Genomic DNA, 57,671 nt, shown 5'->3' on the forward strand with positions numbered 1-57,671 from the left:
GGTGAGAAGCCGAAAGGTGACGGACACAGCAGCTTGTTCAAGATTGAAGTTTGGGTTTAGCAAGATACCGAAAGTGTATTGAGCTAAACGTGAACGAAACCGAATTTGTCTGGCGGCAATAGCGCGGTGGTCCCACCTGACCCCATGCCGAACTCAGCAGTGAAACGCCGTAGCGCCGATGGTAGTGTGGGGTCTCCCCATGTGAGAGTAGGGAACTGCCAGACATTAAATTAGTGAGAAAGCCACCCATTGGGTGGCTTTTTTGCGTTTGGGGAAATAAAAATGATGCTGTTTACGGTGGTTGAGCCGTTCGGTATGCTTCGCTTTGTTTACACTCTGCCCGCTATTTTTATGGTTGAAAGAGGAAGAGACTCAAAAGCCATAAGTTAATCAATAATCCACTCAGCAATTAACGTGTTTTTGATGATACTGTGCTGCGTAAGTGGATTTGATAAAGATTAGCGGGGATTCCTATTGTTGGCTCTGTCTTTTTCAACGCTGGTAAAGTATGGAGATGAAGCGACAAAGCCCCTCGTCAGCTAGTTATAAGCCAATCAGTAGTTCACTTAGCAATTAATTTGTTATCTATAACTCTTTTTATCATCGTTAATCAATAATCGGCTTAGCAATTAACAGGGGTTATCACATTGCTTATTGTTCCCACGCTTTTATTCTGCTTTTTACCATTCAATTGATTGCGTCTATGCATAGATAGTCGCTATAGCGATAAATCTATTTATGGAGTAGGTAGGTTAAAAGATAGGTGGCTTTCATTTACGGCTACTTTTTATCTCATTAGTAATAGATAAATTATGATCTATTAAAAATAATAATGACTTAACGTAATTATCTGGCTTGTTTGTTCTGATCCCGTTATATAATATTTATCAATTTTATGGTTTTTATGGTTTTAATTAATGGGGCAGAAATGTCCATTTTTTAAACGGTAAAGCTATAAAAATCAATAAATAAAAGAATATTAATTAATTTTACTCATATGATAAAACCTTATTCTGTGAGCGAATATTGAGTAAAAAAACAGGCAATTGTTTATTTTTTTATATAAAAATTGTTAAATTGATGTTTCATTTACTTGCATTTATACTGATTCAAAGTCGTTAATGGTGTATCTAGTTATCATGTTATCGATGAAGTTTGCTTATAAATGAAATTCTCAAAGGAAAGAAACTCGCGTTCTGATACGAAAGATAGACCGACTAAGCAAGTTATACCTTCTTATGCGTTGTATTTCTTGTAAACAAAACCTCTGTACCAAAGGTGGATCACATGAATAAAACAAAAAGCGCTAACCATAAAATTTTTGATCAAATCCTTTCTGTGAATAATCAGAAAGAGAAAGAATTTAACAATGGCCAAGATGGTGCAACGATTCTTTCTTTATTAGTGATGTTTTTTGTACCCTTTTTACTGCTAAATGCTGCGAGAGGCTTCCTTGGAATTGAGTATAGTTTTGCGTCCGTTGTGGGTATGTTAGCAATCAGTGGGATTATCACAGTAGCATTGTTTAAAATGCTAAAATTAGGTTCCCTATTTGCAGATAAACATGTTGTATTAGACCAATTACTTTCTCGTTATACGCCGAAAAATAAACAAGAATTCAAAAAATTACAAGAAGAGAGAAAAACAAATTCGGTTGAGTTTTATTCACTTGTAGAAAATTGGGCTGATGTAGAAAGACAACACTACGCAAGATAACAACGAATAACGAAAACAAAAATAAGTCCTTAAATATTATCAATATCCTTCTCTTCTCTATGTAGAAAGAAGGATTTTTTTTGCTTTGGTGAACTTACTATGGATTTTATTCAGGCTATAAACTTAAAGAGGTAAGGACAAAATTATAACCACCTACATAGAGAGTAGTTTGCTCTAGGCCTATAAAGGCTTGTTACCGACAGCGTCTAAATGACGCTTCTAGTTGTGTGTCCTTGTTACTTTGTCTTTTACCCTTGAGGGGTCTATATGCTCTTTCGTACTCAGTTTATCTGAGATTAAATCTGGCTTTTCTTGCTCTTTGATATACTTCTGAATTGTTGCTTCATTTAGCCCTACCGTACTTACATAGTAGCCTTCTGACCAAAACTTCCTATTGCCAAATTGATATTTTAAATTCGCATGTCTATCAAAGATCATCAATGAACTTTTACCCTTCAAATACCCCATAAAGCTTGAAACACTTAGCTTAGGGGGATACTGACTAGCATATGAACATGATCTGGCATCAGATGGCCTTCGATTATTTCAACGCCTTTATACTTACAAAGGTCTCGTAAAATCTCACCTGCTCTTGAGCGAATATTATTAAAAATCACTTTCCGTCTGAATTTCGGCGAAAAGACGATATGGTATTTACACAGCCACTAAACTGGTTAAAGCCTTAAATAAAAAAACGGCTCGATATTCTGAGCCGTTTTGGGTGGCAATTAGGTGATGCTAGTGTGATTTACCTTGTTCGATACCCAAACCAATTTGTGAGCGAATAAACTGCTCTTTAAAGCGTTCTCTTTCCATTTTTCCTTGTTCTGAATTATCAGTCACAGAGAATAACCATGAAGCAATGAAAGCAACAGCCATGGAGAAAATAGCAGGGTATTCATAAGGATAGATTGGTTTTTCATGATGAAGGATACTGACCCAGATGGTTGGTCCTAAAATCATCAAGACAACCGCGGTAATTAACCCGAACCAACCGCCTGCTAATGCACCGCGAGTGGTGAGTTTGCGCCAGTACATGGACAGTAAAATAATCGGAAAGTTACAACTGGCTGCAATGGAAAATGCCAAACCAACCATGAAGGCAATGTTTTGTTTTTCAAACAAAATACCTAGGCCAATTGCAACAAAACCTAAGATCACGACTGTAATTTTTGAGACGCGTAATTCGTCTTTTTCGTCTGCTTTACCATTCTTCATTGCCATCGCATAAAGGTCATGAGATACCGCTGAAGCACCAGCAAGCGTTAAACCTGCAACAACCGCAAGGATAGTGGCGAAAGCAACTGCAGAAATAAAGCCAAGGAAGAAGTTACCACCAACGGCATCAGCAAGGTGAACTGCTGCCATATTGGTACCGCCAATCAGCGCGCCTGCTGCATCTTTAAATGCAGGGTTTGAGCTGACAAGGACAATCGCACCGAAACCAATAATGAAGGTTAATATGTAGAAGTAACCGATAAATCCTGTTGCATAGAACACGCTCTTACGGGCTTCTTTTGCATCACTAACTGTGAAGAAGCGCATAATAATATGAGGAAGACCTGCCGTACCGAACATCAAGGCTAAGCCGAGTGATAAAGCAGATATTGGGTCGGAAACGAGTCCTCCTGGGCTCATAATAGCAATGCCATTTTTATGAACGGCAACGGCTTCTTTAAATAAGGTATTAAAGTTAAAGCCGACGTGCTTCATGACCATTACTGCCATGAATGTGGCACCCGCTAATAATAAAATTGCTTTGATGATTTGCACCCATGTGGTCGCTAACATTCCACCAAACAGAACATATAGCACCATCAAGATACCGACAATCACAACAGCCACATGGTAATTTAGACCGAATAATAATTCGATTAATTTACCTGCACCTACCATTTGGGCAATAAGATAGAGTGCGACGACGACCAGTGAGCCTACTGCAGATAAAATTCGAATCGGTCTTTGTTTTAGTCGATAGGATGCAACGTCTGCGAAAGTGTATCGACCTAAATTACGTAAGCGCTCAGCAATTAAGAATAGAATGATCGGCCAGCCAATTAAGAAACCAATTGAGTAGATCAGCCCATCATAACCAGAAGTATAAACCAGCGCAGAGATCCCTAAGAAGGAGGCGGCGGACATAAAGTCCCCAGCAATTGCCATCCCATTTTGGAAGCCTGTAATTTTCCCACCTGCTGTATAGTAATCAGAGCGAGAACGCGTTCTTTTCGACGCCCAATAAGTGATATATAACGTAAATCCGACGAACAACAAGAACATCACAATAGCTTGAATATTGACAGGCTGACGTTCAACATCCCCTGTCAATGCATCGGAAAATGCCATTGATGAGGTAAAAAAGAGAATGAGTGAGAGCAAAGATTTCATTTTTCTACCTCTTTTAAAATTTCGGTCGTTAAACGGTCGTATTCACCATTAGCACGGATAACGTATAGCCCAGTTAACACAAACGAAATGACGATCAGTCCAACACCCACAGGGATCCCCCTAGTGATATATGAACCTTCCGCAATTGGTGTACCTAACCAGCTAGGGTCAAAAGCGATAAGAAAAATAAAACCAACATACAGGACAAGCGTTATTACTGATAACAACCATGAAAAGCGACTACGTTTTCTAACCAGTTCTTTGAAGCGAGGGTTATCCTCTACCTTTTCGTAAGCAGTAGCATTCATCAGAGTTCTCCTCTGTTATACTCGTCATACTTCAAGTTGCAGCTTTGTTGACTTCACTCACTCACACGAGTCACATACTTATGTATGCTCCTCGTGATTTGTTCGCTTGTCGCCTAGCTGCACCTCGAATTATTTAGAGTAAACCATCTTGTTGGGATGTATGTAAGGCCGCCTCTATGAGTTGGCCTTTTGGCGTTATGACATACTCATAGACTGTTTTTCTTCGAGTAGTTTTTCGACAACACCTGGATCTGCCAGCGTGGAGGTGTCTCCAAAGTTGCTGGTGTCGCCTGATGCAATTTTTCGTAGGATACGGCGCATGATTTTACCAGAACGGGTTTTCGGCAAAGAATCCGTCCAGTGAAGAACATCTGGCGTTGCGATTGGGCCTATTTCTTTACGTACCCAATTACGAACTTCGGTGTACAGCTCAGGAGAGGGTTCAACTCCCGATATTAATGTGACATAGGCATAGATTGCCTGCCCTTTAATATTATGAGGGATACCAACCACAGCGGCCTCTGCTACTTTTGGATGTGAGACGAGGGCGGATTCAATCTCTGCGGTTCCTAAACGGTGACCTGAGATATTCAATACATCGTCAACGCGGCCTGTGATCCAGTAATAACCATCTTCATCACGACGAGCACCATCCCCACTAAAGTACATGCCTTTAAAGGTAGAGAAATAGGTTTGCTCGAAGCGTTCGTGATCGCCAAATAAAGTACGGGCTTGACCTGGCCATGAATCGACAATGACTAAGTTACCTTCGGTTGCCCCGTCGATAGGTTCACCGAGGTTATCCACGAGTGCAGGACGGACACCAAAGAAAGGTAATGTAGCGGAACCTGGTTTTAACATCGTTGCGCCTGGCAGCGGCGTGATCATAAAACCACCCGTTTCGGTTTGCCACCATGTATCGACCACAGGGCAACGGCTGTTACCAATTTTCTTGTAGAACCATTCCCATGCTTCAGGGTTAATTGGCTCGCCAACAGAACCAAGAATACGTAATGAACTACGGTCGGTACCTTCAATCGCTTTGTCGCCTTCCGCCATTAATGCACGGATAGCGGTTGGTGCGGTATAAAGAATATTGACTTGGTGCTTATCAACGACCTGACTCATTCGATTAACGGATGGGTAATTTGGCACACCCTCAAACATCACGGTTTTTGCGCCATTGGATAATGGCCCATAGAGTAAGTAGCTATGACCCGTTACCCAGCCTACATCCGCAGTACACCAGTAGACTTCACCTGGATGGTAGTCAAAGGTATATTTAAATGTGAGTGTGGCATAAACCAGATAACCGCCAGTGGTGTGAAGAACCCCTTTGGGTTTGCCTGTTGAGCCAGAGGTATACAGAATGAACAACGGATCTTCCGCGCTCATTTCCTCTGGTGGGCAATCAGCGCTAACGCCTTGAATGACATCATGCCACCATAAGTCGCGTCCTTCTACCCAGCTTGGAACATTGCCTGTACGTTGGTAGACAATGACATTCGCAACAGTAGTGACTTGCGGGTTGGCTAGTGCGTCATCCACATTTTTCTTCAATGGAATCGCACGCCCTGCGCGTAAGCCTTCATCTGCGGTGATAATCAGCTTCGCTTTACAGTCAATAACGCGACCAGAGACCGCCTCAGGAGAGAAGCCCGCAAAAATGACTGTATGGATAGCACCAATACGTGCACACGCTAGCATGGCGACCGCCGCTTCGACGACCATTGGCATGTAAATCGCCACGACATCCCCTTTGCGGATGCCTTGTTTCTTTAAAACGTTCGCAAACTGGCTCACATCATGATGCAGTTCGCGGTAAGTGACATTTTTTGACGATGAAGGATCATCGCCTTCCCAAATAATCGCTACTTGATCGCCTTTTTCAGCCAGGTGGCGATCCAAGCAGTTTGCACTTAAATTTAAAGTGCCATCTTCAAACCAGCGGATATCAATATGACCAGGGTCAAAAGAGGTATTTTTGACACGGGTATATGGTTTAATCCAATCAACGATTTTTCCTTTTTCGCCCCAAAATCCTTCAGGGTCTTGAATCGAACGTCGGTACTCATCGTTATACTGTTGTTCTGTAATCAGGGCATTTTTTGCAATTTCAGCAGGAACGGGATGTTTAGTTATTTGAGTCATATTATTATCTCCTTGCAGATGTTAATACTATGTCAAAAAATAGTTAACTAAAGCACGAAATATAAATTTGTTTTTCTTTTGCGCGGAAGATCACGTATTAATTGTAATGAGATTTGCAGGATTATCATTTGATGCTAAATCCCATATTGAAATATTAACCTAAAAATATTGAAATTGTTGGATGTAAAGAAAAATAAATCGTGCAGATATTGGTATTAGTTACTGTATAAACTAATTCTCATAGGGAATGCAAAAGACCACAATTTTAACATGGGTTTGATAATGATTTTCATTAACAGTAAAATAACTATAATAGAAAGAAATTCACAAGGTGCGAAACTACGCAAGTGCCATACCCTATGAACCTTGTGGTGAAAATGAGAAACATAGTGGTATTTACGTCACTGGAGACAATAAAATGAGTTATACATTACCAGCTTTACCTTATGCTTATGATGCGTTGGAACCACATTTTGACAAGCAAACCATGGAAATCCACCACACTAAGCACCATCAAACCTATGTGACTAACACCAACACGGCGTTAGAAAAATTACCTGAATTAGCAGGTCTTGATATTGACGTTCTCATTCAAAAATTAGACCAAATTCCAGCTGATCAACGTACTTTTGTGCGTAACAATGCGGGTGGCCACTCAAACCACAGCATGTTCTGGAAAGGTTTGAAATTAAACACTGAATTAAAAGGCGACCTGAAAGCGGCTATCGAGCGTGATTTTGGTAGCGTTGATGCATTCAAAGAGCTATTTGAGAAAGCCGCAGCAACTCGCTTTGGTTCTGGTTGGGCGTGGCTGGTTCTGAAAGATGATGGTAAATTAGCCGTTGTATCAACTGCTAACCAAGACAGCCCATTAATGGGTGAAGCGATTTCTGGCGCTTCAGGCTACCCAATCATTGGTTTAGATGTGTGGGAACATGCATATTACCTGAAATTCCAAAACCGTCGTCCTGATTACATCAAAGCGTTCTGGTCAGTGGTTAACTGGGACGAAGCAGCGGCACGTTTTGCAGCAAAAGCTAAATAATTAGACTTTTTAATTAAGTCACAAGTGGGCGTAGCATCGATGGTGCTGCGCCTTTTTTATTTCCTGTCCATTTGATTGTTATCTCGATTGGCATTCTTTATGATAAGGGCTTCGTCACCATTTATGTGGAGAGCGCCGCCCATGTCATTCTTACCCCAAGTCTTTATCGGTAAAGTCCAAGCAACGCAATCTTGCGGTCGAAGTGCGATTCATAAACATGCGGTAGATGGGTTATTGGCGTTGGGACAGCTTGGGTTAGAGGGCGATGAGCAAGCAGAAACACGTTTTCATGGCGGGCCTGATAGAGCGCTTTGCCACTATCCTCGTGACCATTATGAATTTTGGCTAAATGCGTATCCTGAACAAGACGATTTGTTTATGGCATCAACATTTGGTGAAAATATATCCACGATGGGAATGACCGAAGAGAATGTATTTATTGGCGATATCTATGCATGGGGAGATGCGCGAATTCAGGTTACTCAACCCCGCTCTCCTTGCTATAAGCTCAACGGCCTAACTGGTGTGGAAAACTTCGCTCAAATCATGCAAGACAACGGCCGTTGTGGGTGGTTATATCGCGTAATTAAAACGGGGAATGTCAGTGCTAATTCACCAATAACCCTATTGAGCCGCAACAGTGAGGTTTCAGTACAAGAGGCGATAATGATTGCATTTCACGCCCCTTATGATGAACAGCTATATCATAGACTCCTCAGTGCAGCGGGGTTATCTGCCAGTTGGAGCCTAACGATGCAAAACCGCCTCGATAATCATCGTATTGAAGAATTTAGCCACCGTTTATTTGGTAAACGGAGTTAGGAGTGACCGATAAATTGCTGGTACCAAGGCGTACCAGTCATAAGTTCCGTATGGCTGCCTTGAGCAATAATCTCTCCATCTTCCATATACACGATGTTATCTGCTAAACACGCAAGGTGAGGGTGATGGGTGACGACAATACGTGTTTGTTGTGTGGCCTGAGTAATGAGTTCAATCACTGACGCAGTATTGATGTTATCAAGGCTTGCTGTTGGTTCATCCATTAAAATGATGTCTGGATGGCGAAGAAGTAGCCGTGCAATACATAGGCGCTGTTTTTGCCCACCTGAAAGTGCCATACCACTCGCGCCGACGTCTCGGTTTAAAAAATCAGGAATATCCTCAAAATTTAACAGTGAAAGCAGAGTGTTAACCTCTCGGTCATCAATATTAGGCTCTTCTAATGTTAGGTTTTGGCGTACATTACCGCGAAATAGCGCGCTGTTTTGCAATAAAACCCCCCGCTTTGAACATAATGCTTCTTGGGATAACTCCATCAGGTTTTTATTACCGTAACTGACAGCACCCTGAGTCGGATCTTGCAGACGAGCGAGTAAGCTTAAGAGTGTGCTTTTCCCTGCGCCAGATGGGCCAACGATGGCTGTGAAAGTATTATGAGTAAAATTGACAGTAAGATTATTTAAAATTCGTTTCTTTTCATCATTATAGAAAGATAATTGTTGGCAACGGATATCGTTACTTTCAGGTGCAGGGGCTCGATAGGGGAACGTTAATTCAGGGGTAATCAATGCGGATTCGACCTGTTTAATCGATTGTTTTGCTTGTCTTACTGATTGATTTAAATGCGAAAGAAGCCAAAGAGGTTCAATAAACCGTGCTAATAACACCATCCCAGCTAACCATAAGCTCAATGGCATGTCACCCTGGTTCATTTTTTGAATACCTAAATAAAATAAAGCGATAAAAATGATTTGTATAGTGCCTGAAAAGAGTAAATGGAATGGCAAACTTTGGCGCTGTAATTGTTTTTGTGTTTGGTACTGTGACGTTAATGCACAGGTGAGTTGTTGGTGCTGTATCTGGCTTACCCCAGCTCGCCGGATTAGCGGCTGGTGGAGCGCAAATTGGTCGAGTTGGCGAATAACATCTTGTTCAGATGCATGGGTTTGTTGCTCAAAAAAAGCCATTTTTTGTCCGCAAAGGCGTAAGGTAAATAATAAAACCAACCCAACAAATAAAAGTATGCATCCAAAAATAGGTTGGTAGAGAAATACGCCTAATACGACAGTAAATGGCGTGATTAGTCCGCTAATTATGGGGTGCAATAAATGAGCGGGAACTGACATAATGTGTGAAACAGGCCCAGCCACTAGGTGATTGACATTTTTTATTGGCTGTAATGACAAGGGTAAGTGGCGAATTAACGCGTTAGCAAGGTAGCGCATCACTAATCCCCCCGCTAAATAGCCTTTTTGGATGGCAATAAAGGTGATCATGACGGACATCAGACTGCATACCGTCAGTAAAGTCGTCGGTACTATGATGTCTGATGACCAACTGAAAATAACATATACCAGTAATAACCCGCAGATCCCATCTAAAATAGCCGCAAATACCATCCAAAAAATGGCGCTGCGCACCGTATACAATAAGGATTTAAGCATGGTTTTCCTCCAAAGCACGCAGTAATTGCTGATAATCCATTGATGTATTTGCTAAGTCTTCGTGGGTACCTTGGGCAATTAGCTGGCCTTCTTTCAGTAGCAAGACTCGATTAGCGAGGTTTAAGCTGCCTAGATGATGAGTCACTAATACGCAAGTTCTCGCGTCAGATTGCAGTAGTGACAATACTCGTTGAGCATTTTGTGGGTCTAATGCAGAGGTGGGTTCATCGAACAGCAATAATGGTGCAGGAGATAATAAAGCTCGGGCAATGGCGAGCCGCTGAGATTCTCCTCCCGATAACAGCATCTCTTTTCCAATCACACTATCGAGGCCTTTAGGGGATTGTTGCACCAGCGGCAATAAATTGAGGGCTTCAAGGTAGTGGTTCATGTCACTTTCTGTGGCGTGAGGGGCGAAAAGCTGTAAGTTTTCCCTTAGTGAGCAGGGCATTGGCTGCGGGTTTTGCATTACAATGGCAACTTGTTGATTTAACGCGGTTAACGAGAGTTCAGGTAACGGTATTTGGTTAAATAAAACAGTACCTTGTGAAGGGTCTAAAAAACGAGCCATGAGCTGTAATAATGTACTTTTTCCTGCACCCGAAGGCCCGACTATTATGATGAGTTCACCATTAGCAATATCGATATCAACTTGAGATAAAAGGGTTTTGTCACTAAGTACAACGCTAACTTGAGTCAGTTGGAGGTGGCAAGCTATAGTATCGAGCGTTTTTTTGCCGTAGTGCATTTCAGGCTCATTCAATAATTTTTCAATACGTTGTGAGGCACTGACCGCAAGGTTTAATGCATCAGCACCGTGCCCCATAGCTGCAACGGGTGTAGCTATGCTTTGTATTAATAAAATAAATAGAATAACTTGCGCGAGTGAAATGAGGCTGGGAAGCAATATCGCCCCCAAAACAACCCAGAAAGACAGTAAGGTGGCACTGATACCGATTTGGGTGAGTGAACTTAATGCACCAATTTTACCAATCCAACGCATAAAAGCGGTTTCAAAATCTTTCAGTGCGAGTGATGCTCGTTTTTGTATTCCTTGGTTTGGGTATTGCCTAGCGAGTAAAGGGTTATCGGCTAATTCAGCATATTGGCTATAGAGGTGCCTTATGGTTTCATTGCGAGCGGTATATAAGTGTTGGTAGCGTGGTGCTTGCATTGCGCGGAACAAAAAAACTGCGGCAACTAAAGGGGTAAGGCAAAAAAGTGTGAGTAATACGTTTTGCCAGAGCAAAATGAGTATGGCAACAACGGGTACGATCATCAGTTTGGTGAGATCGGCAGGCGCGTGAGCCGTTAATTGGTGGAGATAGCGCACATCACGGTCAATCACCTGTGAAATACCCTCTCTCCCTTGCTGGGTGAAGTGATTTAAGGGTAATTTTCCTATTTTATCAATTAGTTGTAATTGAAGCTGGTGGCACAAACGGTTATCTGTTTGGTGAGTGAGGTACATGGCGAGCGTTTGGCAAATTAACCAGCTTATTCCCCCAATGCAGGCGATAATGACCCAGTGGATATATTGATGAACGGGTGATACGGCAATTTGGCTGATGGCTACCCATGGTATGAGAGAGCAAAGACCTGCGATGGCTTGTAAAATCACAGCAACCAGTAAAATTGAGCGGTAGGGACTAAGCAATGTCCAAAGTGCGCGGTACATACAAACCTCCATAGCGAATCTATCACTGTAATTTATTTAGCTTTATTTAAGGGATTTAGTTGTTTTGCTGACCAGACTATTTGTTTTGTTTGCAGGGCAGAAAAGAGTGACGTTTCCTGTGTTTTGAGTAAGATAACGAAATGACATCGCAAGAGGATTGGGGAAAGTAAGATGCAATATGATTTAAATGACCTCTATTACTACGTCAAAGTGGTCGAACATGGCGGCTTTTCCCAAGCAGGTTTAGCATTAGGGATCCCAAAATCCAAGCTGAGCCGACGTATTGCCGATTTAGAACAAAAGCTCAATGTTTCATTAATTTACCGGTCTACTCGCCAGTTTCATGTCACGGAAGTGGGGCAAGTTTTTTATCAACAGTGTAAAAATGTGGTGGATGAAGCGGAAGTTGCCCATGAATTGATTTGTTCTGTTCAGTCACACCCTAAAGGCACGATAAAGCTATCGTGCCCAGTTGCGTTATTACAAGTTTATCTCAACGAATTACTTATTGATTTTATGGTGCAATACCCTGATATCGATATACAGATTTTAGCCGTTAACCGCCCCGTCGATGTCATTAGTGAAGGGCTGGATTTAGCCCTTCGCGTGCGTTCATTACCGTTAGATGATTCAGGACTAATGATGAAAGTATTGGGGTATTCACGGCGAATATTGGTGGCTAGCCCACAATTATTTGCAGAGCAAGGTGCACCCGTTGAGCCTGAAAAGCTGGTGGATTACCCTATTTTGGCGAATACAGAACATTCACAGAATTACACACTGACCTTAAATAATAGCGATGATCTCAGCTTTACGCAGCATTTCACCCCTAAATTGGCCACAACTGACGTGTTGACCTTGTACCGTGCGGCGTTGAAAGGTGTTGGTATTGCGAGATTACCTTATGGGGTGGTGGAACAGGAAATTGCGTCGGGGGAGCTGGTGGAAGTGTTGCCTGAATGGCGTTTCCCTGAAGATATTATTCATGCGGTTTATCCGTCACGTAAAGGGTTACTGCCATCAATCCAACTATTATTAAATTATTTAGCAGATAATATTTCACCGTTAGTGAAATAAAAATCCCCCGATAGCCTAGTGCTACCGAGGGATAATGCGTTATTTATTGCGTTTCAGGAATACGACCAAATTTACCACTGTTGAAGTCATTTACCGCTTCATTAATTTCTTCCATGCTATTCATAACAAATGGGCCATAACCAACAACAGGTTCATCAATAGGGTCGCCGCTTAATAGCAACACCAATGCGTCTTCTGTTGCTTCTAACACAATGTTGCTCTGCGTATCATCAAGGATCATCAGCTCGCCTTCATTTAAGGCAGAACGCCCATCAACAAATATAGAGCCACGTAGCATCACTAATCCTACATTACGACCAGATTTAGTCTGAATACCAACTGTTTTGCCTTTATTGAGCTGTAAATCCCAGACATCTAATGGGGTAAAGGTTTTTGCTGCCCCTTTATGACCTAAGTAATCCCCTGCGATAACGCGCAGTGTGCCTGCGTCATTGGGCAGCGTGACGTTCGGCATCGTTTGGCTTTCCAGTAGCTGGTAGCCAGGTGCGGCAGATTTGTCTTTTGCAGGCAAATTGACCCACAATTGCACCATATCAAGGGTACCGCCTTTTTTCATAAAGTCATCAGACTGGTATTCTTGGTGCAAAATACCCGATGCTGCCGTCATCCACTGAACATCCCCTGGGCCAATGACGCCACCTTCCCCCGTAGAATCGTGGTGAGCGACTTCCCCATCATAGACAATCGTGACCGTTTCAAACCCACGGTGTGGGTGTTCACCGACGCCACGATTCGCGGCATCTGAGCTTGGGAATGCAAATGGCCCTGCTCTATCGAGTAGTAAGAAAGGGTTTAGGTATTTCCCGTGGTTGCTGTAGCTAAACATTGAGCGAACAGGGAAACCATCACCAACCCAATGGCTCCGTGGAGATTGATAGATGCCAATAATTTTTTTCATGGTGAGACTCCTAATTCTGTTTTGATGAGCCAATCATAAAGCAGTGGTAAAACGTCGAGTAGTAGCAAAAATAGGTTTCATTGTTCTAATAAAGGAACAATTAGGGTTAGGGGTATTGTTCTATTTATAGAATAGTGTTTATCAAAACTCGGACTACTCAGCCTAAAATCGATGAATTAATCTAAATAACACGAAAAAAGAGCGAGTATCGTTCTATTTTTCATTCTAAATAGATTTCTTACTTCATCGATTGAGAGGCTTTATTATGAGTATTCCAGCGAATTTTAATGGTCAGCGTCCTGTTATTAACCCAGATGATGCAGTGATGTTATTAATTGATCACCAAAGCGGGCTTTTTCAAACTGTCGGTGATATGCCGATGACTGAATTGCGTGCTCGCGCCGCGGTTCTTGCCAAAATGGCTTCACTGGCAAAAATTCCAGTGATTACTACGGCTTCTGTACCACAAGGCCCAAATGGTCCTCTGATCCCTGAAATTCACCAAAATGCACCACATGCCCAATATATTGCGCGTCGTGGTGAAATCAATGCGTGGGACAACCCTGAATTTGTTGCAGCTGTGAAAGCGACAGGCAAAAAACAGCTGATAATTGCAGGCACCATCACCAGTGTTTGTATGGCTTTCCCTGCTATTAGTGCAGTGATGGATGGCTATCAAGTTTTTGTTGTGATTGATGCATCAGGCACTTACAGCAAAATGGCGCAAGAAATTACGTTAGCGCGCGTGGTTCAAGCAGGTGTAGTACCGATGGATACGGCGGCAGTTGCATCTGAGTTGCAAAGAACTTGGAACCGTGAAGACGCGGCGGAATGGGCGATGGCGTACACACAAATTTTCCCTGCTTATCAATTGCTGATCGAAAGCTACAGCAAAGCGCAGGACGTTTTGAAAAATAATGAACAATTAGATTCAGAACGTTAGTGCGCGATGACACCCATATTTAGCTCACAAAATTAAATCAGCCCGCCTTTATGAATGATAAAGGCGGGCTATTTGCAATTGTATTCGACCTTTAATCTGTCGAAGTTGTGTAATAAGCACATCATTAATTTCATAAATATCTAATGATGTATTTAATGCGCTTATAAACATGGGGGAATAGTTTCCCCCATTGATCCCGATTTAAACGGTGAATACTACAGCTGAGGACGTTTTACAAAGCCAATCGCTTCGTACACTTTGTCCAAGGTTTCCTGTGCACGAGCAGCGGCTTTGGTGGCACCTTCATCCATAATTTGGTTCAGCAATGCTTCGTTATCACGGAACTCATGGTAACGCGCCTGTAAGCCTGTCAGCATCTCAGATACCGCTTCTGCAACGGCACCTTTAAGATGACCGTACATTTGACCTTCAAATTCTGCCTCTAATTCTGCAATTTTCTTACCTGTCACACCAGCCATGATATCCAGCAAGTTGGAAACACCAGGTTTGTTTTCTAAATCATAACGAATGCGAGGCGGCTCTTCAGAGTCTGTCATGGCACGTTTGATTTTCTTCACAACCGATTTTGGGTCTTCAAGTAGTGCAATGACGTTATTGCGGTTGTCATCAGACTTGGACATTTTCTTGGTGGGATCTTGCAGTGCCATGACACGTGCACCGCCACCTGTTGGGATGAACGGATCTGGAACTGTGAAAATATCACCATAAATGGCATTGAAACGCTGTGCGATATCGCGGCTCAGTTCGAGGTGCTGTTTCTGGTCGATACCAACAGGTACTTGATTAGTTTGGTAAATCAAAATGTCCGCCGCCATCAAGACGGGGTAATCAAATAAACCTGCGTTGATGTTTTCGGCATGGCGCGCTGATTTGTCTTTGAACTGCGTCATACGGCTTAATTCGCCGAAATAAGTGTAGCAATTCAGTGCCCAGCTGAGCTGTGCGTGTTGTGGCACATGGGACTGCACGAAAATAGTACTTTTTTTCGGGTCAATGCCACAGGCTAAATAGAGCGCAAGGGTATCGAGGGTTCTTTTACGCAGTTCGACTGGGTCTTGGCGAACGGTGATTGCGTGTTGGTCAACGATACAGTAAATGCAGTCAAAATCATCTTGCATCTGTACCCACTGACGTAATGCACCCATGTAGTTACCGATGGTTAATTCACCGGAAGGCTGTGCGCCGCTGAATACGATAGGTTTCTGGGATTGCTTTAGTTTTTCAGTGGGAGTGCTCATTTTAAATTATGTCCTTGCTTATTTTATTTCAGATAAACCGATTGCAGGTAATAGGCCTGAAAAATGGGTTAACACGCAGTCAGGTTCAGTCAATGCAATAGATTCACCATAGTTATAACCGTAGGTCAGACCGACACACGGGCATTCAGCGTTTCGCGCTGCGATAATATCATTACGGGAATCACCGACAAAAAGCAATTCTTCTTTGCGTAAACCGAAAATCCCCATTGTTAAATAAAGGGGAGCAGGGTGCGGTTTTAAGGCTTTAACATCATCGCTGCCTAGCACAAGGGAGAAATAGTGGTCGATATTCAGTTTTTTTAGCAGTGGGGCAATGAAGGGAGTTGCTTTGTTTGTCACAATTCCCATTGGTAGCCCATGTTTTGCCAACTGTTCGAGCGTTTCTCTGACTTCAGGAAACAACTCGCTGCCTGTTGTGACAGACACGGCATAATATTTATCAAAGCTTTGGCGAGCTTGTTTTTGCAAATCAGGGGTGATGGTGGCATTAGCCCAAGTGAGCGCCCGTTCAACTAAGACATCGACACCATTACCAACCCAAACTGAGACGCGTTCTTTGCCCGCAGGGGGGAAACCAAAATCGTTTAGCATGTTGTCGATGGCTTCTGCTAAGCCACCTGCACTGTCAACAAGGGTTCCATCTAAATCGAAAGCAACGGCTTTGATATTCTCTAATACAACTTGAGTCATTGAGATACCTTTTGTAATTCAACACGCATTGCATCGATAACGGTTTTGTAATCTGGTTGATCGAAAATAGCCGAGCCTGCGACAAACGTGTCGGCACCCGCTGCGGCAATCTCTGCGATATTATTCACTTTCACTCCGCCATCGACTTCCAAACGAATATCATAACCACTTTCATCAATTAATTTACGGACTTGGCGCAATTTATTGAGGGTTTGTGGGATAAAGGATTGGCCACCAAAGCCCGGGTTAACCGACATCAGTAAAATCATGTCTACTTTGTCCATTACATAATCAAGGTAGCTCAGAGGGGTTGCTGGATTAAATACCAGGCCCGCTGTACAGCCGCTTTCTCTGATTAATTGCAATGAACGGTCAACGTGATCGCTGGCTTCAGGGTGAAAGCTAATGTGTGTTGCTCCTGCTTTTGCGAAATCAGGAATGATTCTGTCGACAGGTTTTACCATCAAATGCACATCAATTGGTGCGGTAATACCGTAATCACGCAATGCCTTACAAATCGGCGCACCAAAAGTCAGATTAGGAACATAATGGTTATCCATAACATCAAAATGCACGATATCTGCACCTGCCGCGAGAACCTTGGCGGTATCTTCGCCTAAACGGGCAAAGTCAGCAGATAAAATAGATGGGGCAATGAGGAAGTTTTTCATTATTGTCTCCGAGTATTAGTCGTTATCTGAGAGCCATTCAGCGCTAGGTACAGGTTGTTGCGTTTTTTTCTTATTCGTTTTTCTAGGAGAAAGGCTATTAAGTTCATTCGTATATAAAGCCAGTAATTCATTGACTTTACTACGGTTTAATATATTTCTACTAATGGTGCGACGTACTTTAACAATATGCAATTGAGCTTGATGATACCACTCTCTGGTTGAGGGGGTATCATGATTTGATATCAACACAGGGATTTTGCTTTCTGTTGATAGTTTATGTGCCAAAATCGCCAAATTTTGTTGTTCTAGCGCACTAAATGAATTGGTGTGGTAAGCCGTAAAATTAGCGGTCTCAGACAGTGGTGCATAAGGGGGATCGCAATATATGACGGAGCCCTCCCTTGCATTTAACAAGGTTTCACCATAGTGCTGGGTGATAAAGGTGGCTTGTTGCGCTTTTTCGGCAAACCACAAAAGTTCTTCTTTGGGGAAGTAGGGTTTTTTATAGCGGCCAAAAGGCACGTTAAATTCACCCTTTGAATTATAACGGCACAAACCATTATAACAGTGGCGATTTAAGTATAAAAAAAGCACGCTGCGCTTTTCCGTATCATCGGAGTTATTAAACGCTTCGCGCATCAAATAATACTGTTCTGAGGTATTAAATTCAGGTGTGAAGATGCGCTGGGCTTCTTCAATAAAAAAGTCAGTTCGGTGTTTAACTGTATTATAGAGATTGATGAGGTCACTGTTGATGTCTGCCAGTATGTATGAATTATAACTGGTATTCAAAAACACTGACCCTGCACCAACAAAAGGCTCAATTAAGCAATCGCCTAGTGGAAGGTGTTTTTTAATTTCTTCCACTAGGGGGTATTTACCCCCAGCCCATTTTAAAAAAGCGCGTTTTTTTTTCATGCCGTCTTATTATTACAATCGTTTAGAGTAACTGCATTTCTACTCTGTCAGGACAACATAATGCGCCCGGGGGAAAACGTTGTTATTTTTGATCCTGTTTGACTTGTTTCATATTTCTCACCCACGGTTTTTTCGCTTGAACAGCAGCAGGTAATGTCCCTATTGCATTTTTTGCGTCAGTGACTGAATTATAGTTACCGTGAATAAGAACATACCAAGTTTGCCCATTACGAATAGTTTTATAAACTTTGTAGTTGGCAAGTTTGTTTTCTTTTGCAAAAGCTTCCAATGTGTCTGAACGGCTGGCGCTACTTAATTGAAGCGTATAGCTTCCAGCAGGTGCAGACATAACATTACTGCTTTGATTATTGGTCGTTGCAGCGGCTTTTGTAGGTTGCTTCGGTTGAGCGGGTTGTTTCGGCTCTACCGTTTTAGGCGGTGTTCTTTCTGGTGCCACTGGTTTTACCGTTGGCTGTTGCTCAACAGGCTTCATAACAGGTGGGTTCAGTGGTGTCACATTCTGTGGCTGCGTTGTGTCTGGTGTAGAGACCTGGCCTTGGTTTAAGGCGTCAACAACATCACCTGGAATTTCGATTCGCTCACCTAAACCATTTGGCTGCGTTTGGCGCTCACCTTGGGTTGGGGTTGGTGTGATTTGTGAACCCGTAATTTCTTGGGCTTGTCCTTGTTGGGTTTGACCTTGAGAATTAGTCAACGAGGAAGAACCCGATAAATCAATGTTTTGCCCACTATTATTACTGGTTGTTTGCTGACGTTCGTGTTCTGTCGGGGCTTTTAATGCAGAACTGATGGCAATAATCAGTAGTAATAAAACAAGTACACCGACACCAATCATGATGTGCTGGCGTGATAAGGCAATTTTTGGTTTTACAGCCGTCGATTGACGAGAACGCCCTGTTGGCCTATCTGATGTATCTGGCCTAAGGTCATTTTGACCTTGTGGCTGGTTATCTGGTTTAAATTCGTCCATTTTCCTCTCCCGAATAAAATTTGCCCATAGTAGAGATAAAATGTCTCTTATCAGTACAACCTATAACGACCAAATAGAGCTTTATTGCTCACTTTTAAAGCATAGATTCTTTCACGATACCATACTAACCCGAATGGTATTTTTTGTATGCTTTTTTGAAGTTCGTGTAGAGGCGTAGGCATACTGTATAATTTAACGACTTTGAACTGCATCTACCAGTAACATTTTAAAACACCAGTATAAATTAGGCATTTTCTTTGTTTTTGGCGATGCACAAGGCCATTTTGTCATAATTTTATGGTGAACAGGATGTTATTGCGGCAATTACCGTTTGCGAATCAAGATCTGAACGCATTTCTGAGTGCCCGATAGTGGTTGGTAGGATTAAGTGTAATTTTCCCCCCATCACTTTTTTATCACGCATCATATGCGGTAGGTAATCATCCGGCTTCATTTGTGAAGGGCCTTTGACTGGGAGTGAGGCGCGTTCTAACAGTGTAATAACGCGTTGTGTTTGTGCTGGCGTTAATTGGCCAATCAATTCAGCGGTTTTAGCCGCCATGACCATTCCCGCAGCGACGGCTTCACCATGTAACCAGACACCGTACCCCATATGTGCTTCGATAGCATGGCCGAAGGTATGGCCTAGGTTAAGTAATGCTCTAAGGCCACTGGTTTCTTTTTCATCGGCAGCCACAACTTGTGCTTTGAGTTCACAGCAACGGCGGATACAGTAAGCCATTGCTTGGTTATCCAGAGCAACCAGTGAATCAATATTGTTTTCCAACCAAGTGAAAAATTCACCATCAAGGATGATGCCATATTTAATGACTTCAGCGAGGCCAGAAGCTAGCTCTCTTGGTGGGAGTGTTTTTAAGCAATCGAGGTCGATGACAACAGAGGCAGGCTGGTAAAATGCCCCAATCATATTTTTCCCTAATGGATGATTGACTGCGGTTTTACCGCCGACAGAAGAATCTACTTGAGATAGCAATGTCGTTGGAACCTGAATAAAGCGAACACCACGTTGATAGCTTGCAGCAGCGAAACCTGTCAAATCACCGATAACGCCCCCACCAAGAGCGATGAGGGTAGTATCGCGGTTATGGTGTTTTTCCAGTAATGCAGTAAATACATCATTCATAATAAACAATGATTTATACTGTTCGCCATCGGGTAGGGTGATGGAATCCACTTTGACACCAGAAGCCTCTAGAACACGTTTTATCTTCTCAAGATAAATGGGTGCCAGTGTTTCGTTTGTCACTATCATTGCTCGTTGACCTGCAGCTAATGGCCAAAATGCACCTGTTTGGTTATATAACCCAGGGGCAATATTGATTGGATAACTGCGTTCGTCCAGCGTAACGGTGACCTTTTCCATCTTGTTCTACCTTGAATTCATTACTGACAAAATAACACGATGATAAATTAGTTTTTTTCTAACATTTCGATGATTTGGCTAGCAACGACTTTGGCGCTTTGTTCATCCGTATGAATAGTAATATCTGCGATTTCTTCATACATAGGGTTGCGTTCGTCAGCCAATTTCTCGAGTACTTCACGCGCAGGTTCATCAACCTGTAGCAGTGGTCGTTTTTTATCACGTTGTGTACGAGAAAGTTGCTTCTCAATTGTGGTTTCGAGATAGACAACGACACCGCGAGCGGATAAACGGTTACGGGTTTCTTTAGACTTAACAGAACCGCCACCTGTCGCTAATACAATGCCTTGTTTCTCTGTGAGTTCATTGATGATTTTTTCTTCGCGATCACGAAAGCCTTCTTCGCCTTCAAGGTCGAATACCCAGCCGACATCCGCGCCGGTGCGTTTTTCTATCTCGTGATCAGAGTCGAAAAACTCCATATTAAGCTGTTGTGCCAACTGACGGCCAATAGTGCTTTTGCCAGCGCCCATCGGTCCAACCAGAAAGATATTGCGTTTCTCTGCCATGTTTTTTGGTATTACTACGATTATTCGTTAATGAACCCGCCCCGCCAATAAAAAATTAGCAGCGGGACCTAAACTGAAACCTCATTAGTGATGATGTGAGATCAGATAGGAAAATTATCTCAACACATCAACTAGGATTGCAACTATATAAATGTGGCACTAAGCGAACAAAGTGCCACATTTTCAATTACAGGTTTCTATATTTGAGCCGTCGTTATTGCCTAATGCATTGTTTAGCATGGTCTTTAACAGATTTAGAATACCATTAGGTGCATATAATTTCTGTTAATTGTAGAGCAAAATTATTGTGGCTGTTTTATAAGCGACTGACAGCTTGTTCTTTAATCTAAGGATAGTTAGAACATTCAATGGATAACCTTGTATGCTAAAACGACGTCAGCGTCAAATTTATCCGGTAGGTTTATGGCATAAAAAAAGTTTTTTTTTGTGCACTTTGACTTATTGTCTATTCAACTAATTGAAGTATAGATGTTATTTTACTCATACTAAATATTGATAAGTTTTGGTGTAATAAAAACGACAAGAACCCGTCTGTCGATATGTTCTGCGCTATTTGTAAACAATGCTCCTAAAAGAGGGACATGAGAAAGGAAGGGCAGACCCGTTTGTGTTGTTTCTTGTTTTTGCTGAAAAATTCCACCCAATATTAGGGTTTCATTATTTTTAATGGTGACTGAGGTGGCGATTTCTTGTTTGTTTATCGCTAAATGGTGATTTTGACTGCTAGTGAGCGCGGTATCTGGCGAGTTATGGCTAATTTTTAGGTTCAACTCTACTTTTTCATCACGGATAATCGTGGGTGTTACATCCATACCTAAGACAGCATCCTTAAATTGTACATGGGTCTTCTTTTCACTACTGGTGACATAAGGGATTTCGGTGCCTTGCTGGATGCTAGCGGCTTTTTGGTGTGAAGCCATGAGACGTGGGCTGGCAATAATAGATAATAAATTTTCTTTTTCTAACGCATTGAGCTTCATTTCAAGTAAACCTTCGCTTAGTTTTAAGACGTTAAATGAAAATTGCCCAGGTGCAAAGTGGTAGCGATTATAGCGATTAAGCCGGCTGTGTGTTGTATTGCCTGCAAGTAATCCCCATTCAAGGCCTAACTCCTGTAGTGCCGTTTTACTACTGCTAATAATATGCGCGGTGATCTGAACTTGTTGTTGAGGTAAATCTTTTTGTTTTATCCATTCTTCAATGAGTGTGAGGCGTTCTTGGCTATCTTTGATGATCACGCTATTTGTTGTCGCTTCGTGATGAATGGTTGCGTTTTTTGACAATAAAGCTATCTCGGGCTGTTTTAGTAATTGGTGAACCTCTTGCGCTTTTATTGAGACTAATTTGAAAATTTTCTCAATCCAAACCTCGTTATTGGTCTCTAAAGGTAAAGAATGTTTGGTGGCTTGAGGGGAAATATTTTCCTCAATTGGCAATAGTGGGACAAAAGGGTCGCGAATTTGCTCTGCAACAGCAGAGCTAAACATGAATATCAAAAAAACAGTTATTAGCCTTACAGCGGGGATTAAGGTGTTATTCATGGCCATTTTCATCCTTGATAGTGGTTAAATGAATTATTGATGACAGTGTCATTGAAGCAACCAATAAATTTTTTTTCGGGTTAAGGGTGACCTCTGAGTAGTGCCATTTATGGGGAGAGGGCGAGGAAATCAGCTTTTGAATAAAATGATAGATATCGGTGAAGCTGCCTTGTATTTCCATAAAATAACCTTCGTTGTTATTTATAGGTTGAAGCTTATTGAGTGTAACGGCGGACTGACTCATGAGTGCATTAAAATGCGAAAATAGTGCTAGAGGGCGGTTATCAAACACAGTGTGTTTTTCAATATTTTCAATTTGTTGTGCCAACTGATAGAGTGCAGGCAGTTGTTGAATTCGTTGTTCTTCCTTTTGAATGTAGTCAGATAAATGAGTTATTTCATTTTCTAATTCAATAAGTTGTATTGAAGACTTTTCCCAATAAATAAAATAGCCCGCAAATAGAAACAACCCAATAAAGACAACAACGGGTAAGGTTTGTCGCCAAAAAGAGCGATACCAAAAGGCATGGAATGTTTCATTCATTTGCCTCTCCTTGATGTTTTGCTGAAATGTGCAGACTATTTAATTGCTGATTTCGGCTGAGTTGTTTTAATTGAATTTCACTTAAATTTTTTTGGTTTTCCAGTTGTTGGCTAAAAAGAGCCATATTTTGAAAGTCATAGCTATTAGCTTTGATATTAAGTTGATCATTAATTAGCTGAAAAGAGGTCAGCCAGCTTTTTGACGGCGTTATCGTTGGTAAGCTACGCAGTAAAACCAGTAGTGCACGGTTGTTTTGTTCGATGACTTTATATTTGTTTTGTTTTTCCATTAGCTGGTTTAATTGAGCCTGTTGATGCGCTATCTTCAGGCTTAATTGCTGGATTTGCTGGCTTTTTTCTTGTGTGCTATATAGTGAAACTTGTTTGTTATTAATGTTAATTTGTTGAAATATATATAAAAAACAACAAGCAGTAAGTGTGGAGCAGCACAGTGCGCTAGTGAAAAGAATAAACTCACGTTTTTTTTTCATTATTTTTTGTTGCCGCCAAGGTAAAAAATTGACTTGGTATAGATTTGTGTTTTTCATGTCTTAAATATCCCCATGGCGTAGCGCCAGCCCAGCTGCGATCACAAAGTCCCCTAATTGGCGTGGCAGTTTTAGATTATGGTGTTGAAAGGCTTGTCGTAATTCCCATCTGTATGATTGCCATTGAGCATGGCAGTCATGGTCGGTTTGTGGATTTGTGATATCGAGTGGTTGGTCTATATTTGGATGATCGGTAATGAGGTAAACAGGCAAAGTTGAGGCGTGACTTTCTGCGTTCAGATGAGGTAAAAGCTGTGAAAGGGAGGTGATTTCATTATCTAGAACATGATTATAATTTGTAGGTAGGCTAATGGGCCCTGACCATAACCATTCACCTTGCCTATAATGAACTAACCATGCATCATCAGGTAACTGGCAATGGCGAGCAACATAACGTAATGCGACAGGGGCGACATCAATTGCCAGTAAATTAAATCCACTTTGTGTTAATAAGTTTTGCCAAAAGGTGATATCAGCTTTTCGAGCCCCATTAAGGTAAACGTGTTGATTGATCACGCGATAGTCAATGGCGAGCTCATGAACATTCATTGGAAAGCATTTTTTAGCTTGAGATTGCAGATACCAGCTTAGTTCAGGCTGTTGCAGATGGACTTGGTTCGGCAATGACAGTTGCTGTTTTAACGTACGAACAGCGGGCAAGGCGATAGAAACGGTACAGTTTTTCGGTAATTTCTGACGCCACTGCGTTAAAACTTTCAGTAGAATTTGGTGTTGTTCTGGATCTGAACTCTCAGTTATTTCGAAAGGGAGTTGCTGTTGCCAACATTCACATAAAGACCAGTATTTACGGCGTTGTTTTGTGGCAACTAATTGAATTTTATTTTGATAGATATCGATCCCAATGTTCCATTTTGATGTGTACATAGTTAATTTCCTTATCATTAACGGTTAAATTACGTTTTCTATTGTGCTGTATAAGCTTTATACTATGCGTTAGTGATATCTAAACCCTCTTGTTAGCCGAGCATGGGAATTTTCCGGTGAAGTTCGTAAAATATTTTTTTATTCTTGTTTTCTGTTGCATTTTTTTGGGAACCGCCTCGATTTATGGCATGTATAAATATGTCGAAGGTGAGCTACCTGATGTTGCAACGATGAAAGACATTCGTCTGCAAATTCCAATGCAGGTATACAGCGCTGATAACGAGTTGATTGCCCAATACGGTGAAAAACGTCGGATTCCACTCCCATTAGCGGAAATTCCACCATTAATGGTGAAAGCGTTTATCGCGACAGAAGATAGCCGTTTTTATGAACATCACGGTATTGACCCGATTGGTATTTTCCGTGCGGTATCAGTGATGGCGTCATCTGGTCATGCGTCACAAGGTGCGAGTACCATTACTCAGCAGCTGGCGAGAAACTTCTATTTAAGCCCCGAAAAAACCTTAATGCGTAAAGCCAAAGAAGCATTCTTAGCGATTCGCATCGAACAGCTTTTTTCGAAAGATGAGATTATGGAGTTGTACCTAAATAAAATTTATTTGGGTAACCGTGCTTATGGCGTTGGGGCTGCGGCTTACGTTTATTTCGGGAAAACAGTGGATGAGCTCACATTGAGCGAAATGGCCATGATTGCAGGGCTACCAAAAGCACCCTCAACATTTAACCCATTATATTCTTATGATCGTGCCGTCAATCGTCGTAATGTCGTGCTTTCTCGTATGTTGGAAGAAAAGTACATTACGAGAGACCAGTATGAGCAAGCGAGAAACGAAAAAATTGTGGCGTCTTATCATGCGCCAAAGATTGATTTTTCTGCACCTTATCTTGCCGAAATGGCTCGCCAAACGCTGTATGATAAATACGGTGAAGATGCGTATACCGACGGTTACAAAGTGTATACCACGGTGATCCGCAAAGATCAGGAAGCTGCAACTGATGCTGTTCGCAATAACTTGATCGATTACGATACTCGCCATGGTTACCGTGGCCCAGCAGAAGTGCTGTGGAAGCCCACTGAAATGGCATGGGCAGCTGAAAAAATTATTGAAAAGCTGAAGAAATCCCCTGTTTACGGGCCGCTTATGCCTGGGGTCGTGCTATCCGCAACGGGTTCTGAAGCGAATGTTATGTTAGCAGATGGCTCAAAAATTGATATTACGATGACCGGTGTACGCTGGGCGCGTAAATTTATTTCTGATACACAACAAGGCGCATCCCCAAGAGCGGTGAATGCGGTTGTTCAAGTGGGTGAGCAAATTTGGGTTCGTAAAGTGAAAGATAATTGGTGGCTGGGGCAAGTTCCTGATGTAAACGCTGCTTTTGTTGCACTTAACCCTAATGATGGTGCGATTATCGCATTAGTCGGCGGTTTTGATTTCAATATGAGTGAATTTAACCGCGTGACACAATCACTGCGCCAAGTGGGCTCGAATATAAAACCCTTTTTGTATACTGCGGCAATGGATAAAGGCCTTACACTATCTTCTTTGCTGAATGACGTGCCTATTAGTCGTTGGGATGCGGGGGCTGGCTCTGACTGGCGGCCGAAGAACTCGCCTCCACGCTATGATGGTCCAATCCGTTTACGTCAAGGGTTAGGGCAGTCAAAAAACGTGGTAATGGTTCGTGCAATGCGCGCCATGGGGGTCGATTACGCAGCTGATTATTTGATGCGTTTTGGTTTTCCGCGTGAAAATATTAACCGCACAGAGGCGTTAGCCTTGGGTGCGCCATCATTTACACCAATGCAAATGGTGCGTGGTTATGCGGTTATGGTCAATGGCGGGTATCTTGTTGATCCGTACTATATTTTGAAAATTGAAAATCACAATGATGAAGTGATTTTTGAAGCGAATCCTAAGCTAGCATGTCCTGATTGTACTAATATTCCAGTCATTTACGGTGACACAGAACGTACCATCGAAATAAAAGGGATTGATGATGAATCTACAGAAGAAGTCACTCAATCAGGCCATAATGTTGTGAATCAAGAGCCAACAATGGAAGTGGCAACCTCGGGTGACGAAAATGTGAGTTCAGAGCCTCAATACGCGCCTCATGTGATTAGTACGCCGCTTGCGTTCTTAATTCGAGATGCGATGATGACGAATATTTATGGTGAACCAGGCTGGTCTGGAACGGGCTGGCGCGCAGCAAGAGATTTAGGTGGACGCCGAGATATTGGTGGTAAAACAGGGACGACTAATAGTTCAAAAGATGCTTGGTTCTCGGGTTATGGTCCGGATGTTGTGGCATCAGCGTGGATCGGGTTTGATGATAATAGACGGACACTCGGCCGAGGTGAAGCAGGTGCGAAAAGTGCTCAGCCAATGTGGGATGATTTTATGAAATCCATCCTGACAGGTGTTCCAGTAAAAATGATGAAACCGCCGAAAGGGGTTATCTCTGTGTCAATTGACAGTCGTACGGGCAAATTAGGCTCTTCACGCCGTGAATATTTTATCGAAGGGACTGAGCCTAAAGAGTATTCTGTACAAGAAGTGGGAACAACCATTTCAACAGAAGGCGGTTTGAGCCAAGAGTTGTTCTAAGAAAATACGTTTAGTAATATCGTGATAAGCACCCCATTGTTATTAAAACATGGGGTGTTTTTTTATGCTCAAAAACACTAAATGAGTGTAAAATAGCTGATAACGCTAAGAATAGGCGTAGAAAAAAAACGTGACTTATATAAAATACAAAAAACAAGTAGTATTACTTACTACTTTTTAAGTAACGTTCTAAGTAGAAAAGTGCGCTAATATTTCTCGCTTCGTTGAAGTCTGGGTGTTCCAGTAGTTCCATCATACGCGCAATTGGCCACTTAACTTGTTGCAGTGGTTCAGGCTCATCGCCTTCAAGCTTTTCGCTATAAAGGTCTTGTGCTACTAATATGTTCATTTTACTGGAAAAATAAGATGGTGACATAGTCAGTTTAGCGAGCTGAATGATGCTGTTTGCGCCATAGCCAACTTCTTCTTTGAGCTCGCGCTGTGCTGCTTCTAGCGCAATTTCGCCTGGGTCAATAGCCCCTTTAGGGAAACCGAGTTCGTAGTTTTCAATCCCAACGGCATATTCGCGTATCAGAATTAAGTGGTCATCAATAATAGGAATAATAAGAACGGCTTCGCGTTTTGCTGGGCGCATTCTTTCATAGACTCGTTTTTCACCGTTGCTAAATTCGAGATCAACTGACTGGATACTGAATAATTTTGATTGAGCAACATCTTGAATATTCAAGATTTTTGGTTTTTTTAGCTCTGTCATAACGATTTCCAAACAAGATGGGTGGAACCTCTTGCTAAAAGCATGTTTCATTTATTTATGTGGTAAATTTACTCTGTGTTGCCAGTATGTTGGCATCATTATGTCACTATGACCTATATCAAAAAAAAATGATAGAGATGATCGAGTAGATAAAATATTGTTAACTTGCTTCGTGCACAAATGTAGCACAGATAAATAAATAAAGATTTTTTTACAACGTATTGTAAGTTAAAGAAAAAAGTATAAATAGAATAGGAATCGGCTTATTTTGAGAAGGCAGTAGGATTGCTATGCTTTTCTTATTCATTTTCTGTTGGGGAAACAATGTTAAACCATGTCATTATAACGGCTATAATTGTTATTAGCCTAACTATAATGGCTTCCTTCCTGTATTTCAGGCGGGGGCGGCATTCTGGCATCTATCAGATACCTTCGGTAGCCTCACCTTCCTTTCGCAAAATGATTGATTCAGATTACCAAACAATCACTCAGTATTTAAATTATTGCGCTACAGCTTCGAATTCCTCTTCACAAAGTCCTTGGCAAATTAAGCGAAATTCGACAATTGGTACAGTTTGTCATTCGGTGACGCGTTTTAATTTACGCCAGGAGCAAGGGAATAGCTGGCGTTATTTTATCGATACGATTGAAGTGCAGCTTCCATCACAGTTGGAGCCATATCTACAGCGACAAAATGTGATGGAGATTGTGGAGACAGATCATCTGCCATTGATTATTTCAATGAATAGCCATTCACTTCGAGATTTTAGTAATGAATGGCTCGGTAACTCAGCATCGACTACGACCTTACCTGAAGCGGCTATTCGAGAGCGTGGACAACATAATGTAGAATTATTACGTGTCCGCCAAGAAACAGCGGAGGAACATCGTCTACACAACTCCACGGGGTGGTTAGGCGCAGGGTTGATTTGTTTAAGTTTTGTATTGGGTTATCTCACGTTAATTTCGATTCGGATTTTGCAAGGATGGGGGTTAGCGAGTGCAGTACTGATTTTTATTATTGGTACATTAGTGCTCTTTCGTTCAAAAATGTTCCCTCGTAAGTACCAAGATATTCAATGTATTTATGGGCAGCCGAAGCGTTGGGAATTGTATGGTGAATTAGATAAAAAATATTCCACGAGTGCTTCCGTTAGCGGGACAGATTTACATTACCCTCTGCATTGGGAGGAGTATTTAAAATACGAATCAGATAAACCCGTTAATATTGATTTTTACCCTACGGGGGAGGTTGTTCGTCATGGGCAGTACCTCTCTTTACATGAAGAAGAACGTTATTACCCTTACAAGCGTTACAAAAAAAATGTCCTGATGTTTATTGGTGCGTTATTGGTGATTGTGTTGGTGTTTTCATACCAATCTATGAGTCTACCCATTAAGTTGGGTTTTGCTTGGTTTGGCGGAACACAAAAAATTAATGTAACGGAAGTGACGGAGCTTGTTTCTCATAAGCTCAATGTGGGGGATACCCTAACAGCACAGGGGCAGGGGATGTGCTATCGTCCACCGAATTTAGATGACACTAACCAGGCGAATTTTGTCCCATTTGATTGCTCTGGCATCTATTGGAATAACATCAATGTGTCGACAGAGCCGCAGTCTGAGATTGCTGATCTATCGATATCTTTGCTCAATATAGTTAGAAATCAATTACATCCTGATAAAAATTCTATTGGCGTGAACCCAAGGTTACAGCGCGATATTATGAAATCAGGGATGAACATTATCTTTGATTTTTCAGCCATTATTATAGAAACGAACAAGTTGTGTCATGATGAGAACGCTTGCCTAAAACTCAAAAATGCGCTGACAAACCTTGGTAGTACAGATGATTGGCCGACCTTAGTGAGTAAGGCGTCATCGGGGAAATTAAGTGGTGCGCATGTTTTATTACGAGCAGGAAGTGCCGAGGCCTTGGAAAACATCGTTGAAGACACCACATATGACTTTATCAGAAAAGAAATAGACAAAGAAGTGCGTAAAATTAATAGTCCTTCCCCAGGTGGCGTATTGTTTGTGAGTGATGAAAACAAGCCTCTGGTGGATTTAATGATAGGGCCATCTTTTAATTTTAATGAATTATCACAGTTGGAACGTTGGAAAGAGCTCCACCGTTTATCGAATTTGTTAAGCAATACTCCCTTTAGTGTGGAAGGCATTGTGACTAAATTATCGACAGATGCTAATGGCACTTTGCATATCGTGTTACATGAAGAGCCGAATGAAGATATCGTCTCTCAATATGTTTGTAGTGCGTTTTTTATCTTGTTTCTTATCTTTTGTGTATTACTAAACGGCTCACTAATTGTGTTCCGTATTTTGAATAATAAGAAGCGATTACGTAATATCACGCAATATTACGATAAATGCTTTGAGGCTAATAACCCTTCCAATCGTCATTAGCATTATCCCGAAATGGTGGGAGCCTCATTGAGTTTGATTCAGACTGATAGTGAGGAGGCACCATGAATCAATCGTCTATAGAACCTGTTCGCCTCGATAAGTGGCTTTGGGCTGCGCGTTTTTATAAAACACGTTCCATGGCGCGTGAAATGATTGATGGGGGCAAAGTTCATTATAATGGACAAAGAACTAAGCCTGGAAAAATCGTTGAACTCCATGCTTTAGTGAAGCTGAGGCAGGGGAATGATGAGAGAACGATTGAGATCCTTGAAATCAGTAGCCAGCGTAGAGGTGCGCCCGAAGCACAATTACTTTACCGTGAAACCGCCGAAAGTATTGAACATCGTGAAAAAATAGCGTTAGCGCGCAAAATGAATGCGTTAACCATGCCCCATCCAGAGCGCCGCCCAGATAAAAAAGAGCGACGAACTCTGCTAAAATTTAAACAAACGAATTCTCATGAGTCATCTGAATGATGGCCTGAGCAACTGCCCGAGCAATAGAGAGAAATTATGTCAAAACAAGACCAACTCCACCGTTTTCTGTTTGAACAGCATTCCGTTCGTGGAGAAATGATTAGTGTCGATGAGACCTACGAGCAGATTTTAGAAAATCATGACTACCCTGTTGCAGTAAAAGGCTTATTGGGCGAACTGCTTGTCGCTACCAGTTTATTAACAGCAACACTGAAATTTGATGGTGATATTACCGTTCAAATTCAAGGTGATGGCCCAGTTAAAATGGCTGTTATTAACGGTAATAACCTACAACAAATGCGAGGTGTTGCGCGTGTTGATGGCCCCGTTGTTGCGGGTAGCACACTGAACCAAATGATTGGCGATGGCTTTATGGTGATCACGATAACGCCTAATCAAGGTGAACGTTACCAAGGGATTGTAGCGATTGAAGGCAACTCCATCGAAGAAAGTATTGATGCGTACTTCCGCCAATCAGAGCAGCTGCCAACGCGTTTATTTATTCGTGTGGGTGAAGTGGATGGCAAAATGAGTGCGGGTGGGATGTTGCTGCAAGTTTTACCTGCCGCTGATGACACCAGCCACGATTTCTTTGATCACCTCGTACAACTGACGGCAACTATTAAAGGCCAAGAGCTGAGCACTCTGGGCGTCAAAGAGGTTTTACATCGCCTTTATCATGAAGAAGATGTCACTTTATATGACCCGCAATCTGTGGAGTTTCGTTGCACCTGCTCAAGGGAACGTTGTGAAAGCACATTAGCAACTTTGCCAAAGGAAGATGTTATCGATATTTTGCACAAAGATGGAAAAATTGATATGGAATGTGAATTTTGTGGCTCACACTACGTATTTATTGAATCCGATATTGAAGGGTTAAATGATGAGCGAAATCAGCAACTTCACTGATACGATTTAGCAACCTAATTATGTGACAAGGGTGCAATTCTGCACCTTTTTTTTATAATTTTAAAGCATTATTACGTGCTCTAAGTCTCATTATGAATTAAAAAAAATTATACATTTTCAATTCTTTGATAACTATCGCTGTTAATTAGTCGTAAAGAATTATGATCATCTGCAGATTAGTTATGTTTACCAGGAGCAATATAATGAGCGCTAAAAGCATTACCCTGAAGGAACTTGAAAAGTACGGTATTCATGATGTAGCTGAAGTGGTTTATAACCCAAGTTACGAGCTATTATTCACGGAAGAAACTAAGCCAGGACTTGAAGGTTATGAACGCGGCACGGTCACCACATTAGGTGCGGTTGCAGTAGATACAGGTATCTTTACGGGTCGTTCACCAAAAGATAAATATATCGTTCGTGATGATGTCACTCGCGATACTGTATGGTGGGCAGACCAAGGTAAAGGTAAGAACGACAATAAGCCAATGTCACAAGAAGTGTGGAGTGATTTAAAACACATTGTAACAGAGCAATTGTCTGGCAAACGTTTGTTTATCATTGATGCATTCTGTGGCGCGAACGCAGATACACGTCTGAAAGTCCGTTTTATTACGGAAGTGGCATGGCAGGCGCACTTCGTTAAAAACATGTTCATCCGCCCATCAGATGAAGAGTTAGTTGGCTTTGAGCCTGATTTTATCGTGATGAACGGTGCAAAATGTACGAACCCGAACTGGAAAGCACAAGGTTTGAATTCAGAAAACTTTGTGGCGTTCAACTTAACTGAGCGTATGCAGTTAATTGGTGGCTCTTGGTACGGCGGCGAAATGAAAAAAGGGATGTTCTCAATGATGAACTACCTGCTGCCATTAAAAGGCATCGCATCAATGCACTGTTCAGCGAACGTAGGCGAAAAAGGCGATGTTGCGATTTTCTTCGGTTTATCGGGTACTGGTAAAACTACGCTGTCTACCGATCCAAAACGTAAGTTAATTGGTGATGATGAGCACGGTTGGGATGATGACGGCGTATTCAACTTTGAAGGCGGTTGCTACGCAAAAACTATCAACCTGTCTAAAGAAGCTGAGCCAGATATCTACGGCGCAATCAAGCGTGATGCACTACTTGAAAACGTGATGGTATTGGCAGATGGTACCGTTGATTTCAATGATGGTTCTAAAACGGAAAACACGCGTGTTTCTTACCCGATTTACCACATTGAAAACATTGTAAAACCTGTTTCTAAAGCAGGTCATGCAACAAAAGTTATCTTTCTGACGGCAGATGCGTTTGGTGTGTTACCACCTGTTTCTCGTTTAACCCCAGAGCAAACACAGTATCACTTCCTGTCTGGTTTTACTGCGAAATTAGCAGGTACAGAACGCGGTGTTACTGAACCAACTCCTACGTTCTCTGCGTGTTTCGGCGCAGCATTTTTATCACTGCACCCAACACAATACGCGGAAGTATTAGTTAAACGTATGGAAGCTGCGGGTGCAAAAGCATACTTAGTGAACACAGGTTGGAACGGAACAGGTAAACGTATCTCGATTAAAGATACCCGTGCCATCATTGATGCAATTTTAAGTGGCGACATCGAAAAAGCCGATACCATTAAGCTGCCAGTCTTCGATTTAGAAGTCCCTACAGCATTACCAGGCGTGGATACCAATATCCTCGACCCACGTAATACTTATGCAGATAAAGCGCAGTGGGATGAGAAGGCGAAGGATTTAGCGAACCGTTTCGTGAATAACTTCGATAAATACACAGACACGCCAGCAGGTGCTGCTTTAGTAAAAGCAGGTCCAAAACTGTAATTTGCGAATGCGTTTTGTGTTATAGAGAAAGGCGCTACGTTGTAGCGCCTTTTTTGTTAGTGATTACTCAGCAGAAGGCAGGTCGAATAACAGAATTTCGCTGTCTTCATCTGCCTTGATGGCTAAGCGAGCTTCTTCCCAAATCGCTAAACCATCACTGGTAGAGGCTTTTTGGCCGTTAATTTCAACGGTGCCTTTGACGACTTGGATCCACACCACTCGTTTTTCGCCGATCTCGTGGGTTTGTACGTCGTTTGCAGGCAATGCCCAGCGCCATAATTCCATGTCTTGATACACTTTCAGTGAACCGTCACGGGCGTCTGGTGACAGAACCAACTGTTTACCATCAAGTGAATTAAAGCGTTTTTGTTCATAACGTGGCTCAATACCTGTTTTCTCAGGAATGATCCAAATTTGGTAAAGATGCAGCTCTTTATCACTGTTTGGGTTGTATTCTGAGTGGCGAATGCCCGTACCTGCACTCATGATTTGGAATTCACCCGCTGGAATTTGCTCCATATTGCCCATGCTATCTTTGTGCTCGACGGCACCATTAAGCACATAGGTCAAAATCTCCATGTCTTTATGGGGATGAGTACCAAAGCCTTGGCCTGCGGCAATAAAGTCTTCGTTAATCACTCTCAGAGCTGAAAAACCCATAAATTTTTCATCATAATAGCTAGAGAATGAGAAAGTGTGCCAGCTATCAAGCCAACCATGGTTAGCATGACCACGTTCATTTGCTTTGCGTAAATAGATCATTGTGTTATCTCCTAGTTGGATACCCAACCGTGGTTGAACTTCTCTCTAAATCAATTGCAAACAGTTTAACCGTTTCGCTAAGAGAGAAAAGTAGCCGCCATTAACCATAGGATCCAAAAAATTTGAATAAGTGTATTTGAGATAAGTTAAGAAAATGGATGGAGAAAGGGACGGGGGGAGTTTTAGTCAATTAACCAATTGATGCAGATAAAAAAATAGCCAGCACAAGGCTGGCTAAAGTAAACACTGGAAGCAATGTGAGCAATGTCGTACTCCCAACAATAGGTGACTAAGTAACCATATCGAGGAAGTGATGATAATGATAATGCTTATCACTATCGTTTGTAAAGCATTATTTTTAACCAAAATAATATATCTTATAATTAATACTGCAATTATATGATTTCTATGAAGTTAAATATTAACCATTATTTTTCAATGGATTAAGGGATTTTTCCTAAAAAGATGTTAACAACAAAACATTGCGGATAACTATTAACCTTAAATTATTTATGGTTAACTGGCAGGCTTTCTGCGCAAGCTGCCGCAGAGCTCCATGCCCATTGGAAGTTATAACCGCCTAACCAACCTGTCACATCCACAACTTCACCGATAAAATACAACCCTTCTGTTTTTAGTGAACCCATTGTTTTTGATGATATTTCATGGGTATCAACACCACCTAGAGTGACTTCAGCTGTACGGTAGCCCTCAGTCCCATTAGGTTGAACTTGCCATGCATGTAGTGTGTTATGCAGCGCTTCAACTTGTGGGTGGTTCAATTGCTTTAGGGCGCATTCAGGGATTTGCCCTTGCGCTTGCATGATTTCGATTAACCGCTTAGGTAATAATTTTGCGAGGGTGTTTTTTAAAGATTGATTCGGGTGCTCTTGTTTTTCTTCCATTAAAAAATCGCTGAGCGAAAGGGTCGGAAGTAAGTTAATACTTACATACTCTCCAGGGTTCCAATAGTTAGAAATCTGCAAGATAGCAGGGCCAGAGAGGCCGCGATGAGTAAAGAGGATATTTTCTTTAAATAGCGTTCCGTCAGCCGCTGTCACAGTTGCCGCGACAGAGATCCCTGATAGCACTTGCAGCGCTTCTAAAAGGGGCTTGTGCAGTGTAAATGGGACAAGGCCTGCACGGGTTGGAATAATCGAGTGGCCAAATTGTTCTGCTAAGCGGTAGCCGAATGGTGTGGCACCAAGACCTGGCATCGATAACCCACCCGTTGCTACAACTAGTGAGCGAGCACTTACTTGGCTTCCATTCACGGTGACGAGAAAGCCCTCTGGCGTTTTTTCGACCTCGGTGACTTCACTGCGAAGTTTGATCGAAATATTCGGTAAATTACACTCATTTTGCAGCATATCGACAATATCTTGCGCACTATTGTCGCAAAAAAGCTGCCCTAAGGTTTTTTCATGATAAGGAATATTATATTTGGCAACTAACCCGATAAAATCCCATTGTGTATAGCGAGCAAGTGCTGACTTACAAAAATGTGGGTTCGTGGAAAGATAGTTGCTGTGCTCAGCGTACATATTCGTGAAATTGCAGCGTCCGCCTCCGGACATCAATATTTTTCTGCCTAATTTTTTGCCGTTATCAAGGACAAGTATGTTGAGTCCGCGTTTACCTGCGAGTGAGGCACAAAATAGACCCGCGGCACCTGCACCTAAAATAATAACGTCGATATTTTTCACAATGGCTTTCTCTATAGCTATTTGATTTTTAGCACAATTAAATTATGAGTATGGGTATTTTACGTCATCTTGCGGTGGTTGTAATGTAAAGGTTCGAGCGAGATCGGATGAAAAGTGTGTAAGACGTATTATAATTAGAAAAATTCGCGCAAAAAGAGCAAATAACTTTTATTTTCGGGAAAAATCGTTAAAAAAGTTTCAAAAATTCAGAATAAGTTTGTTTTGGCTAATGCATTGATATTTATGGGGTAATTGCTATGAGGTACTTTTTTGATGGGTAGTTAAATCAAAAAAAGGTTAGATTTTGCTTCCACCGCCAGCGTTTGTCACTGATAATGCGCCGCGTTCATGTCCAACATATAATGGCTTAACGTCTATGCTACATCTTTTTACAGGTTTAGAATTTCATACAGGTCTATTATTAGTTCTAGCACTGTTATTTGTGCTGGTCTATGAGGCTATAAATGGCTTCCATGACACCGCTAACGCGGTAGCAACGGTTATTTATACCAGAGCAATGCGGGCACAGTTCGCAGTTGTCATGGCAGGGGTTTTTAACTTTTTTGGTGTCTTGCTGGGAGGGTTGAGCGTTGCCTACGCGATTGTCCACCTCTTACCAACAGACCTCTTGCTTAATGTGAGCTCTGCTCACGGCCTTGCAATGGTTTTCTCATTGCTACTGGCTGCAATTATTTGGAACCTTGGAACGTGGTACCTCGGTATCCCTGCATCCAGTTCCCACACACTGATTGGTGCCATTATCGGGGTAGGTTTAACCAATGCGATAGTGACAGACTCATCAGTGGTTGACGCTCTGAATATACCGAAAATGATCAGTATTTTCATGTCGTTAATTCTTTCTCCAGCGATTGGTTTCGTGATTGCCGGTTTGATGATTTTCTTTTTACGCCGTTATTGGAGCGGAACAAAGAAACGTCGCCGTATTCACTTAACACCTGCAGAACGTGAGAAAAAGGATGGTAAGCGTAAGCCGCCATTCTGGACCCGTACCGCGCTGATTTTATCCGCGGTTGGCGTCAGTTTCTCGCACGGTGCGAACGATGGGCAGAAAGGTATCGGTCTTATCATGCTTGTGCTGATTGGTGTTGCGCCAGCTGGTTTCGTCATGAATATGAACTCGAACGGTTATGATATCGCGAGAACTCATGATGCTGTAGTCCACCTGCAACAATACTATGAAACACATAAACCTGCGTTAAACCACGCGATAGAAAATGCCCCTGCAGTTGCTGAAAGTAGTAATGAGCCTGGTGGCGAATTCCATTGCGATAGTTCACGTACAGGTGCAATTTTAAATCAAGCTCAGACGATGCTAAACGGCATTCAGAGCTACGAAGAGCTAACACCTGACCAGCGTAACCATGCGCGCCGTTTATTGATGTGTATCTCTGATACAGCGAATGCGGTAGCGAAATTACCAGAGACGAGCTCGAAAGATGCAAGTTTACTGAAAAAACTCAGTAATGACCTGCTGTATACTGTTGAGTATGCACCTCTGTGGATCATCATTGCGGTTGCTTTAGCCCTGTCTTTAGGCACCATGTTTGGTTGGCAGCGTGTTGCAGTCACGATTGGTGAGAAGATTGGTAAGAAAGGCATGACCTACGCACAAGGTGTTTCTGCGCAGGTGACTGCGGCAGTGTCAATTGGTGTGGCGAGTTATACGGGTATGCCTGTTTCAACAACCCAAGTTTTATCTTCCGCTGTTGCGGGAACCATGGTTGTTGATGGCGGCGGTGTACAAACTAAAACAATCAAAAGTATTGCGTTAGCGTGGTTACTGACTTTACCTGTCTCGATTGTTTTATCTGGTGGGTTGTACTGGTTATCTCTGCTGTTTATCTAACAGCACTTCACTTGGCTTCACTGTTGTGAAGCCGTCGAAAGTGACATGAACACAGTGATATAAGAATACAAAATAGTGATGATCGTAAGGTCATCACTATTTTTTTACGTCAAGAAAGCGGGTTAACCCGTCATTAAAAGATAAACTAAGCTCACGACAACAAGAATACTGAGCCGGCTTATTGTCATAAATTGTTTACGGATTCGTTCACAACGCGCAATGACTTCAGGGTCATAGTGCTCAAGATACTGTTTGCTATTGATATATCGGACAAGCCGAAGTTGTTTGTTCAGTTGACCATGGGTGGTGAAAAAACCATTCCCATCAACGGATTGGTAGAGTAACGGATCGGAATCCCGCAAAATAGATAATAAAACACGAATGGACGAAAAATAACGCATCATATTCAAGATGCATAAAATGCAGAGTGCCCAAAATAAAGCAATCATACTGAACATAATCCCCTCCTTAGAAACCCAGCTCACAGCACTTGTCAAAAAGGAAATACAGCAAGATATTTTATTTATACTCAGTCATTTCATTGTAGGATAAATTATTGTTTAAAAAAAGTGCAACCCCTGCAAATTTTTGATTACTTTTTGTTTATATTGAAAAAAATACTTCATTGCTGCTTATCATTGGATATCACACTTTAGTGTGAAATTATGTTGTTTCTTGTCTGTGGAAGTGTAGCCATAACTCGAATTACTTAGGTGAATATATTAATATTGAAGGAATGATGTTATTGTTTTATAAAATGTTATATACACTTATGGTTTTAAGGTTAATCTGCTTAGATGTGATCAGTGCAACACTTAATTATCACAGTTAGCAGGTATAGTATTATTAAGATGTGGTGAAGGCATAACCACTGGATTAATCAGCATTCGGAAGGAGTTTACTTATGGCTTACAAACATATTCTTGTTGCGGTAGATTTATCACCTGAAAGTAAAGTATTACTGGATAAGGCTGTCTCTATGGCAAAACCTTACGGTGCCAAAGTATCCATGATCCATGTTGATGTTAACTATTCAGACCTGTACACCGGACTTATTGATGTCAATTTGGGTGATATGCAGCAGCGTATCACTGATGAGACGCGTAATGCGCTGAAAGATTTATCTGCAGGTGCGGGTTATGATATTCAAGAAACGCTGAGTGGTAGCGGCGATCTTGGTCAAGTACTGGTTGATGCCATTAAAAAATACGACATGGACTTAGTGGTCTGTGGTCATCACCAAGACTTTTGGAGCAAACTGATGTCATCCGCACGTCAGTTAATCAATACAGTTCATGTGGATATGTTGATTGTTCCGTTAAATGACGATGAAGAGTAATCTATTCTCTCTTGTTTGAAATATTATTCACTAAAAACGCTTGCTTATGCAGGCGTTTTTTTTGTGTCAAAATATGACATTTAGGGTAGATATTGGCAGGTCAAGCAATTTTTTTTGCATTATAGTGAAAAAAAACCTTGAATTTAGAATACAAACTAATGATATATTCAATAGGCAAAACACAAATCAACCTCACATTTCCTAAAAATAATGACAAGAAAGAGTGAGGCACATCACAACAACCACATGTTAAAAAGGAAGACATAGATGACACAATCACTATCTTCATTCTTGGAGTCTGTCCAAAAAAGAGACCCTTCACAGCCAGAGTTTTTACAAGCTGTGCGTGAAGTATTCACTTCCCTTTGGCCTTTCCTTGAGCAAAATGCAAAGTACCGTGACCAAGCACTGCTTGAGCGCTTTGTTGAACCTGAAAGGGTTATCCAATTTCGCGTATGTTGGATGGATGACCAAGGCAAGGTCCAAGTTAACCGCGCATGGCGTGTGCAATTTAGCTCAGCCATCGGTCCATACAAAGGCGGTATGCGTTTCCACCCATCTGTTAATTTATCCATTCTGAAATTCTTAGGCTTCGAACAAACACTGAAAAACGCACTAACTACCTTACCAATGGGCGGTGGTAAAGGCGGTTCAGACTTTGATCCGAAAGGAAAAAGCACGGGTGAAGTCATGCGTTTCTGCCAAGCATTGATGACGGAACTGTATCGCCACATTGGTTCAAACACTGACGTACCTGCAGGCGATATTGGTGTGGGTGCGCGTGAAGTTGGCTTTATGACGGGTATGATGAAAAAGCTGTCTAACGACACCTCTTGTGTATTTACGGGGAAAGGCTTGTCTTTTGGTGGTAGCTTAATTCGCCCTGAAGCAACGGGTTACGGTTTAGTGTACTTCACTAATGCAATGTTACAGCGCCATGGTTTAAGCTTTGATGGTATGCGAGTTGCGGTCTCTGGTTCAGGTAACGTGGCACAGTACACCATTGAAAAATGTATGGAACTGGGTGCGAAAGTGGTTACTGCATCGGATTCTAGCGGTACGGTAGTTGATGAGGCTGGCTTCACTGCAGAAAAACTCGCACGCTTAGAAGAAATCAAAAACAATTATGGTCGTGTTGAAGAATACGCGAAAGAGTTTGGTTTAACTTACTTAGCGGGTCAGCAACCATGGAATGTCCCTGTTGATATCGCATTGCCATGTGCAACACAAAATGAGCTGGATGTTGAAGCAGCGAAAGTGTTAATCAAAAATGGCGTTAAAGCGGTCGCAGAAGGCGCAAACATGCCAACGACGATCCCTGCAACAGAGCTGTTCCTTGAAGCTGGCGTGTTGTTTGCTCCAGGTAAAGCTGCTAACGCAGGCGGTGTGGCAACATCAGGTTTGGAAATGGCGCAGAATGCGGCTCGTCTTGGCTGGAAAGCAGAGAAGGTCGATGCGCGCTTACACCACATCATGTTGGATATCCATCACCACTGTGTTGAGTTTGGCGGTGAAGGAAAACAAACCAACTATGTTCAAGGTGCGAACATCGCGGGCTTTGTAAAAGTCGCTGATGCAATGCTTGGGCAGGGTGTGTTGTAATCCTCTGACAAAAAAACGTACGCGAAAGGGCGGTTGTATCATACTGATAATTCACCTGTACATACGCCCTTCGCCGTTACGTTTAATCGTTATTTTTAATGCACGGATAGATATCGAATCGATGGCTTTTTGTTGTAACCGCTGACGGTGCTTTTTGTCCCGCAAGGGGCTCTGCATAGTCAGGGCGTTTGACCACTACACGGCGTTTTGCCAAGGCAATTGCAGGCGCTAATAATGCATCTGCATCATCATCTGCTCCCACCAACGACTGAAATACCCGCATCTCTTTCTTAACTAACGCACTTTTTTGCCGATGTGGATACATCGGGTCAAGATAGATAACATCTGGTGCAGGAGTGATTTCACTCAATGCGGTTATACTTGATGTGTGGATCAAGGACATACGTTCTTGTAGCCACGGGCCGATTTCGGCATCTTGATAACCACGTTGTAAGCCATCGTCCAGCAATGCCGCAACCACAGGGTGGCGCTCTAACATTCGAACGTGACAACCAAGAGCGGCGAGCACAAAGGCGTCTCGGCCTAACCCTGCGGTGGCATCAATTACATCAGGCAAATACTCTTTTTTAATCCCAACCGCTTTTGCGACTGCTTCACCACGTCCACCGCCAAATTTTCGGCGATGAGCCATTGCTCCCGAAACAAAATCGACAAAAATACCACCGAGTTTGGGTTCATCAAGTTTGCGGAGCTGCAAATTTTCGGGGGTAAGCACCAGTGCCATAGTGGCATCTGGTGTATGGGAAAGCTGCCATTTTTCAGAAAGTTGAGAAAGGGTGCCTTGATCGGCACCCTCTTCACAGATCAACTGGATCTTAATGTGATTAGCCATGAATACCGTAGCTCTTCAACATCGCATCAAGTTCTGGTTTACGGCCACGGAAACGCTCAAACAACGCCATTGGCTCTTCAGAGCCGCCACGACTTAAAATATTGTCGAGGAACGATTGGCCTGTTTGGCGGTTAAAAATGCCTTCTTCACTAAAGCGTGAGTATGCATCTGCTGCGAGTACATCAGCCCATAAATAGCTGTAGTAACCTGCTGCGTAACCGCCTGCAAAAATATGGCTAAAGGCATGTGGGAAGCGAGCCCATTTCGGTGAAGGTACCACCGCGACTTTATCTTTAATCGCATATAGCGTCGGCATGACTTGCGCACCTTTTGCAGGGTCATACTCTGCGTGTAAGGTGAAATCAAACAGACCAAACTCTAATTGGCGCAGGACAAACATTGCGGATTGGTAATTTTTCGCGGCTAACATGCTACTTAACATTTCGGCTGGTAATGGTTCGCCAGTTTCATAGTGGCCAGATATAAATTCCAGCGCTTCAGGCTCCCAACACCAGTTTTCCATAAATTGACTTGGTAATTCGACGGCATCCCAAGGCACACCATTGATCCCTGCAACATCAGCGACATCGATTTGCGTCAACATATGGTGCAAGCCGTGACCAAATTCATGGAACAGGGTGATGACTTCATCATGGGTGAAGAGAGCGGGTTTATCGCCTAATGGCTGGTTAAAGTTACATGTCAGGTAAGCCACTGGGTTTTGCAGTGAACCATCTTTATGCACCATACGGCCAACACAATCGTCCATCCAAGCTCCGCCACGTTTGTGTTCACGTGCATAGAGGTCAAGGTAGAAGCTACCACGCAGGGTATTAGTATCATCATACAGTTCGAAGAAACGCACATCTTTATGCCATGTTTCGACGTCATTACGTTCTTTGGCGGTTAAACCATAGATTCGGTGAACAACTTCGAACAAACCATTTAGAACGCGTTGTTCAGGGAAATAAGGGCGTAATTGCTCATCACTTAATGAGAATTTATGCTGTTTTTGTTTCTCGCTGTAATACGCTAGATCCCACGATTCTAAAGACTCAATACCATAATGTTCTTTAGCAAAAGCGGTGAGCTCAGCCAGTTCGTCTTTACCTTGCTGGTGGGCGCGATCGGCTAAGTCATTGAGGAAGCCTAAAACTTGCTCTGGTGATTCTGCCATTTTTGTTGCTAGGGATTTATCTGCGTAATTTTTGAAGCCAAGCAGTTGGGCAAGCTCGTGGCGTAACGCCATTAACTCATCGATAAGCTCGCTATTATCCCATTTGCCCGCATTTGGTCCTTGGTCTGAGGCGCGAGTACTGTATGCATGGCTCATTTCACGGCGCAGTTCTGCGTTATCCGCGTAGGTCATGACAGGCAGGTAGCTTGGCATGTCGAGAGTTAAGAGGTAGCCTTCTTCGCCTTTGGCTTCCGCCATGGCTTTTGCGGCGGCAATGGCGCTTTCTGGCATACCCGCTAATTCTTTTTCATCTTTAATGAGTTTAGTCCACCCCATGGTGGCATCAAGCACATTATTGCCGAATTTAGATGCGATCTCCGACAAACGTGCAACAATTTCACCGTAACGTTGCTGTTTTTCAGCAGGTAAGCCGATACCTGATAATTCGAAATCACGTAAGGTGTTTTCGATAGATTTACGTTGTGATTGGCTAAGTGAATTAAACTCAGCACTTTCTTTTAAGGATTTATACGCTTGGTATAAGGGCTCATGCTGGCCCATCCACGTACTGAATTCAGACAATAGTGGTAAACATTGCTCGTAAGCTTCGCGCAGTTCAGGGCTATTTTTCACGGAATGCAGATGGCTCACTGGTGACCAAACGCGAGACAGCTTATCACTCGCTTCTTCTAACGGCTGACACAGGTTATCCCATGTATAGTGGGTGGTTGCATTCAGGAGGTTTTCAACTGTTTGGCGGTACTCGGTGAGCACATGTTTGACAGCAGGAAAAACGTGAGCAGGTTCAATGCTAGAAAAACGGGGTAATGCAGAATCGGCTAATAATGAATTTGTCATAAAAACATCCTGTGATTGCAGGCTTGTGCTCGTAGGCCAAGGCTTACAGTGTTGACAATAAAAGTTAAATGGCGAGCTTATCTCCAAACAATTCATGTTATTGGGTGATAAAACCAGCACACCATTATGAATATAAGAAAGTATATGGGGGCGGATATGGAAACCTCAATATCAAGATAACGTTTTTTCTTATCTGTGCTTATCAATAAATGGGGTTTTTGTTGGCTTTTATCAATAAAGAGGATAGTTGTAGTTTCAATGCTTTGGAAAATAATGAATTCAGTCTATAATCACTTTCCAATCTATAGAGGAAGATCGTCGTCTCCGGTGAGGCGGCTGGATTTCAAATCCAGTTGGGGCTGCCAGCAGTCCCGGGCAGGTTCGACTCCTGTGATCTTCCGCCATTCAAGTTCAATACACCTCCACTTAAGTCAATTAAACCTTTTAAATTCAATATATAACATCAATTCATAGTCAACTCAGTTCAACTGAGGTTACTCCACATCAACCTCCAATTGGGGGTGTTAATCGGGGGTGCATTTAGGTATGGTATATCTTGCACCCCCAAATTCTTATTTTCTTTGTAACAGATAGGGCTTACGGAGGTTTTGTTATGGCTCTGAGTGATATAAAAATTAAAACGGCAAAGCCGCTAGATAAGCCCTACAAACTTTCTGATTCAGGTGGGTTATATCTGATCGTTAATCGCAATGGTTCTAAATATTGGAGAATGAAGTATCGCTTTGCAGGCAAAGAAAAAATGCTTTCCATTGGTGTTTACCCACAAGTGACATTAGCGGAAGCAAGAAATGAACGTGATGATGCGAAAAAATTGTTAGCTCAAAATAAAGATCCAAGTGAACAAAAGCAATTAGCGCGATTAGAAAAGCACTTAGCTTCTGAAAGTACCTTTGAAGCAGTAGCTCGTGAATGGCACACCTCTAAAGCGGATCGCTGGTCATTACGTTATCGTGATGAAATTATTGATACCTTTGAAAAGGACATCTTTCCTTATATTGGTAAGCGTCCGATAGCAGAGATTAAGCCCTTAGAGCTACTTGAAACTTTGCGTAAGATGGAGCAACGCGGAGCCTTAGAGAAGATGCGTAAAGTCCGTCAACGCTGCGGTGAGGTCTTTCGCTATGCAATTATTACCGGTCGGGCGGAATATAACCCAGCCCCTGATTTAGCTTCTGCTCTAACTCCACCGAAGAAACAGCATTTCCCATTCTTAACAACTGAAGAGTTGCCTTATTTCCTAAAAGATCTAGCTGGTTATACTGGCAGCATAATCACTAAAACTGCCACTAAAATTATTTTGCTAACGGCTGTTAGAACACAAGAACTCCGCTTTGCTCGTTGGCAGAATATTGATTTAGAAAAAGGGATTTGGGAAATTCCAGCAGAAGTGATGAAAATGAAGCGACCACATTTTGTGCCATTATCGAAACAGGTGATCGAGCTATTTAGTTCACTCAAACCACTGTCAGGGCATTATGAGCTTGTGTTTATAGGCCGTAACGACCATAGAAAGCCAATCAGTAAGGAAAGCGTAAACCAGGTTATTGAGCTGTTGGGATATAAGGGAAGGCTAACAGGACATGGCTTCCGCCATGCAATGAGTACGATATTGCATGAGAAAGGATTTAATTCAGCATGGATTGAGACACAACTTGCACATATCGATAAGAATGCGATCCGTGGTACGTATAACCATGCTCAGTATATGGATGGACGTAGGGAAATGATGCAGTGGTATGCGGACTATATGGATTCTTTGGAAAGGAAAAATAATGTTATTCTGGAATAAGTTACGACTAAAATAATGATTATGAATACTTGAATGTTTATCGAGAATTTTATTTTTTAGCACTTATCCTACAAAAAGCAAGAGCCTCTGTCCTGATGGACAGGGGCTTTTTTCATTGTCAGCCTCAAACCACCTCCTAAGGTGGTGGTGATTGATCCTTTGAGGTTATAGCCTGCCTGAACGAAAAATATGTTAAAAAACAATCTATTACCTACAAAAATAAAGAGGAAATAACATGGGTGTATACAGAAGTTCATCACATGTGTATTGGTGTTGCAAATATCATCTAGTTTAGACACCTAAATATCGTTATAAGATATTGAAAGATAAAGTAGGAAAAGAGCTTTATAGAACAATTTATATTCTCTGCAATATGAAAGACTGTGAAGTATTGGAGCTAAATGTTCAGCCAGACCATGTTCATTTAGTTGTAATGATCCCACCGAAACTATCAATATCAACACTAATGGGAGTCCTGAAAGGACGTAGTGCGATAAGGTTATATAATCGATTTCCACATATACGTAAGAAACTTTGGGGATAGGGGATATTTTGCTGATACGGTGGGGGTTAATGAAGCCATCATTAGGCGTTATGTAAGGCATCAGGATAAAGTTGATCCAGAGCTCGACCAACAAATGGAATTGTTGGAGGATTAATAAAGAATATAGCTCCTTTATAGGGGGCCCAATTTAAAGCCACCTCTTTTAGAGGTGGTATTTTACTTTAACCGACACAAAAGGAAATCATAATAGAAGCATAACGTATAGTCCGCCTTGTAGAGCACTTAGTAATACCATTAATCAATATTTAAAGCTGCTAGTCTATTTTTTTAACTGATTGGCATTTCATACCGACATTCTCTCTTAAAGGAAAAGAGCACCCTTTAGGATTGAATAACAGGATGATAAAGCAGCTCCCTTCTTTTAGCTTGTCCCCAATTATTCTCCCTGAATATGTTGCTAATCATGCTGTCAAACAGATATACCAACCCTTACCTAATTTACTGCTTTAGAATTTTAAATGCTGGGTTGAGAACTCCGAACATTTACAGCTAAACAAGAGTATTTTGGTGTAGGGTACCAGATAGATATGAAAGCGAAATAACTTCGTTTGGATACCGTATCTATTTTTTAGATAAAATCTAGCGGGTGCAAGATCTGCTATTATTGCAATGAGGCATATGCGAACCCTATCATAATACACTATACAGAACAAATATGTTCAATTAGCTCCAAATATGACAGAACCCCACATTGTGAGGTTTTAAGTAATAACCTAATTGGCTACTAACATGCCTGTGTTTTCATCACACTTTTGCAAAAAAATAGATTTTGCACCATGTGGATAGCTGACCGATATACCAAACTGTGAAGTTCTATATTGGGAGTCGCTACAGCAAGGGCATTTAAAATAATATAGACTTTTATAATGTCTTTAAAGCGCCCCCACGTTGCCAGCAGCAGGACCTTTCATTCCATTCTCAATGGTGAATGAAACTTGTTGTCCTTAGTTACTTTGGCCTCTTCTTCCTTAGTTAGATTCCTTTCTACTGATAAATTACTGCTCGATACAACTATAATCGAGATAGCCAGTAATACTGATAATGATTTACTCATCTCTCATTAAACATAAACATCAGACATTTATTTCATTTAGGTGAATAATATTAGTAAAGATGAAGTGTTGAAGCAATCAAAAAGACTCGCATTGCGCGGCTTTCAATTGATTAATGCCACTAAATACAAAATATTCATTATTAGAATAATAAGTCAAGTTTATGCAAAAAACAGCAATCAAGATGATGCCCATTTCATTTTGTTGAAATAAATTGAATAAGTCTATCAAGCAAATATAGTTTACTAATATTAACAATCTGCAATAATTGCGATTGAATATAATAAACAAAAGGAACTATAATGTTATGAAATTACAAATATTAATAGTAGCAACTGTACTCGCTAGTTCAATTGGAAGCGCTTTAGCTTCAACTAGTAATGAAGGTTACTATGGTGCTGCTCGACTCTCTAAAGCTTGGCAAAAAGCAGACAGTATGGATACAAGTAGCAGGCCGGGTATTGGTCAATTTGTATCTAGCGACGACAAGGATGATTTTTATAATGGTTCTTTAGCTGCAGGCTATCAATTTGGTAATGGTTGGCGCACTGAAGCTGAGTATACCTTTAATAAAAAAGCAGAATATACAAGTGGGTCAACAGCGTTTTCCACGAGCTTTAATCATCACAAAACAGAGTCCCAACGATTAATGCTAAATGCTTATCGTGATTATCAAATTTATCAGGGGATTACTGTTTATGGAACCATCGGTATTGGTATTGCAAAAGTAAAATCATCGGGATGGCAAGGAAATATTTCTCGTCAATATGCTAGCAATACTGATACAAATTTGGCGTATTCTCTTGGCGCAGGTGTTAGTTACGAGCCTATTGAAAGACTTAATTTTGACTTAGGTTATCGCTATGTCGATCTAGGTAAAATTGAAAGCGGAATGAACTTATTTGCTAATGCTCGTGGATTACAAGACGAACAAATGAAAGCACACCTTAAATCTCAAGAAATTGTATTTGGTGTCAGATATTTATTCTAATACCACTATAGTATTATCTAATTGTTTGTATCTAAAGAATAGCTAACTTCTGTTAGCTATTCTTTATTGTAATAGCAAATTTATTGATGCCGAGGAGATGCAAGTTCAATTATATAAAGATTCAGAACAATTTTTGCAAAGAAAAGTTAATGAAAAGCTTAAAAAAATGGAAATGTCAGAGAAAAAATATAGATTATTACTTATCTTTCCTTAATTCAATTTAATAAAAATCGCAGCTATTGCTAGACTTTAAATTTGTCTCCTGCCTTGTGAGTAAACTTTCGCGCAGCATATACGAAATCTATAACTTGATTTCTCAAAAATTAAATAAATCATTTGTCATAACAATAGTTTTTACCAGATTCATCACATATTGGCCGATATAGCATACATTCAGCCACTACAAATAGTTCCTATATACGCATTCTCTTCATTGTATCTTTTAAGGCTTTTTTGGTAATTGTCGGTTCTTCTAATAACTAGTGAAAAATACCAGCCACGACTCATAATTGGTATTTTTACAGCGATGACTTCATAATAGAATAAGTGATAAAAAGAGTTTAGTAATACAAAGTAAAATGTTTGGATATATAAGTCGCTAGACTGACCTATTCTCTGAGTTCAAATAATTTCTGTTTCGCTACCTTTAATCCTTCTTGAATATCTGGTTCGTTTATCTCAATATTCTTTGCTCTTCTGACATTCTTGCAAACAATATCATGCCAAGCATCAGTTAATAAGCATTCCGTATATTTAGTAACTAGGTCATCATGATGATTGACATACCACTCAACAGAAGTTTTATCATTACAACCTGACATTGTAATAACAGATATAATGAGACTAACTAATAAAAAGTATTTAGCCATTATACTTATCCTTACAGATTATTTAGGTCGGATACGCACATATCTAAAAGAAATTGGACTCATACTCTGTCTTTACATCAGTGCTAAACAATGAAAAATTCTCTAACTGTGCTTCAATCTACTATTCATACTAAAGATATTGATTAAATCAGATTTTCAAAGTTTAGCTCATATTTAAATAGCTTCCTCAAAGATGCCTTTTGGAACACAGACATTACCTTCGAATAATTTACGAGCAGTTCTGATCACGGCAGCCTGAGTATTTTCTATTCGATCCCCATCCTTTAATAAAGAAACGGTAATTTTCCCACTTGGATGTTCAATATTTACTATACTGTTTAGCCTATCTTGAGACTGACCACCAATGATTTTTTGAGCAATGGAGCCTTCAATTATTGTCGCTGTTGAAATACCTATAGAACCTGTAATTGCCAATGACTTATGGCAATTGTGTGGCATGAAATAGCGAACTTTAATCGTACCGTCCTCTGTTGGTTTGCTCAGAAGAACAGGCTTTGGAATGACTTTATCAGTTACATCGCCAAACCCCATTGCTACGCCAGCTTCTAGGCGGATCTTTTCAAGACGTTTCATAAACATCAAATCAGAATCCAGTTCAGTTGGAGACTCACTACCGGTTTTCCCCATTTGATGTGCATCGATTAAAATCATTGGCATTGCCATATCAATACATGTGACCTCAATGTCATCAAATACATCTGTTGCATTACCTGTGGGAAGTAATTTACCCGTTTTGCAACCTGCGGAATTTAGGAACGTCAAACCAATTGGAGCAGCAGCCCCTGGTACACCATCAATTTGGGTATCCCCTTCATAAGTTACTTTGAAATCAGGGGTCTGAACTTCAACATTAACTAATGTTCCAGTATTGAGATTCCGAATACGCACTGTCGTAACTGGATTTTTCGGAGCAATTAGCCCCTTTTCAATAGCAAATGGACCAACTGCACATAACATATTTCCACAATTTGGAGTTGTATCGACCCTTCGCTCTTTCACCATAACCTGAGCAAAAAGATAATCAATATCAGCATCAGGACTATCTGAAAGACTCACAATTGCTACTTTACTGGTTTGCGGGCTGCCACCACCGATACCATCAATTTCAAGATCATGACCTGAGCCCATCAAAGCGAGCAAAACAGCATCTCGTTCCTGAATATCATCTGGTAAATCACTCAATAGTATAACTGGCCCTTTAGAAGTGCCACCGCGCATCAGAACACAGGGTATGCTGAACATACTTTTTCTCTTCCTACATATTAAATGATACGCCAAGCGTCCCATATGCGGATAAATAACTCTAATGCAAAGAAACAAGAGATTAATGCATTTTACACATTAATAAGCCTTCAGTTACTATGGTTTAATTTCTCTATAAGCCTGAGGTTTGAAAAATGCAGCATGAATTACAGGGTATCCAATCTTTTGTAAAAGTTGCGGAAATTGGGTGTTTTACAAGAGCATCTCAATTTTTACACATCTCTCAGCCCGCATTGACGAGACGAATAAAAAAGCTTGAGGATAGTTTAGGTACAGCATTATTTGAACGCTCAACAAGACGAATAAAATTGACTGCTGTAGGGAGAGATTTTCTACCTCATGCAAAAAATCTCATCGATTTTTATGAAAGCTCGATACTCAGTATTAAAGAAATGGCAACACATCAAACTGGGACAGTGACTTTATCTTGTTTACCTACAGCAGCCTTCTATTTTTTACCTTCCGTTATTCGTGATTATAACGAACATTACCCGAATATACGTATCCGAATACTTGAGCATAGTGCTAGCGACTGCCTTGAGGCGGTACTTAATGGGGATGCAGATTTTGGAATAAATATGATTAACATCACACATTCTAATATAGAGTTCACACCTCTGGTTAATGAGCCTTTCGTTCTTGCCTGTAAACGCGACCATGAGCTTGCCAAAAAAAATCTCGTGATGTGGGAAGATCTTGCCGGACTCAAACTTATTGGAGTCCGAAAATCGAGTGGTAATCGATATCTAATTGATCAGGCTTTAGAAGGATTTAACTGGAAACCAAACTGGTTTTACGAAGTAAGACACCTGTCCACATCACTCGGGATGGTTGAAGCTGGGCTTGGTGTTGCTGTTGTACCAAGTCTGGCAATGCCTACAGATGAGCACCATATACTGGTTAGTCGACCACTTATAGAGCCAGTGATCAGAAGAACACTGGGATTAGTGTTTAGAAAGGGCTATACCTTGAGTCCTGCAGCCGATAAATTTCGTGAAATTTTGATGAAGCTTTGGTCTCAGGACAATACCAGCCCTTGGGTCAGTAGATTCAGCCGCTAGTATGGTTACAAACTCACTTACATACTTAAACTGGCACTAATACATCTTGAGTAGTTTGGCATATGGAATCGCTAAAAAGATACATCCATTTTACGGTGAGCACTACAGAGTAAAAATGGCACATCAAGAATTCGGATAGAACATAACCAATAGAGCGTAAATAGTGAAATGTCATACGAAGACGTTTATATTTTCTCGATATAATTGTAAATAGCATTGACTGAACTTTTCTTATTGTAGGTGTGATGCATGTACGCCAAGACAAACGCATAAATGACCAGTTAATAGACGGATCGTAACGTTACATTTTTAAAGATTGTTACAGGAGATCGCTGTGATACCAACCTGTACCGCTGTTACGCCATAAAAATACATATCTGAACGATAATTAGAACATTCTCTAAGCCAATTTAAGTGTCATTTTTATTATTGTCTAATTTAGTGACTTTACACACGTAATAGTGATATAAGCGGGCATTGATACAATTTTTGTTACCTTACACTATTAAACTGTTTAGTATATAGAAACCCTGCCATTTAACCAATCTAGAATTATTTACTTCTAATAACACTAAAAACGTATCATGATTTTAGTTAGAGTAGCAAAGCTATAACATCTCACAAATTAAAGTTGTTATTAGGGAGGGGCGAGAATAAAATATTATAAATGCATGCTTTTATCATGCCCCCATACTAATTTAACTGGTTTTTCACCTATTTTTCATATCGTTAACTCCTCAGAATTGTAATGGAATGTAACTTTTGATGTTTAATTTTTTTTATTTTTAATAAAATATACATTTGTTAAAAAGACTAAAAAAAAAACTCATATTTAGAGTATTAAATTATAAAAAATATCATTTTCAATAGTATAAGGTGTATTTTTAACTAATTAAACTGGTGGTGCTGTTTTTTGAAGCTTAATAGTATTTAAAAAAAAACTATTGATAGGAGATGCCTATTTAAAGTGCTCGGTTTAATAGGGGAAAGGCTATTTACTCTTTTTTTTATGTATTTATTATAACACTCAATGAAAAAAATTAGCGGGCTAACAAATGAAAGAGAAATTCTCTATTAATATTAGAGGCTAAAAATGAAGTCTAATTTAATTAGTTCTCAAGTTGGTATGTATTTGCGAAAAACACGTAAAGAAAAAAATATGACAGGAAAACAGTTGGCAAGACTAATTAATGTCAGCCAACAACAAATATCTCGTTATGAAACTGGATGTAGTTCATTATCACTAGAAAAATTAGATGAAATGCTAGTTGTTTTAGATAAGCGTTGGATTGAAATGATTTATTATATTGATTCTTTCTCTGAGGAAAAAAGAAAAAGTACAATTTCAAATAAAGAAATGATTCAAATCCTACTAAGTAATATAAAAGGAATTTAAAATTCTTTTTTAATTCAAACCACATCAATATACAGAGATGAAACAATTTCGTTTTGTTATTGATTTTTATTAATATAAAAGAGAGATTAGTATGTTAACTAAAAAAATGACATCTGTTTTGCTATCAACAGTTATTGCTGCTTCTTTTGCAACCGTTGCTAATGCCGATACACGTACTGCTCAAGCGACTGCGACTTGGCAAGCAACAGCAATTAAAGATACAACAAGTATGTTAGTTGTTACTCCATTAAAAAGTTTAACGTTTAATTATGCTGAAGGCCAAAAAAGCTTTAACCAACAAAATGGTGCGTTCGATATTGCAATTCAAGGGCAAGCAGGCGCTACAGACTTTAAATTAGCATCAAAAATTATTGCGAACACATTAGCAAGAACAACTGATGATTCCAAATTAACGGTTGGTGTTAAATGGAATGGCGAAGATTTAACTAAGGATTCTGATACTATATTAATTGATACATCAAAAGGCTTAACTTCTGGTTTAGATAACTTAGCTGCTGATGGTATCTATAACGGTTCTGAGCGTGCAACAGACCGCGGTGAATTCACCTTTGTTATTGCAAGCGCAGAAGCGGCTGGTGCAGCAACAGACTTTAAAGCACTGACCGATGGTACATGGGATGGTGATGTAAAAGTTCAATTTACCGCGACTTGGGACGGTACTTTTACTCCAGCTCCTTAATTATCCCTTTATTGGATAATTGAATACTACGATAAAGATACTATAGGGAAATAATATCTTTATCGTTATTCCTTTCTTAGAAATTTATGATTATGAAAAAAATAACATTAGCATTAATTTTATTATCATGGCTCCCATTAAAAAATAGCTTCGCTGTTAATGTGGGGAATATTACTGAGATAATATCTTCTGATGAAGACACGATAGCGAAAGAAGTTGAAAATACAGTTGATACAGCAAGATTGGTAAATCTAACAATCGAAAAAATTGACTCTCCACTTGAAAATGGAAAGGTTATTCCTGTCAATGATCCTAATGAAATATTGTCAACACCAGCTAATTTAATTCTGCCAGGTAAAGCAAAAGATGTGTTTAAAATTATTTATCAGGGGCCAAAGGACGATAAAGAACGCTATTACAGATTGAATTGGAAAGATGACCCTATTGGTGAAAGTGGTGTTACACAAAGTTCAAAATCAGCATCAGCAACGACATCGGCAACAATTAGCACGATTTTAGTTGTCGCACCAAGAATTGAAAATTTTAATTACCAATATATTAATTCCCAAGTTGCGAATACAGGTAATAGTTCTTTTCGTGTTGTGGCTTCAGGACCGTGTTTAGCAGAAAAACAAAAATATGCAGTGGATGGTGTTTGCCGTGAGCGATATTACCTTATGCCACATTTAGCCGTTAAATTGCAATTTGTCGATCTCTCAAATAAAAAATCTAGCGTAGGTATTTGGCACAAAGGAGAGTTCATTGTTGTCAAATAATGAAGAATGGACTTAAATCATGCGTAAGAGTGCTATTGCTTTATCAATATTGAGCATTATCTTTTCGAATTCGATTAATGCTGATGAAATGAAAAGTATTAAGATTGGCGGATATATTATTCCTCCTGCATTTGTGAGTGCATTGGAGGAAGGAATGTCTGTGCCTGTTTTTTTACGTCTGAATGATGAGGCTAAAAAAAGCCAGAGTGAAAGCAAAATTGCGGATGCAGTTATTGTCATTGATCAGGATAAAATTAAATTATCAAGTCTTCATCTCATTGAGAATGATCAGGGTGCGAAACTCAATAATTTATTAGTTGATAAGCTTGAAAGTAAGCAAAATGCTATTTTTAATGAAAATAATGGGATTGTTATTGATAACAATGCCGTTCTTCAATTAAACATATCTTCATTCAACCTATCATTAGATGTTGATAAAGCCGCATTTGCAGCAAAAGAGCATGCGAGACAATCTGTCTTAGGAAATTCTTCAGTTAATTCATTTTCAGCCGTCGCCAATTATGATTTAGGTGTATTTCAGAGCCGAGTCAAAGACGCGAAAGATTCATCAAGTAGCTATTTTAATTTAGATACCTTATTTGCTGCCGCAGAGCACCATTTTAATGTGAACGCCTCAGCGTACAGTATTGGAAAATCGAATTCGAACGTTGAACTTTACCGTGCAATGTATGAACGTGATTTTAATGGATTTCGCTTTGCGCTCGGTTTAATGAGCACATGGAATTTACAATCGATTGCCAGTTTAACCGCCCTTAGTAGCAGTAAAATTTATGCCGCTTCCATCGGGAATAATTCATCCAGTATGGTGGTGAATAAACAACAGTCATTAACACCCATTTATGCTTTTTTAAATAGTCCTGGGGAAGTGCGTATTTACCGTCAAGGTAAATTATTGAACATTCAAAATTTCCCGATGGGTAATTTTGAGGTTGATACGAGCGTATTGCCTTATGGTATTTACGAAGTCACTATCGAAACGGTTGTTGATGGGAAAGTTGTCACCACACAGCACCAAACAATTAATAAATCCTTCGGTGCGATAACGGGAAATTACGACAAGCTAAATTGGGAAATTTACGGTGGATATATTGATTTTGATAAGCGCCATTATGTGAGAGGTGAAGGCTCACCTAGTCAGACCCCTGAAAAAAGTTATTTAGCGGGTGTTTCTTTTGCTTATAACTTCCCAGTGTTATCGGGTATTCGTTTCCAAATGTCCAACTATGGGTTTGATAAGTTTGTTGTACAAGAAACCAGCGTTAATGCCACTTTAAATAACTATATTTCAGTTGCTTGGCAGGGCATGTTAGAAAATCATGGCAGTCACCGTAATATTGCGACGGTTTCGGTCAATATCCCCGAAGGGTACGGTTCTTTATGGGCATCTAAAGAAAAGACCGTCGTGACGGGCGATTTACCGCTTTATGATGCGGATAGCTATTCTTACGGCGGCACGATTAACTTTGACAAAATCATTGATAGAACAGGCTCGTTTACTATTAGTAACACCAAAGACCGCCGTGTCGGCAGTGATTCAATCAACTATGAGTACGCGAACACATTATTCTCGGGTCGTTATGGCACGGTAGGATTAAGAGCGGGTGTTCAGCGTTATCATTATGATAATCAAAACAGTACCAACGAAAAATACGTGAATCTTGATTTCTCTTTGCCGCTCTCTACATGGCTTAGTACTGGCGTTTCTTCGACAAACGGTAACGTAAAAGCCAATATTTATGCGAATAAGAATTTTGAAAATTCCGTGATTACCAATGCAGGTGTTTCAGTTTCAAAATTAGTTCGTGATAAAGATAATGGCGAGTCTGATTTTTCAACGTTGGGCTATGCGTCTTACGACACAAAATATAATTCAGGGACTGTGACGATTAATAGGCCTGATAATAACCGGCTCAATGGTAACTTAACTTCGCGCGGCTCAGTAGCCTATAGTGACGGAATGATCACGCCTAGCGGGCAGCAAGGTAAATCTGGCGTGATTATTAATTCAGATATTAAAGGTAGTGGCAGTATGGTCGCGAAAGTGAATGGCCAAAACTACCCAATTAGTGGAAAAAATACGTTTATTCCATTGTCTCCTTATTCTGATTATGACATCCAATTAATGAATGACGGCAAATCAAAAGACAGTTTTGATATTGTCTCTGGTCGAAACAAGTCCGTTACATTATATCCAGGAAATATTGCCCTTTATCAACCTGAAGTTAGGCAACTAGTGACCGTATTTGGTCGTCTGAAATCGCCTAATGGCGAATATATAAAATATGCTTCCATTCGAAACCATATCGGTCGAACAAAAACCGACCAAAATGGTGAGTTTTCCATGGACGTTGATGTTCGATACCCAGTGATATCGTTATTACAGGACGACCAACAGACTATTTGTGAAGCAGACTTAAACCTGCAAGGTGCACGCGGTGCATTGTGGGTTGGCGAGGTGACTTGTGAGCCTCAAGAAGCATTTGCTAAACGTTAATTATCTCTTTAAAGGCTAATTTAATATGCGATTATTATCGATAACAGCACTCTTTTTTTCATTCGCTGTTTTAACGCCGAATTCTTTTGCAGCAACCGCACCCCTGCAAGAATATGTCATTGTTGAAAACCAAGTTGATAATGAATTTTTTATTGTGGCAAATAGGGTTGATCCGCGTTTTTCGGGTTCCAATGTTTTCACAAAATATCAGCGTAATAGTCAATTAAGTTTAGGCTATATGGGATATACAGGTACACCATTTAGCTCAACGTATAATATAGGCGATATTTGGTTAGAAAATTCCCCTGTTAACCAACCCTTTATTGGAAACCGTTGTATGACGAACAACCGAAATTGCCCTGCAACCTCTTATTGGCCTGCTCAGCAATTACGGGATAATGGCGCATATAAAATACAGCAAATAGGTACCCCGGGTGAATCGGGTTATTCAAGGCCTATTTTCTCGGAAGCATTTTATCGTTGGTTAGCGGAAATCCCGCCAGGAACCGAATACACGTTTGATTTAAGAACATGTACAAGTCGTGATGATTATAATTTAAGTAATACAACGTGTATGACCAGCGGGGGGCGAACAAGTACACAGCAACACTACATTCCAACCAATAAAAAAGGGAACATTATTTTGAAAGGCACTGGCGCCTTGCAAGAGGTGTTTGTGGACAGCAATGGGAATCCAACCATTGGGCTGGGTTCTAATTTTTGTTCCACAGGTATTGTGGCAAATGCTTCTGGTGTGATTTGTAAATTAGTGGAGTTAGAAACTAAAGGTTCATC

Annotated in this window: 46 protein-coding genes, 1 tRNA gene, 1 rRNA gene and 4 pseudogenes (1 of these 52 running past the window's edge); 24 read left to right on the forward strand and 28 right to left on the reverse strand. The window is 40.9% G+C overall.

Annotated elements, in window-relative coordinates; translation table 11 throughout:
• Positions 1-108 precede the first annotated feature (108 nt).
• Both rrf and AABS66_RS12965 read left to right on the forward strand, forming a co-directional pair.
• Positions 109-224: ribosomal RNA gene (gene rrf / locus AABS66_RS12960) — 5S ribosomal RNA — on the forward strand.
• A 1,063-nt stretch (positions 225-1,287) separates the two neighbouring features.
• Positions 1,288-1,716 (forward strand): hypothetical protein, encoded by a 429-nt coding sequence (locus AABS66_RS12965; protein ID WP_206085221.1) that lies wholly within the window; start codon positions 1,288-1,290, stop codon positions 1,714-1,716.
• Positions 1,717-1,935: 219 nt separating this feature from the next.
• Here AABS66_RS12965 and tnpA (AABS66_RS12970) read toward each other — a convergent pair.
• The 4 genes and pseudogenes from tnpA (AABS66_RS12970) to acs all read right to left on the reverse strand — a co-directional run bounded on the left by tnpA (AABS66_RS12970) (position 1,936) and on the right by acs (position 6,563).
• A pseudogene (gene tnpA, locus AABS66_RS12970) lies at positions 1,936-2,378 on the reverse strand (IS200/IS605 family transposase).
• A 76-nt stretch (positions 2,379-2,454) separates the two neighbouring features.
• Positions 2,455-4,104: a cation/acetate symporter ActP gene (actP, locus tag AABS66_RS12975; RefSeq protein ID WP_206085220.1), complete on the reverse strand. Its 1,650-nt coding sequence runs from the start codon at positions 4,102-4,104 to the stop codon at positions 2,455-2,457.
• Positions 4,101-4,412, reverse strand: a complete 312-nt coding sequence (locus tag AABS66_RS12980) for a DUF485 domain-containing protein (RefSeq protein WP_206085219.1) — start codon at positions 4,410-4,412, stop codon at positions 4,101-4,103. Before AABS66_RS12980 ends, actP begins: the two co-directional genes overlap by 4 nt.
• A 195-nt stretch (positions 4,413-4,607) precedes the next feature.
• The gene (gene acs, locus AABS66_RS12985) at positions 4,608-6,563 is read right to left on the reverse strand and encodes an acetate--CoA ligase (RefSeq protein WP_430225004.1); all 1,956 of its coding nucleotides are present in this window, start codon (positions 6,561-6,563) and stop codon (positions 4,608-4,610) included.
• A gap of 418 nt (positions 6,564-6,981) precedes the next feature.
• Between acs and sodA the strand changes: the two genes are divergently transcribed.
• Positions 6,982-7,608 carry a superoxide dismutase [Mn] gene (gene sodA, locus AABS66_RS12990; RefSeq protein WP_206085217.1) on the forward strand — a complete coding sequence of 209 codons (627 nt, stop codon included), beginning with the start codon at positions 6,982-6,984 and terminating at the stop codon, positions 7,606-7,608.
• A 141-nt stretch (positions 7,609-7,749) separates the two neighbouring features.
• Entirely contained in the window at positions 7,750-8,430 is a 681-nt protein-coding gene (gene yiiM / locus AABS66_RS12995) for a 6-hydroxyaminopurine reductase (protein ID WP_272538844.1), read from the forward strand.
• On the opposite strand, the gene AABS66_RS13000 is transcribed toward yiiM, so the two are convergent.
• The gene (locus AABS66_RS13000) at positions 8,427-10,055 is read right to left on the reverse strand and encodes an ATP-binding cassette domain-containing protein (protein WP_430225005.1); all 1,629 of its coding nucleotides are present in this window, start codon (positions 10,053-10,055) and stop codon (positions 8,427-8,429) included. The two genes, yiiM and AABS66_RS13000, sit on opposite strands and share 4 nt — an antisense overlap.
• Positions 10,048-11,733, reverse strand: a complete 1,686-nt coding sequence (locus AABS66_RS13005) for an ABC transporter ATP-binding protein (protein WP_430225006.1) — start codon at positions 11,731-11,733, stop codon at positions 10,048-10,050. Before AABS66_RS13005 ends, AABS66_RS13000 begins: the two co-directional genes overlap by 8 nt.
• Positions 11,734-11,904: 171 nt before the next feature.
• Between AABS66_RS13005 and AABS66_RS13010 the strand changes: the two genes are divergently transcribed.
• Positions 11,905-12,810: a LysR substrate-binding domain-containing protein gene (locus tag AABS66_RS13010; protein ID WP_430225007.1), complete on the forward strand. Its 906-nt coding sequence runs from the start codon at positions 11,905-11,907 to the stop codon at positions 12,808-12,810.
• Positions 12,811-12,853: 43 nt separating this feature from the next.
• On the opposite strand, the gene AABS66_RS13015 is transcribed toward AABS66_RS13010, so the two are convergent.
• On the reverse strand, positions 12,854-13,729 hold the full coding sequence (locus AABS66_RS13015) for a pirin family protein (RefSeq protein ID WP_206085212.1): 876 nt from the start codon (positions 13,727-13,729) through the stop codon (positions 12,854-12,856).
• A gap of 265 nt (positions 13,730-13,994) precedes the next feature.
• On the opposite strand from AABS66_RS13015, the gene AABS66_RS13020 reads away from it, so the two are divergent.
• Positions 13,995-14,672, forward strand: a complete 678-nt coding sequence (locus tag AABS66_RS13020; RefSeq protein ID WP_272574370.1) for a hydrolase — start codon at positions 13,995-13,997, stop codon at positions 14,670-14,672.
• 215 nt (positions 14,673-14,887) lie between these two features.
• Here the strand turns inward: AABS66_RS13020 and trpS are convergent, their stop codons facing one another.
• The 11 genes from trpS to pilM form a co-directional block, all read right to left on the reverse strand.
• Entirely contained in the window at positions 14,888-15,931 is a 1,044-nt protein-coding gene (trpS, locus tag AABS66_RS13025; RefSeq protein WP_206085210.1) for a tryptophan--tRNA ligase, read from the reverse strand.
• Between the two features lie 18 nt (positions 15,932-15,949).
• Complete coding sequence (locus AABS66_RS13030) at positions 15,950-16,642, reverse strand: phosphoglycolate phosphatase (protein ID WP_206085209.1); 693 nt, start codon at positions 16,640-16,642, stop codon at positions 15,950-15,952.
• A complete protein-coding gene (gene rpe / locus AABS66_RS13035; RefSeq protein ID WP_206085208.1) occupies positions 16,639-17,313 on the reverse strand; it encodes a ribulose-phosphate 3-epimerase in 675 nt (224 codons plus the stop codon). Before rpe ends, AABS66_RS13030 begins: the two co-directional genes overlap by 4 nt.
• Before the next feature lie 15 nt (positions 17,314-17,328).
• A complete protein-coding gene (gene dam / locus AABS66_RS13040; protein WP_206085207.1) occupies positions 17,329-18,231 on the reverse strand; it encodes an adenine-specific DNA-methyltransferase in 903 nt (300 codons plus the stop codon).
• An 82-nt stretch (positions 18,232-18,313) separates the two neighbouring features.
• Positions 18,314-19,222: an SPOR domain-containing protein gene (locus AABS66_RS13045; protein WP_349416052.1), complete on the reverse strand. Its 909-nt coding sequence runs from the start codon at positions 19,220-19,222 to the stop codon at positions 18,314-18,316.
• A 295-nt stretch (positions 19,223-19,517) separates the two neighbouring features.
• Complete coding sequence (gene aroB / locus AABS66_RS13050; RefSeq protein WP_430225008.1) at positions 19,518-20,606, reverse strand: 3-dehydroquinate synthase; 1,089 nt, start codon at positions 20,604-20,606, stop codon at positions 19,518-19,520.
• A 47-nt stretch (positions 20,607-20,653) separates the two neighbouring features.
• The gene (aroK, locus tag AABS66_RS13055) at positions 20,654-21,175 is read right to left on the reverse strand and encodes a shikimate kinase AroK (RefSeq protein ID WP_047756505.1); all 522 of its coding nucleotides are present in this window, start codon (positions 21,173-21,175) and stop codon (positions 20,654-20,656) included.
• A 506-nt stretch (positions 21,176-21,681) separates the two neighbouring features.
• Entirely contained in the window at positions 21,682-22,737 is a 1,056-nt protein-coding gene (locus tag AABS66_RS13060) for a secretin N-terminal domain-containing protein (protein ID WP_272538861.1), read from the reverse strand.
• Complete coding sequence (locus AABS66_RS13065) at positions 22,730-23,281, reverse strand: hypothetical protein (RefSeq protein WP_272538851.1); 552 nt, start codon at positions 23,279-23,281, stop codon at positions 22,730-22,732. The genes AABS66_RS13060 and AABS66_RS13065 overlap by 8 nt, the downstream gene beginning before the upstream one ends.
• Complete coding sequence (locus AABS66_RS13070) at positions 23,274-23,828, reverse strand: PilN domain-containing protein (RefSeq protein ID WP_206085202.1); 555 nt, start codon at positions 23,826-23,828, stop codon at positions 23,274-23,276. The genes AABS66_RS13065 and AABS66_RS13070 overlap by 8 nt, the downstream gene beginning before the upstream one ends.
• A gap of 3 nt (positions 23,829-23,831) precedes the next feature.
• The gene (pilM, locus tag AABS66_RS13075) at positions 23,832-24,713 is read right to left on the reverse strand and encodes a pilus assembly protein PilM (protein WP_206085201.1); all 882 of its coding nucleotides are present in this window, start codon (positions 24,711-24,713) and stop codon (positions 23,832-23,834) included.
• A gap of 116 nt (positions 24,714-24,829) precedes the next feature.
• On the opposite strand from pilM, the gene mrcA reads away from it, so the two are divergent.
• Positions 24,830-27,346: a peptidoglycan glycosyltransferase/peptidoglycan DD-transpeptidase MrcA gene (mrcA, locus tag AABS66_RS13080; protein ID WP_206085200.1), complete on the forward strand. Its 2,517-nt coding sequence runs from the start codon at positions 24,830-24,832 to the stop codon at positions 27,344-27,346.
• Positions 27,347-27,509: 163 nt separating this feature from the next.
• On the opposite strand, the gene nudE is transcribed toward mrcA, so the two are convergent.
• A complete protein-coding gene (gene nudE / locus AABS66_RS13085; RefSeq protein WP_206085199.1) occupies positions 27,510-28,061 on the reverse strand; it encodes an ADP compounds hydrolase NudE in 552 nt (183 codons plus the stop codon).
• 324 nt (positions 28,062-28,385) lie between these two features.
• Between nudE and AABS66_RS13090 the strand changes: the two genes are divergently transcribed.
• From AABS66_RS13090 to pckA, 4 genes are all read left to right on the forward strand, one after another.
• Complete coding sequence (locus tag AABS66_RS13090) at positions 28,386-30,485, forward strand: IgaA/UmoB family intracellular growth attenuator (RefSeq protein WP_430225009.1); 2,100 nt, start codon at positions 28,386-28,388, stop codon at positions 30,483-30,485.
• 62 nt (positions 30,486-30,547) lie between these two features.
• Positions 30,548-30,961 carry a ribosome-associated heat shock protein Hsp15 gene (hslR, locus tag AABS66_RS13095; RefSeq protein ID WP_047756490.1) on the forward strand — a complete coding sequence of 138 codons (414 nt, stop codon included), beginning with the start codon at positions 30,548-30,550 and terminating at the stop codon, positions 30,959-30,961.
• A 36-nt stretch (positions 30,962-30,997) separates the two neighbouring features.
• The gene (gene hslO / locus AABS66_RS13100) at positions 30,998-31,870 is read left to right on the forward strand and encodes an Hsp33 family molecular chaperone HslO (protein WP_206085197.1); all 873 of its coding nucleotides are present in this window, start codon (positions 30,998-31,000) and stop codon (positions 31,868-31,870) included.
• 203 nt (positions 31,871-32,073) lie between these two features.
• Positions 32,074-33,693 carry a phosphoenolpyruvate carboxykinase (ATP) gene (gene pckA, locus AABS66_RS13105; RefSeq protein WP_206085196.1) on the forward strand — a complete coding sequence of 540 codons (1,620 nt, stop codon included), beginning with the start codon at positions 32,074-32,076 and terminating at the stop codon, positions 33,691-33,693.
• Between the two features lie 63 nt (positions 33,694-33,756).
• Here the strand turns inward: pckA and AABS66_RS13110 are convergent, their stop codons facing one another.
• Both AABS66_RS13110 and AABS66_RS13115 read right to left on the reverse strand, forming a co-directional pair.
• Positions 33,757-34,455: a pirin family protein gene (locus AABS66_RS13110; RefSeq protein ID WP_430225010.1), complete on the reverse strand. Its 699-nt coding sequence runs from the start codon at positions 34,453-34,455 to the stop codon at positions 33,757-33,759.
• 506 nt (positions 34,456-34,961) lie between these two features.
• A complete protein-coding gene (locus AABS66_RS13115; RefSeq protein ID WP_272574367.1) occupies positions 34,962-36,161 on the reverse strand; it encodes an NAD(P)/FAD-dependent oxidoreductase in 1,200 nt (399 codons plus the stop codon).
• Positions 36,162-36,537: 376 nt separating this feature from the next.
• Between AABS66_RS13115 and pitA the strand changes: the two genes are divergently transcribed.
• Positions 36,538-38,028 carry an inorganic phosphate transporter PitA gene (gene pitA / locus AABS66_RS13120; RefSeq protein WP_206085233.1) on the forward strand — a complete coding sequence of 497 codons (1,491 nt, stop codon included), beginning with the start codon at positions 36,538-36,540 and terminating at the stop codon, positions 38,026-38,028.
• 122 nt (positions 38,029-38,150) lie between these two features.
• Here the strand turns inward: pitA and uspB are convergent, their stop codons facing one another.
• Positions 38,151-38,486 carry a universal stress protein UspB gene (uspB, locus tag AABS66_RS13125; protein ID WP_206085193.1) on the reverse strand — a complete coding sequence of 112 codons (336 nt, stop codon included), beginning with the start codon at positions 38,484-38,486 and terminating at the stop codon, positions 38,151-38,153.
• Positions 38,487-38,932: 446 nt separating this feature from the next.
• Between uspB and uspA the strand changes: the two genes are divergently transcribed.
• Both uspA and gdhA read left to right on the forward strand, forming a co-directional pair.
• Positions 38,933-39,367 carry a universal stress protein UspA gene (gene uspA, locus AABS66_RS13130; RefSeq protein ID WP_206085192.1) on the forward strand — a complete coding sequence of 145 codons (435 nt, stop codon included), beginning with the start codon at positions 38,933-38,935 and terminating at the stop codon, positions 39,365-39,367.
• 267 nt (positions 39,368-39,634) lie between these two features.
• Positions 39,635-40,969, forward strand: coding sequence for an NADP-specific glutamate dehydrogenase (gene gdhA / locus AABS66_RS13135; RefSeq protein WP_430225011.1), 1,335 nt, complete (start codon positions 39,635-39,637; stop codon positions 40,967-40,969).
• A gap of 82 nt (positions 40,970-41,051) precedes the next feature.
• Here gdhA and rsmJ read toward each other — a convergent pair whose 3' ends face one another.
• Together rsmJ and prlC are read right to left on the reverse strand one after the other, a co-directional pair.
• Positions 41,052-41,822, reverse strand: a complete 771-nt coding sequence (gene rsmJ / locus AABS66_RS13140; protein WP_206085190.1) for a 16S rRNA (guanine(1516)-N(2))-methyltransferase RsmJ — start codon at positions 41,820-41,822, stop codon at positions 41,052-41,054.
• Positions 41,815-43,857, reverse strand: coding sequence for an oligopeptidase A (gene prlC, locus AABS66_RS13145; RefSeq protein WP_272538857.1), 2,043 nt, complete (start codon positions 43,855-43,857; stop codon positions 41,815-41,817). Before prlC ends, rsmJ begins: the two co-directional genes overlap by 8 nt.
• Positions 43,858-44,166: 309 nt before the next feature.
• Between prlC and AABS66_RS13150 the strand changes: the two genes are divergently transcribed.
• From AABS66_RS13150 to tnpA (AABS66_RS13160), 3 genes and pseudogenes are all read left to right on the forward strand, one after another.
• Positions 44,167-44,261, forward strand: a tRNA-Sec gene (locus AABS66_RS13150).
• A gap of 209 nt (positions 44,262-44,470) precedes the next feature.
• Positions 44,471-45,667, forward strand: a complete 1,197-nt coding sequence (locus AABS66_RS13155; RefSeq protein ID WP_353244443.1) for a tyrosine-type recombinase/integrase — start codon at positions 44,471-44,473, stop codon at positions 45,665-45,667.
• 235 nt (positions 45,668-45,902) lie between these two features.
• Positions 45,903-46,326: pseudogene (gene tnpA / locus AABS66_RS13160) on the forward strand (IS200/IS605 family transposase).
• A 619-nt stretch (positions 46,327-46,945) separates the two neighbouring features.
• Here the strand turns inward: tnpA (AABS66_RS13160) and AABS66_RS13165 are convergent.
• Positions 46,946-47,038, reverse strand: a pseudogene (locus AABS66_RS13165) (hypothetical protein); the annotation flags it as partial.
• 66 nt (positions 47,039-47,104) lie between these two features.
• Positions 47,105-47,176: pseudogene (locus tag AABS66_RS13170) on the reverse strand (cold-shock protein); the annotation flags it as partial.
• A 415-nt stretch (positions 47,177-47,591) separates the two neighbouring features.
• Here AABS66_RS13170 and AABS66_RS13175 point away from each other — a divergent pair.
• Complete coding sequence (locus tag AABS66_RS13175; protein ID WP_353244442.1) at positions 47,592-48,275, forward strand: outer membrane protein; 684 nt, start codon at positions 47,592-47,594, stop codon at positions 48,273-48,275.
• A gap of 608 nt (positions 48,276-48,883) precedes the next feature.
• Here the strand turns inward: AABS66_RS13175 and AABS66_RS13180 are convergent.
• Both AABS66_RS13180 and AABS66_RS13185 read right to left on the reverse strand, forming a co-directional pair.
• Positions 48,884-49,144, reverse strand: coding sequence for an EexN family lipoprotein (locus AABS66_RS13180; RefSeq protein WP_353244441.1), 261 nt, complete (start codon positions 49,142-49,144; stop codon positions 48,884-48,886).
• A 174-nt stretch (positions 49,145-49,318) separates the two neighbouring features.
• Positions 49,319-50,407 carry a 4-oxalomesaconate tautomerase gene (locus AABS66_RS13185; RefSeq protein WP_353244440.1) on the reverse strand — a complete coding sequence of 363 codons (1,089 nt, stop codon included), beginning with the start codon at positions 50,405-50,407 and terminating at the stop codon, positions 49,319-49,321.
• A 155-nt stretch (positions 50,408-50,562) separates the two neighbouring features.
• On the opposite strand from AABS66_RS13185, the gene AABS66_RS13190 reads away from it, so the two are divergent.
• From AABS66_RS13190 to AABS66_RS13215, 6 genes are all read left to right on the forward strand, one after another.
• Positions 50,563-51,489, forward strand: a complete 927-nt coding sequence (locus tag AABS66_RS13190) for a LysR family transcriptional regulator (RefSeq protein ID WP_353244439.1) — start codon at positions 50,563-50,565, stop codon at positions 51,487-51,489.
• 1,093 nt (positions 51,490-52,582) lie between these two features.
• Complete coding sequence (locus tag AABS66_RS13195; RefSeq protein WP_353244438.1) at positions 52,583-52,885, forward strand: helix-turn-helix domain-containing protein; 303 nt, start codon at positions 52,583-52,585, stop codon at positions 52,883-52,885.
• Between the two features lie 91 nt (positions 52,886-52,976).
• Positions 52,977-53,585 (forward strand): common pilus major fimbrillin subunit EcpA, encoded by a 609-nt coding sequence (gene ecpA / locus AABS66_RS13200; RefSeq protein ID WP_371007355.1) that lies wholly within the window; start codon positions 52,977-52,979, stop codon positions 53,583-53,585.
• 92 nt (positions 53,586-53,677) lie between these two features.
• Positions 53,678-54,361 (forward strand): hypothetical protein, encoded by a 684-nt coding sequence (locus AABS66_RS13205; protein WP_371007354.1) that lies wholly within the window; start codon positions 53,678-53,680, stop codon positions 54,359-54,361.
• A gap of 19 nt (positions 54,362-54,380) precedes the next feature.
• Positions 54,381-56,876, forward strand: coding sequence for a TcfC E-set like domain-containing protein (locus AABS66_RS13210; protein WP_349415829.1), 2,496 nt, complete (start codon positions 54,381-54,383; stop codon positions 56,874-56,876).
• A gap of 25 nt (positions 56,877-56,901) precedes the next feature.
• Positions 56,902-57,671, forward strand: partial view of a fimbrial protein gene (locus tag AABS66_RS13215; RefSeq protein ID WP_430225012.1) — the 5' portion only. 847 nt of this gene lie beyond the right edge of the window; only the first 770 of its 1,617 coding nucleotides appear in the window; the start codon lies at positions 56,902-56,904; its stop codon lies beyond the right edge, outside the window.

Source organism: Providencia sp. SP181 (assembly GCF_050446505.1).
Taxonomy (GTDB): Bacteria; Pseudomonadota; Gammaproteobacteria; order Enterobacterales; family Enterobacteriaceae; genus Providencia; species Providencia vermicola.

What these genes read in the sequence shown, in the direction of transcription:
- AABS66_RS12965 (WP_206085221.1), top strand. Translation starts at nt 1,288, where the DNA reads ATGAATAAAACAAAAAGCGCTAACCATAAAATTTTTGATCAAATCCTT.
- actP (WP_206085220.1), bottom strand. Translation starts at nt 4,104, where the DNA reads ATGAAATCTTTGCTCTCACTCATTCTCTTTTTTACCTCATCAATGGCA.
- AABS66_RS12980 (WP_206085219.1), bottom strand. Translation starts at nt 4,412, where the DNA reads ATGAATGCTACTGCTTACGAAAAGGTAGAGGATAACCCTCGCTTCAAA.
- acs (WP_430225004.1), bottom strand. Translation starts at nt 6,563, where the DNA reads ATGACTCAAATAACTAAACATCCCGTTCCTGCTGAAATTGCAAAAAAT.
- sodA (WP_206085217.1), top strand. Translation starts at nt 6,982, where the DNA reads ATGAGTTATACATTACCAGCTTTACCTTATGCTTATGATGCGTTGGAA.
- yiiM (WP_272538844.1), top strand. Translation starts at nt 7,750, where the DNA reads ATGTCATTCTTACCCCAAGTCTTTATCGGTAAAGTCCAAGCAACGCAA.
- AABS66_RS13000 (WP_430225005.1), bottom strand. Translation starts at nt 10,055, where the DNA reads ATGCTTAAATCCTTATTGTATACGGTGCGCAGCGCCATTTTTTGGATG.
- AABS66_RS13005 (WP_430225006.1), bottom strand. Translation starts at nt 11,733, where the DNA reads ATGTACCGCGCACTTTGGACATTGCTTAGTCCCTACCGCTCAATTTTA.
- AABS66_RS13010 (WP_430225007.1), top strand. Translation starts at nt 11,905, where the DNA reads ATGCAATATGATTTAAATGACCTCTATTACTACGTCAAAGTGGTCGAA.
- AABS66_RS13015 (WP_206085212.1), bottom strand. Translation starts at nt 13,729, where the DNA reads ATGAAAAAAATTATTGGCATCTATCAATCTCCACGGAGCCATTGGGTT.
- AABS66_RS13020 (WP_272574370.1), top strand. Translation starts at nt 13,995, where the DNA reads ATGAGTATTCCAGCGAATTTTAATGGTCAGCGTCCTGTTATTAACCCA.
- trpS (WP_206085210.1), bottom strand. Translation starts at nt 15,931, where the DNA reads ATGAGCACTCCCACTGAAAAACTAAAGCAATCCCAGAAACCTATCGTA.
- AABS66_RS13030 (WP_206085209.1), bottom strand. Translation starts at nt 16,642, where the DNA reads ATGACTCAAGTTGTATTAGAGAATATCAAAGCCGTTGCTTTCGATTTA.
- rpe (WP_206085208.1), bottom strand. Translation starts at nt 17,313, where the DNA reads ATGAAAAACTTCCTCATTGCCCCATCTATTTTATCTGCTGACTTTGCC.
- dam (WP_206085207.1), bottom strand. Translation starts at nt 18,231, where the DNA reads ATGAAAAAAAAACGCGCTTTTTTAAAATGGGCTGGGGGTAAATACCCC.
- AABS66_RS13045 (WP_349416052.1), bottom strand. Translation starts at nt 19,222, where the DNA reads ATGGACGAATTTAAACCAGATAACCAGCCACAAGGTCAAAATGACCTT.
- aroB (WP_430225008.1), bottom strand. Translation starts at nt 20,606, where the DNA reads ATGGAAAAGGTCACCGTTACGCTGGACGAACGCAGTTATCCAATCAAT.
- aroK (WP_047756505.1), bottom strand. Translation starts at nt 21,175, where the DNA reads ATGGCAGAGAAACGCAATATCTTTCTGGTTGGACCGATGGGCGCTGGC.
- AABS66_RS13060 (WP_272538861.1), bottom strand. Translation starts at nt 22,737, where the DNA reads ATGAATAACACCTTAATCCCCGCTGTAAGGCTAATAACTGTTTTTTTG.
- AABS66_RS13065 (WP_272538851.1), bottom strand. Translation starts at nt 23,281, where the DNA reads ATGAATGAAACATTCCATGCCTTTTGGTATCGCTCTTTTTGGCGACAA.
- AABS66_RS13070 (WP_206085202.1), bottom strand. Translation starts at nt 23,828, where the DNA reads ATGAAAAACACAAATCTATACCAAGTCAATTTTTTACCTTGGCGGCAA.
- pilM (WP_206085201.1), bottom strand. Translation starts at nt 24,713, where the DNA reads ATGTACACATCAAAATGGAACATTGGGATCGATATCTATCAAAATAAA.
- nudE (WP_206085199.1), bottom strand. Translation starts at nt 28,061, where the DNA reads ATGACAGAGCTAAAAAAACCAAAAATCTTGAATATTCAAGATGTTGCT.
- AABS66_RS13090 (WP_430225009.1), top strand. Translation starts at nt 28,386, where the DNA reads ATGTTAAACCATGTCATTATAACGGCTATAATTGTTATTAGCCTAACT.
- hslR (WP_047756490.1), top strand. Translation starts at nt 30,548, where the DNA reads ATGAATCAATCGTCTATAGAACCTGTTCGCCTCGATAAGTGGCTTTGG.
- hslO (WP_206085197.1), top strand. Translation starts at nt 30,998, where the DNA reads ATGTCAAAACAAGACCAACTCCACCGTTTTCTGTTTGAACAGCATTCC.
- pckA (WP_206085196.1), top strand. Translation starts at nt 32,074, where the DNA reads ATGAGCGCTAAAAGCATTACCCTGAAGGAACTTGAAAAGTACGGTATT.
- AABS66_RS13110 (WP_430225010.1), bottom strand. Translation starts at nt 34,455, where the DNA reads ATGATCTATTTACGCAAAGCAAATGAACGTGGTCATGCTAACCATGGT.
- pitA (WP_206085233.1), top strand. Translation starts at nt 36,538, where the DNA reads ATGCTACATCTTTTTACAGGTTTAGAATTTCATACAGGTCTATTATTA.
- uspB (WP_206085193.1), bottom strand. Translation starts at nt 38,486, where the DNA reads ATGTTCAGTATGATTGCTTTATTTTGGGCACTCTGCATTTTATGCATC.
- uspA (WP_206085192.1), top strand. Translation starts at nt 38,933, where the DNA reads ATGGCTTACAAACATATTCTTGTTGCGGTAGATTTATCACCTGAAAGT.
- gdhA (WP_430225011.1), top strand. Translation starts at nt 39,635, where the DNA reads ATGACACAATCACTATCTTCATTCTTGGAGTCTGTCCAAAAAAGAGAC.
- rsmJ (WP_206085190.1), bottom strand. Translation starts at nt 41,822, where the DNA reads ATGGCTAATCACATTAAGATCCAGTTGATCTGTGAAGAGGGTGCCGAT.
- prlC (WP_272538857.1), bottom strand. Translation starts at nt 43,857, where the DNA reads ATGACAAATTCATTATTAGCCGATTCTGCATTACCCCGTTTTTCTAGC.
- AABS66_RS13155 (WP_353244443.1), top strand. Translation starts at nt 44,471, where the DNA reads ATGGCTCTGAGTGATATAAAAATTAAAACGGCAAAGCCGCTAGATAAG.
- AABS66_RS13175 (WP_353244442.1), top strand. Translation starts at nt 47,592, where the DNA reads ATGAAATTACAAATATTAATAGTAGCAACTGTACTCGCTAGTTCAATT.
- AABS66_RS13180 (WP_353244441.1), bottom strand. Translation starts at nt 49,144, where the DNA reads ATGGCTAAATACTTTTTATTAGTTAGTCTCATTATATCTGTTATTACA.
- AABS66_RS13185 (WP_353244440.1), bottom strand. Translation starts at nt 50,407, where the DNA reads ATGTTCAGCATACCCTGTGTTCTGATGCGCGGTGGCACTTCTAAAGGG.
- AABS66_RS13190 (WP_353244439.1), top strand. Translation starts at nt 50,563, where the DNA reads ATGCAGCATGAATTACAGGGTATCCAATCTTTTGTAAAAGTTGCGGAA.
- AABS66_RS13195 (WP_353244438.1), top strand. Translation starts at nt 52,583, where the DNA reads ATGAAGTCTAATTTAATTAGTTCTCAAGTTGGTATGTATTTGCGAAAA.
- ecpA (WP_371007355.1), top strand. Translation starts at nt 52,977, where the DNA reads ATGTTAACTAAAAAAATGACATCTGTTTTGCTATCAACAGTTATTGCT.
- AABS66_RS13205 (WP_371007354.1), top strand. Translation starts at nt 53,678, where the DNA reads ATGAAAAAAATAACATTAGCATTAATTTTATTATCATGGCTCCCATTA.
- AABS66_RS13210 (WP_349415829.1), top strand. Translation starts at nt 54,381, where the DNA reads ATGCGTAAGAGTGCTATTGCTTTATCAATATTGAGCATTATCTTTTCG.